Source organism: Ruegeria hyattellae, from assembly GCF_041537925.1.
Taxonomy (GTDB): domain Bacteria; phylum Pseudomonadota; class Alphaproteobacteria; order Rhodobacterales; family Rhodobacteraceae; genus Ruegeria_C.
Window position 1 is genome coordinate 1 of sequence record NZ_JBGOSH010000018.1, and the last position, 57671, is coordinate 57671.

Sequence of the window (57671 nt, forward strand, 5' to 3'; positions counted from 1 at the left end):
GTCATTGTCCAGCCAGATAAGAAGTGACCCGCGCTTCTTGAGCCCAGCATTGTAGTCAGACCAGTTCATGGTGCGGTAGCGGGTGGATGATAGATTACTCATTCACCCCGTTTAACCATATGGATTCACGTTGTGAATCCTTCGCAGAAAAAGTTCTGCAACAGCACCCATTGGAACTCGGTTACGGCGCAGAAATGTGTCTCATCTTGAGATTTTCCGTTTGCCTGAGTCGCGCTCGCGCAGCCGTTCAATGATGACATACAGAACCGGCACCAAGACGAGACTCAGGGCCGTCGCAACGATCATGCCGCCGAATACAGCGGTTCCGAGGGATCGCCGAGCGGCAGAGCCAGCACCGCTGGCAATTACCAACGGGAGAACCCCAAGGATGAAGGCAAATGCCGTCATCAGCAGCGGCCGGATACGGATACGCGCGGCTTCCATCGCCGATTCTTCCACCGACAGGCCCTCTTGGCGCCGACGCCGGGCGAATTCGATGATCAGAATAGCACCCTTGCTTGCCAGACCGATCAGCATGACCAACCCGATCTGGCAGTAAAGGTTATTGTCGTAGCCACGCAGCCACTGCGCCACGAGAGCACCGAAGATCGCGAGCGGGACCGCTAACAGTACCATCAACGGCATAACAAAGCTCTCATACTGCGCGGCCAGAAACAGGAAGGCGAAGACAACGGCCAGTGCGAAAAGGACCGGAGCGACATTCCCCGCCTTGATTTCCTGGTAGGCATTGCCTGTCCATTCAAAACCGTAGCCCTGCGGTAATGTCTGTTTCGCAAGGCTGTTCATGGCGGCGATCGCCTGACTGGAACTGTGACCCTCTCCCGCAGCGCCGTTGATGCTGGTCGAACGGAACAAGTTGTAGTGGTTGATGGTACGCGCCCCGATCTGGGGCTGCACCGCCACCAACGCGCTCAGTGGCACCATGTCGCCTTGGTCATTTCGTACATAGAGCCGACCGATATCCTCTTCGGCTTGCCGGGCATCCACATCGGCCTGCAAATAGACTTTGTAGACTCTGCCATAGATATTGAAGTCGTTGACATAGATGCCCCCCAAAAAAGTTTGTAGCGCATCGAACACATCACTGACCGAAATGCCCTCGGTCAGTGCCTTGGTCCGGTCAAGCTCGAGATGGAGCTGCGGCGTGCTTGCCGAAAACGGGCTGAACAGGCCGGAAAGTTCGGGTCGAGCATTTCCTGCCGCAACCATCTCCTGCGTCACCTGTTCAAGATCCTGCAATGAGCCTCCGGTCGTATCCTGCAGTTCGAATTGGAACCCGCCGGTTGGGGACAGGCCGAAGATGGGCGGTGGATTAAACGTGGTAAGCACCCCGCCTGGAAGGTCATCGAACTGCGCCTGCGCCTTGGCCATGATCTCGGTCACGCCTTCGCCCGAGCCTTTCCTTTTGTCCCAAGAGTCGAGAATGGCGAACAGGTTGCCTTGGTTGGACGCAGTGGTGTTTGTCAGAAAACTGAATCCGGCAAATGTAATGACCCCTTTGACGCCCGGCAGATCATGCAGGATTTCGTAGGCCTCATCGACGACCTTCTGGGTTTGCCCGAGTGCCGTACCTTCCGGCGTCTCCAGGCTGATGATGAAATACCCCTGGTCTTCGTTTGGGATAAATCCCGCCGGTACGACGGTAAACATATAAACGGTACCCGCCAACAGAGCCGCGAATGCCAGCGCGACCGGCTGCCAAACCCGGATGAACCATCCAACCACCGCCTCATAGCGCAGCGTAAACCAGGCGAACCCGGCATCGAAGCGTTGGATGATCTTGGCTTTTGGCCGGGCGCCACCCAGCAATAGGCCACATAGGGCGGGACTGAGCGTCAGCGCGTTGATCGCTGATATGGCAACCGCCGACGCAATGGTCAGAGCGAATTGCTGGTAGAGTTTACCTGTCAAACCCGGCATCAATGCAACAGGTATGAACACCGCCATCAGGACAAGCGACGTGGCGACAATGGGGCTGGTGACCTCATCCATGGCCCGGCTTGCCGCTTTTTTTGCGTCGGTCTCGCCGTTCTCGATATGGCGCGAGACGTTCTCCACCACGACGATTGCATCATCGACGACCAACCCAACCGCGAGCACGAGACCGAACAACGTCAGGAGATTGATGGAAAAGCCAAGCGCCAGCATCAGGGCGAAGGTGCCGATCAGACAGACTGGGATGGTGATTACTGGAACAAGCGCTGCCCTTAGGTTGGGTAGAAAGATGACAATGACAAAAACGACAAGCAGGATTGCCTGTCCGAGTGTGAAAAGAACGTCCCGGATCGCCTCGCGATCAAAATTTGTCGTGTCATAGATGACCGTGTACTCAAGACCCTCGGGGAAATCCTGGGACAGCTCCGCCATGGTTTCGCGAACCTGCGACGCAAGTTGCAAGGCGTTGGCCCCCGGAAGCTGCATGATACCAAGGCCCACAGTCGGGCTGCTGTCCAAGGTGGAGGTGAAGGAGTAATCTTCGGCGCCAAGCTCCACACGCGCCACGTCTCGTAGCCGTATGACAGCGCTGTCATCGCCTACGCCCAGAACGATATCCGCAAACTCTTCCTTGCTTGCAAGCCGTCCCTTTGCGGTCAGGGTGAGTTGGAATTTCTGGTTGTCGCCTGTCGGCGGCGCGCCCAGGGCTCCCGCTGCGACTTGCTGGTTTTGCTGGGTAATCGCATCATACACGTCAGAAGCGGTCAAACCGAGGCTCGCCATCTTTTCAGGATCAAGCCAGATGCGCATTGCATAAACCCGCTCGCCCCACACCATGACGGTGCCAACACCCGGAATACGCTTGAGCCGGTCGGTTATGTGAATGTCTGCATAGTTTGAGATGAACAGTTCGTCGAACTGTCCGCTTGGCGAAATCAGGTTGACCCCCATCGTCAGGTCAACCGACTCCTTTGTGACCGTCACGCCAGAGGCGACAACCTCATCCGGAAGCTGCGCCATCGCTGTGGAGACCCTGTTTTGTGTGTCCACAGCGGCAATACTAAGATCATAGCCTTCCTCAAAGGTGACAGTAATATTCGATGTTCCGTCATTGGAACTGGTCGATGACATGTAAACCATGCCCTGAACGCCGTTTATCTGCTCCTCCAGGGGAATGGTTACCGTTTCTTCGACCACCTCGGCGCTACCACCGGTATACGTGGCGCTGACGACAACTGTCGGCGGCACAACTTCCGGGAATTCACCAACGGGGAGCAGCGGAATGGAAATCAGCCCTGCGATCACTATGACCAGGGCGATAACCGAGGCAAAGACGGGTCTGAAGATGAAGAACCGGCTCAGCATTTAGCCATCAGCCTTGTCGCCATCGGAGCCGTCGGATGGTTTTTTGATTTGAACGAGCATGCCTGATCGGACACGTTGCTGACCTTGCACGATCACCACTTCAGCGTCCTTCAGCCCGGTCATGACGATGCGCCGGCCTTCATATGTGCGGCCAACGGTTATCCGGCGCATTTCTGCCTTGCCATCTTTGCCGACGACAAACACAAAGAACCCGGCCTGATCCTGTGCAATGGCTTCTGAAGGTACGGTCACCTGCCCCGACTGTTCGGTAAGCTGGATATTCACATTCGCATATTGACCGGGACGCAGCGTTTTTTCGGGATTGGGAAAAACCGCTCGCACGGCAATGGTACCTGTCGTGGGATCTACACTAGGACCGGAGAAGTCGAGCACGCCCGAATGGGGATGCACGCTTCCGTCAATCAAATTGATCTCCACCTTCAGATCAGGATTGGCCGATCTGTATTTTTCCAGCTCCAGAAATTGCGTTTCACTGGGGCTTACATAGACATACAGAGGCTCCATCTGGACAATCTCAGCCAACACGGTGTCATTGGCCGAAACGACATTGCCGACATCCTGATAAACCCGCCCGATGCGCCCGCTGATCGGGGCCGATACAGTGGTGTAATCAACGTTGACCCGAGCAGACTCAACCGCACCCTGGCTGCTGTCGAGATTGCCCTGTGCTTCGGCCGCATTGGTAGTCTTTTGGTCCAATTGCTCCTGTGCGACCGTACCGTCACTCGCCAGAGCGGAAAACCGCTCCTTCTCCCTAATTGCGAAATCCAGGCTGGCCTGGTTCTTGTCTCGCTCGCCTTCGAGGCGTTTGAGTTCAGTGGCGTAGGGACGTTGATCGATAACGAACAGAGTGTCGCCTTTGACTATATCAGCGCCTTCTTTGAACGGGCGGGCTTCAACATGACCATCGACACGCGATCGAATGAAAACCGTGTTGGGAGCTTCCGTACGTCCGGTCAAATCCAGAAACAGCGGCACGTCTTCTGCCGTCGCCTTTGCAACGACAACCTTCGGCGCAGTGATTGTTGTCTCTTCCGACTTGTCCTCATAGCATCCAACAGTAAGTGCCAGCAGGCACAGAACCAATATCTGGGGTATGCCCCGGTTGCCACCTGTTATCTGCCGAAAACGCACTCATTCCCCCAAAGTAAGTCACCCTCTTCTATGAGTAGCCTAGTTTGAACCGTGTTGCATGAATAGAGCTTTGGCCGTATTTGCCCCTTTCCTCGGTTCATTATGCGACACGCTAATAGGCCGCACGACCGAGGCGGGTCATGCGGTTGACGGCTTTGACAGCGACCCGGGTTTCGGTTGTCTGGGTCTCCATTTTGTGGCTGCGCAGGTCAGGCCCTATGACTTTCTTATAGCGTCCGATCTGAGCCGCACCGCGTGATCTCTGGCCATAACCGGTGGCCTTCTGCCAAGCCACGCGTCATTGCCGGCGATCATTTTGATATGGGCGTTGCGTGCTTGGCAATCGCCTGGAACGGCATTCTTCGGGGGTGCGATGACCAGTTCGACATCCGAACGACTGTGTTGCATGGATCAGGATTGAGGCGAGTTTGCCCCTTACCCCATCGGTTCAGAAGACGCGCTCATACTTCGCACGACCGAGACCGGTCATGCGGTTGAGCGCCTTTGATGCGATTTGCGCTTCAGCTATCTGACGGTCGAAATCACGCGCTTGCAGACGTTCACCGATAACTTGTTTCCATCTGCTAATCTGGGCTTCAACTTGTGATCGTTGGTTGTATCCCGTCTCCGCTTGCCAGTTCATTCGGCCGTGTTCAGCGATGGCAGCGATGTGGTGGTTGCGCTGTGCGTTCTCGCCGCGAACCGCGGTCTTCGGTGGAGGGATAATGATCTCTATCCCAGACCCGAACCTGTCCTCCAGGCAGTCAACCACACCTTGGCCCTCATAGGCGCCATCTGCCAGAATCCGGCTCACATCGGCATCGATTCCAGCAATCAAGTCTGGCAGCGCCGTTTCATCGCCCATATGCTCCGTGGTCAACTTCGAGGCAACGATATCGCCAGTTTCCGGATCGAGCCCGATATGGAGTTTGCGCCATGTTTTGCGGGCTTTCCTGGTGGGGTGCTTTTCTGCATGCCAGCCGTCGCCGCCATGCACTTTCAGACCCGTGCTGTCCACAATGAGCGTGATTGGCTTACTTGCAGCTCGCCAGTGTGGGGTGATCCTCAGCCCTTTACCGCACCGCGACAAGGTCGAGAAGTCCGGCACCACAAGGGCCATGCCCATCAGCTTGGCAAGCGACCGGACAAAGCCCTGAGTTTGCCTGAGCGGAAGTCGAAACACGACCCGCAGAGTGAAGCAGATCTCGATTGCCAGATCAGAGTACCGCGCCTGTCCGCCGCGTGTCTTGCGACGTGGCGATGCCAAACTCTGCACCACATCATCAGACACCCAGATCGTCACGTCACCTCGACGCCGGAGGCTTTCGTTGTATTCCGAGCAGTTCGTGACCCGGTACTTTGCTTTGGGAAACTTGTCGCGACGGGCATCACTGAATTTGTGAGGCATCTACCGTCGCTCGCGTCAGAGTGAACGCAGGAGATACTGTGGCTCTGCAATCTATGCAACAATGTCCATGTGACCAAGACTTCCTGAGTTTCCTTTGGCGAACTCGCGTGGCCCGCATTGGCGGACCTATTCTTTTTCCGCCCGCATCCTGCGCCGTGCCGGTCGAGGGGCAAGCGCCGCGCGGAGCGCGCCGTTTCCGCTACCCGCTCAAATGTCGTCTGTGTGACGTGGAAGGGCGGCCCTGGATGTTGAGCCTTGCATCCGGGCGGGTGGACTGGCTGATGAGTTTGCCATTTGCCACGACGTGCAAACGCGCTGCGCGCAGCCGCAGAGCCTCGGTTGGAGTGCCAGCATCAAGCACGATCAGAGAGGCCTTGGCCCCGACGTGGAGCCCGTAGTCCTGCAAACCCATCGTCTTTGCGTTGTTCTCGGTCACCATGTCAAAACAGATCCGCATGTCTTCGGGACTGGTCATCTGCGCCACGTGTAGCCCCATGAAGGCCACGTCCAGCATGTCTGCGGTCCCTAGTGAGTACCACGGATCCAGCACGCAATCCTGCCCCCAGCCGACGTTGATCCCGGCGCTCAGCATCTCCTTCACACGGGTCAGACCGCGCCGTTTGGGAAACGTATCGTGCCGCCCCTGAAGAACGATGTTGATCATAGGGTTCGGGATTGCGTTGATCTGAGCCTCTGCGATCAGCGGAATCAGTTTCGAGACATAGTAGTTGTCCATCGAGTGCATTGAGGTCAAATGCGAGCCGGCCACACGCCCGTGCAGCCCAAGCCGCTGGGTTTCAAACGCAAGCGTTTCGATGTGGCGCGACAGAGGGTCATCGGTCTCGTCACAATGCATATCCACTTGCAGGCCTCGTCCGGCGGCAATTTCGCACAGTTCAGTCACTGACGCGGCACCATCCTGCATCGTGCGTTCGAAATGCGGGATGCCGCCGACAACATCCACGCCCATATCCAGCGCGCGGATGGTATTCTCGCGCGCAGTGGGATCGCGGTAGAACCCATCTTGGGGGAAGGCGACCAGTTGCAGATCGATATAGCCTCTGACCTTGTTTCGAACCTCAAGCAGCGCCTCGACCCCCAACAGCCGGTCGTCGCAGGTGTCGACATGGCTGCGGATCGCAAGCAACCCCATGCTGGCAGCCCAGTCACAGTAGTGCAGGGCGCGATCAATCACCTCGTCCTGGGTCATGATCTGTTTGAGTTCACCCCAAAGACCGATGCCTTCCAGCAGGGTTCCAGAGGCGTTGATACGGGGCAGGCCATAGGACAGCGCCGCATCCATGTGAAAATGCGGATCGACAAAGGGCGGGCTGACCAGATCACCTGTTGCATCAATGATCTGCCCGGCTTCGGCAGCGCCGAGTTGATCTATGGCGGTGATCTTGCCACCTGCAACCCCGATATCAGCGACTCTGCCATCCGGCAGGCAGCCACCCTTTACAATGAGATCGAACATCACCGTTCCCCCTTGTTGAATGGCACCATGAGAGCGGCGGGAACCTCGGCCCGGCGCGACATCACCACCAGTGCCAGAATGGACAGGATGTAGGGCATCATCAAGAAGATCTGGTAGGGGACCTGCGCCCCGATACTGGTCTGCTGAACCCGGATTTGCAGCGCGTCGAAGGCAGCAAACAGCACCGCCCCTAGCAATGCCTTGCCCGGCCGCCAGGACCCAAAGACGACAAGGGCGATGCAGATCCAGCCTCGTCCGTTAACCATTTCAAAAAAGAAGCTGTCAAAAGCGGACATGGTCAAAAACGCGCCGCCGACGGCCATCAACCCGCTGCCGACGATAACGGCCCCCATACGGATGGCTGTTACCGAAAGGCCTTGCGCGGCGACCGCTGCCGGGTTTTCGCCTGCGGCACGTACGGCCAAACCCAAGGGCGTTCGGTAAAGAACCAACCCGACAAATGCAACAAGCACAAAGGCCAGATAGGTCAGCGGCGTTTGCGAGAAAAGAGCGGGTCCAAGCAATGGAATGTCCGACAGCAATGGGATTTCATAGGGCTGAAACGCGACGATCTTGGGCGGGCTGGTGACCTCTGGCAAGGCCAGCCGATAAGCATAATAGGTTGAGGACGTCGCTAGCAGTGTGACACCCAGACCGACGACATGCTGGGACAGGCCAAAGGGCACTGTCAGGGTGCTGTGCAACAGCCCAAACAACATCCCCACAGCCATTGCAACGCCGACACCAACCCAAAGCCCGGTGCCCGAATAGACCGCCATCCAGCCCGCGAACGCACCGGAAACCATGATGCCCTCGATGCCAAGGTTCAGGACACCGGCGCGTTCACAGATCAATTCGCCCAGGGTCGCAAAAATCAGCGGGCTGGCGATGCGGATCGCTGCCGCCCAGAAACTTGCAGTGAAGAGGATTTCGATGATGTCCATGGCGCTAGTCCCTCACCACGCGAAACCGCGTCAGCATGATCGCCAGAACCATCAGCAAAAGGGCGACGGCCAGCATGATATCAGCCAGATAAGTTGGCACGTCCGCGGCCCGGCTCATGCTGTCGGCGCCGACAAAAATACCTGCCACAAACAGGGCCGCAATCACCACACCCAACGGATTGAGCAGGGCGAGCATCGCCACGATGATGCCGGTGTAACCAAATCCGGGTGACAGATCGAGGGTCAGGCTCCCCTTCAGTCCGGCGACCTCGGAAAAGCCTCCCAAGGCGGCAAGCCCGCCAGACAGCAGCGCGGTTTTGACCAGCACCAAATTCACCGGAATGCCCGCGAAACCTGCGGCCTGTTTGTTTAAGCCCACGGCTCTCATCTCATAGCCTAAGGTACTGCGGGTCTGGATCACCCAGACGCAAAGTGCCGACATGATCGCCAGGGCGAAACCCCAGTGCAGACGCAGCCCGTCGGCGATCCGTGGCAGGCGGGCCTCGGGGATCAGCCGGGCCGACTTTGGCCAACCCATCCCCATCGGGTCTTTCAATGGCCCCTCCAGCAGCATTGATATGAACAGCAGGAAGATGAAATTGAAAAGCAGGGTCGTCACCACCTCATCCACCCCAAACCGGGTTTTCAGAAGCGCCGGTACCAGCAGCAGCACCGCACCCGCAAACACGGCAACCAAGGCAATTACAGGAAGGATCACGCCACTTGGCCACGCCAAGGTTCCGGTCCCCAATAAAACCGTGATAAGGGCCCCGGCGTATAGCTGCGCTTCGGCCCCGATGTTCCAGAACTTGGCCCGAAAGGCCACGGCAACGGCAAGCCCGGTAAAGATCAGCGGTGTTGCCCGGTTGAGCGTTTCAAGAAGCGCGAATTTCGACCCAAATGCGCCCTTGATGATCAGGCCCAGAACCGAAAAGGGGTTTGCGCCCGCGATCATTGCCAAAAGCGATGCGATCACAATTGTCGCAGACAACGCCAATGCAGGCGGGACCAGTTTGCGCGCGAAATTTGGGTTGTTGATCGGTTCAAGACGCATGGGCAGTCTCGTTTTCAAACCCTTGTCCAGCCATCCAGAGGCCCAGTTCCGCAGGCGTCATATCCCCTCGGCCAAAACCGGGTGAAAGCCACCCGTTGGCAATCACATGGATGATGTCGGACAAGGCCATGACCTCATCCAGATCTTCCGAGATCAGCAGGATCGCGGCGCCTCTGGCGCGGGCTTCCAGCAACTGGCCGTGCACATAATTGACCGCGCCGATATCCAGCCCGCGCACGGGTTGATTGGCCAGAATAACCTGCGGCGCGGCCTCAAGCACGCGGCCCAGGATCAGCTTTTGCATGTTGCCACCGGACAAAAGCCGGATCGGCGTGTCTGCGCCCGGACAGCGCACATCGTATTTCTTGATGATGGCCTCGGCAAAGGCCCGTGAACCGCGCCAGTTCAGCCAACCAGCCTTGCTGAACCCTGTTGAGCCGTAGCGCTCAAGAATTGCGTTTTCGGTCAGATCAAAATCCGCAATCGTCCCGGTTTTGTGTCGGTCTTCGGGGATGCGAGCGATGCCACTTTTCACCGCTTCTCGCGGGGTCCAGCGGTCGATCTCAGATCCGCCGATCTCGATCCGCCCTTCGGCGGGTTTCACTAGCCCCCCAACCACATCTGCGATCGCGGCTTGGCCATTACCGGAGACGCCAGCCAGGCCGATGATTTGCCCGGCATGCAAAGACAGGGACACCGACTTGAGCCCCGGGGCGTTGCCGACATCCGGCGTTGCGACGCGATCCAGTTTCAATAAAACAGGCCCGGGATTCGATTGGGGTACCTCAGGTGGTGTCGCCTCCGCGCCCATCATCAGGGTCGCCAGCGCGTGTTTGTCAGTATCGGCGGTGCGAACGCCGCCCGTTATCTTACCGTGCCGCAACACGACAACTCGGTCCGATATCGCCATAACCTCATGCAGTTTGTGCGAAATGAATATGACCGACAAACCATCCGCGATGGCCAGCCGGAGGGTCGCGAACAAATCATCCGTTTCCTGCGGCGTCAGAACTGCGGTCGGCTCATCAAGAATAAGAATGCGCACGTCTCGGTAAAGCGCTTTGAGTATCTCGACCCTTTGCCGTTCACCCACCGTCAGCGCTCCGACACGGGCATCCGGTGACACAGCCAGGTGATACTTTTGAGACAGCGCCTTGATCCGGTCGCGGGCTGCCGATCGCCCCGCGCTGAGGCTCAGTAGTGAACTGACCCCAAGCGTGATGTTTTCCAGCACAGTCAGGTTGTCGGCCAGGGTGAAATGCTGGTGGACCATGCCCACACCCGCATCCAGCGCGGCGCGAGAGTTTCCTGGTGGCAGTGTTTTTCCGAACACCCGAACAGTGCCGCTGTCAGCCGTATATTGGCCAAAGAGGATGTTCATCAGAGTTGTTTTGCCTGCCCCGTTTTCACCGAGCAAGGCAACAACTTCGCCTTCGTTCAACGAAAAGCTGACCGCATCATTCGCAGTCAGCGCGCCAAAGCGCTTGGTGATGGCGTCGAGGGTCAGCGCCTCAACAACAGAGGTGCCCATGGGTGGTTATGACGACGTCGGTTCGTCGTCGTTGATGGTCACAGTGAATTCGCCCGATTTGATGTCGGCCTCGCGTTGCTTGACAAGGTCAAGCGCTGGGGCAGGTACCTTGCCGTCGAATGTGCCCAAGGGTGCTAAGGATGTACCACCCTGGTTCATGAAGGAATAGATCCCGTAATCAGCGGCTGCAAAGCTTCCGGCCTGCACTTCGGCAATGGCCTTGTCCAGGGTCGGTTCAAAGTGCCAGATCGCCGAAGCGACCACGGTGTCAGGATATTCGGGCTGTGTGTCGATCACGTTGCCGATAGCAAGAATGCCCTTTTCCTTGGCGGCATCGGATACGCCGAAGCGTTCCGCATACAAGACATCTGCGCCGTTTTCGATCATCGCAAAGGCCGTTTCCTTGGCTTTTGGCGGATCAAACCAGCTTCCGATAAAGCTGACCTGGAAGGTGATATCGGGGTTCATCTCACGTGCACCGGCCATGAAGGCATGCATCAGGCGGTTCACTTCCGGGATTGGAAAGCCGCCAACCATGCCGATATTGCCCGTCTCGGTCATGGACCCAGCAATGATACCGGACAAGTAAGAGGCGTCCTGGATATAGTTGTCGAAAACAGCAAAATTGGGCAGCGCCGAGTCTTCCTTGAAGCTTGAGCCCATCAGGAAGGCAACGTCGGGATACTCTGCGGCGACTTCCCGCGCCTCTTGTTCGGCGCCAAACACCTCGCCAATAATCAACTTGTTGCCAGCCTCGGCATATTCGCGGATCACCCGCGCGTAGTCTGTGTTGCTGACGTTCTCCGAGAAGCTATAGGAAATATCCCCGCGATCCTGTGCTGTCAGCGCGGCGTTGTGAATGCGGCTGACCCATTGCTGCTCGACGGGCACGGTATAGATCCCGGCGGTTTTGATCGGTTCTGCGGCAGCAACGCGACCAGCCCCAAGCAAAAGCGACGACGCTGCGGTCGTCATCAGAAATTGGCGGCGGTTGAGAAATAGTGATGTTTTCATGATGTCCTCCCCGTGGCAATTGACGTCAAGTAACACGTAATTTTATCATTTGGTCAAGAATTTTGAGAATGAGCGGGCCGCGACGGCCAGCACTTGCTTAGAAAATGACCTTAGGCTCAGGATTCATAACCAGAACATGACGATAGCAGCGAAAGCACAGGCTAACACGAAGACGCCCGTCAGATGGCTTTGTCGCAAACTTTGGTCGACATGTTGCACTTTTGCGCGGTTTGATCCACCTGGTGCTTGGTCTGTAACGCTATTTGGGAATGTCCGGTGATCGACTTCAATGGTGCACACTACCCAAGATCTGTGATCCTGTTTGCGGTTTATTTCTACGTTCGCTATGGGGTCTCGTACCGCGACCTGGAAGAGATCATGGCCGAACGTGGTATGTCGGTTGATCATCCTACTCTGAACCGCTGGGTCGTGAAATATTCATCCGAGGCTGCTCGCGTGGCGCAGAAAAGGAAGGCCAATACGGCTGACTCTTGGCGTATGTATGAGACCATATTAAGGTCCTTGACGAATGGGTGTACCTGTATCGTGCCGTAGATCGCGACGGACAAACCCTTGATTTCATGCTTTCCGAGAAGCGCGCCACCAAGGCTGCAAAGAAATTCTTCGCCAATGCTTTGTGCACCAATGGCCTCCCGAAACGGATCACCATTGACAATAGCAGAAGCAACGCGGCCGGGATCAAGGAAGACAACAAGATATTCAAGCGATTGCAGATACCGGTTAAGATCGAAACCGTTCGCTCGAAGTACCTAAACAACATTATCGAGCAGGATCACCGGTTCATCAAGCGGCTCACGAGGCCGATGCTCGGCGTCAAAAGCTTCAATGCCGCTGCCGCGACACTCGCTGGCATCGAAACGGCCAACATGATCCGCAATGGGCAGTTGGGATTTTCGACAGGCGGATTCCGTCAGTTTGCAGAGCTGGCTGGATATCTACACCCAATCAAAGCGTTAGCTTTGAACCACACCAGAGTTTGCGACAAAGCCGCTGGTCCGCTACCTTGTAGTCCTTTCTAATGATAGCAAACGAGCCAACCTCACGCGGAGCACCTCCTATTTTTGGACAGAGAGGTGATCCATGCGAAGCGCAGGCGGTCTTGGATCAAATCACTCGCAGCGTCCAACTCAGCGCCATTTGGCGTCGTCAGACTGCGACGTCTTCATTCACAACCTCTGCAAGCGACTTGAAAAATTTGACCGCAAGTTTCTTGGCCGTTCTTTGGATCAGGCGGCTGCCGAGCTCTGCCAGTTTGCCGCCAATCTCGGTTTTCGCTTCATAGCGCAGGATCGTTGTTTCACCCTCAGACGGGCTTTGTTGCACAAATCACGCCGGGGATTCACTGTTTGAACCCAGAGTGATAACCGGGCGGTATGAGCAGTTGGGCCCCAACGAAGTACAAGACCAGGAACTGGCCTTCGTACAACACAGCGTTGAAGCAGCGCGGATCGCTGTCGATTTGGTTTGACCCTGAGGTGATTTGGGTGCCGCCGCCGAGCGGCAAGCGCGGGCGCCAACAACAGTTCTGCGATGCCGCGATCCAGACTTGCCTGACAACGAAGGTGCTATTCGGGATGCCATTGCGGCAAACGATTGGCTTCGTAGAGAGCCTCTTGCGGTTAGCCGGGCTGGACTGGGCCGCGCCCGATTACAGTACGCTTTGTCACCGCCAGAAGACACTGAACGTGAGCCTGCCATATCGTGGCGGTACCGGCCCGTTGAACCTGCTCATCGACAGCACAGGCATCAAAGCCGAAGGTGAAGGTGAGTGGAACGCCCGCAAGCATGGTGGTCCTAAACGTCGCTTCTGGCGCAAGTTACATATCGGGATAAACGAGGAAACGCTGGAAATTCGCGCAGTAGAAGTCACGACGAGCAATGTCGGCGACGCCCCCATGCTTCCTGAACTGCTGGACCAAATCCCACCCGATCGAGTCATCGGATCGGTCACTGCTGATGGTGCCTATGACACACGCAAATGCCACGATGCGATTGCCGCGCGCGGCGCTCATGCCGTCATACCTCCGCGCAAGAACGCCAAACCGTGGAAGCCCACGAGCCCCGGTGCCATTGCTCGCAACGAGGCCGTCAACGCATCGCGATACCTGGGTCTTGCCACCTGGCGACGATGGTGCGGATACCACCGCCAGAGCCGTGTTGAGACCAAGATGAATTGCATCAAGCTTCTCGGCCAATCCCTGATGGCGAGAGACATTGATCGACAGGTCGCGGAAATCCAGGCCCGCGTCGCTGTGCTCAACAGCTACACAGCTCTTGGCATACCCGTCACAGAGCCCGTAGGATAAGTCCGTCCCGGGAAAGGGGAAGTGCGGTCAAACCCTGATTTGTGCAACGAAGCCATGTGCCCAGCGTTAACGCTTGACAAAATAGTCGAAAATTTCCGGCACGTTGCCATCCCCAATGCCTGTGTCGACCGCGGCCTGTAAGTTGTGCGCAGTGCCTTCGGCAATCTCGGCCCGCGTGCCCATGTCTGCGGCCATCTTCAGAAAATACCCAAGATCCTTGTTGGCATTGTTGATCGAGAACCCAAGATCACTGACGCCATCCACCGCGTAATTCTTGCAAAAGCCCATGAATGGCGAATTGGATGGCCCAGCTGACATGATGTCGAATAGCTGTTGCTTGTTGATCCCCGCGCGATCAGCTACGGCAAACGCCTGGCTCATTGTGCAAGCAGTGGTCATGCCCATGAAATTGTTGATGAGCTTGGTCACGTGGCCAGCACCCAGTTCGCCGAGATGAAACACATTTTCCCCCAGTACATCCAAGACAGGTTTCACCTTCTCAAAGGTGTCCATATCCCCTGCCGCCATGATGTTCAGTAAACCGTCCTTGGCGTGCGCGGGCGTGCGTCCCAGCGGTGCGTCAACCATACCGGCACCTTTGGCGGCCAAATCAGCGCCAATTTTTCGTGTGGACGCCGGGATGGATGTACCAAAGTCAATGACCACAGCACCTTCTTTGATGCCTGCTAGGATGCCATCATCGCCATAGATCAGGCTTTCGACGACTTCCGATGTCGTTACGCAAAGCATCACGATATCGCTGCTCGCAGCAAGCTCTCGTGGCGTCTTAACCTCCACAGCGCCGCGGTTGACTGTGGCGGCCACTGCTTCCCTGTTGCGACCCATGACAACCAGATCGAACCCGTTGTTTTGCAGGCATTCTGCCATGTTGCCGCCCATGAGACCGAGGCCGATGAAACCGATGACGGGTTTTGTCATATCTGACTCCTTAAACTCTTTCTAATTGGACTTCGCAAAGCGCCGTGACCGCTGCCTGCGCGACTACGAGATCTTGCGCTGGTGAGCCCGAGCTCACTCCGATCCCGCCGACAACCTGTCCGTCAACCGTCACAGGGAGGCCACCTGCAACGGTCACCATGCGCCCCCCCAACGATGAAGATATTCCATGTGCGGCCATACCCGGCTGATTAGCTTCACCAAGAGCGTCCGTACCTTTTTGGATGCCGGTTGCGGTGAAGCTCTTGTCGATGGCTAGGTTGATGCTGGTGATCTTGCCGCCGTCCATCCGCTCAAACGCGATGAGGTTGCCGCTTTCGTCTGTGACGGCAATACACATCGGCACGCCGATTTCCTGCGCTTTGGCTCGCGCTCCCGCGATCAACTTGCCCGCGTCATCGATGTCCAGGCGCTTTATTGTCAGCATCGCCACATTCTCCTTTGATTTACGGGCCAATGATCAGGTTCGGCAGCGTCAGTGAAATCGCCGGTACGAAAGTGATCAGCATGAGCGCTGCAAAAATTGCGAGGTAGAAAGGCCAAATTGTTTTGACCGCTTTCTCCATCGGTAGTTTCCCAACCGCACATCCCACAAAGAGACAGGTCCCTACCGGTGGCGTGCAAAGACCAAGACCTAGGTTCACCAAAAGGATCATACCGAACTGCAACGGGTCGATACCCAGCATGTTCATCACCGGCAGGAAGATCGGCGTGCAGATAAGGATCAGCGCGGCCATGTCCATGATCATCCCCAAAAGCAACAGGACGGCATTGATCATTAACAAGATCAGGATCGGGTTTTCTGTGATACCCAATAGAAATTCGACCGTTTTTGTCGGCACCCGGTTGAAGGTCAGCATATAGGCAAAAGCACCGGCACAGGCGATCAGGATCATCACCATAGAAGTTGTGCGCACCGAAGAGATAACGGCAGTTTTAAAGTTTTCCCAGGACAGGCTGCGATAGACAACAAGCGTCACGACAAAGGCATACATTGCCCCGAACGCGCCGGATTCAGTCACCGTAAAGACGCCTGACAAGACCCCTCCGACAATGATCACGGCCGTCAATAAACCCGGAATCGAACCCACAAAAGCAATGGCAAGTGCGGTCCAACCTGGAAACTGCTCGGCCTGATAGCCGCGTTTGACCGCTACGACGTATGCTGCAATTGCAAGGCAGCAACACATAAGGACGCCGGGCACAACGCCAGCCAGAAACAGTTTTGAGATTGAAACAGCACCGCCTGTTGCAAGGGCAAAGATGATCATGTTGTGGCTGGGTGGGATGATGATCCCAGCAATTGATGACGTCACAGTGACGTTCACCGCATAGTCGGCATCATAACCTTTGTCTTTCATCACCGGGATCAGGATTGACCCAAGCGCCGAGATATCGGCAATTGCCGATCCGGAAATGCCACCAAACAACATGGACGAGAAGACATTGACGATACCAAGCCCACCGCGCACAGCGCCTACGGCGGCCTGTGCGAACCGAACCAACCGGATCGCGATACCACCGTGAAACATCAGCTCGCCCGCAAAGATGAAGAACGGGATCGCCATTAGGGAAAAGACGTTAATTCCCGATACGATACGCTGGAATCCAACAAACAGCGGCAATCCTTCAAACCAAAAGGAAGCCAATGCAGCGATACCAAGGGCGTATGCCACTGGCGCGCCTATGATGACACATAGGGCAAAAACCCCCAACAGAATCATGAGTCCCATGACTATCCCTGATCTATGTTGTCTTGGCGTTCGTCTCTGCCCAGAAACAGGCGGATCAGATGGCCAGTGGAAAAAAGGAACACCAACGCGCCACTGATTGTCAGAGGCAAGGAGCGCAAGCCCTCTGACCATTGGATGAGCGGGATCAGGGTGTTCCATTTGAATTTGGTTAACTCGATTCCGTACCAAAACATCATGCCACCGAAACCTGCCATCAGGACATCAGAGACAACGACGAAAACCGTTCGCACAGAGGGTGGGACTATATTGCGGAACACGACAACAGAGAGGTGCGTGTGATTGTGCACACCCGCAGCCGCGCCGAGGAACGCGATGACCATGACCAACAGAAGTGAAACCTGCTCGACCCAAGTGGGCGTGTTGTTCAGAACGTAGCGCCCGAATACCAGCCAGGCAAAGATCGCTGTCATAACGACAATGGCGACGCCAGACAGCAACATGCAAACACGTGCGAGCAGATCAAGAATCCTGTCCATGTTGCGCATGGCGGCGGGTGGGGTATCCGGCTCTTGCATTGGGTTTCCTCCGAGACAAAACGCCCGGCATCCAATTGGTGGAGCCGGGCGCTCAAAGCTGAACTGTTAAGACAACTTATTCAGTGGCTTGCGCCATTTCTACCAACGCTTTCATGTCAGGATTTGCAGCCAAGTAGTCTGCATAAACCGAATCCATTGCGGACTGGAATGGGCCTTTGTCGGCGATTTCGTTGACCGTGATGCCAGCCGCTTCAACATCTTTACGCGCTTGTTCAGAGCCAATTGCCCAAAGCTCACGCTGAACCAATGCGGCTTCCTCTGCTGCACCGCGCACAGCGGCTTGCAATTCAGGAGACAGCGCATTGAATTTGGCCGTGTTCACGCAGATGCACTCGGGGATAATCAGGTGCTCGGACAAAGAATAATTTGTGGTCACTTCATAGTGACCGACATTTTTGAACGAAGGGAAGTTGTTTTCCGCACCATCAACAACGCCGGTTTTCAGCGCTTGTTGAACTTCGGAGAATGCCATTGGAGACGGGTTCCCGCCCATAGCTGAAATCATCGATGTATAAAGATCGTTGTTCATCACGCGGATTTTCAGACCTTCGACATCTGCGGGCGTGTTGATCGGCTTTTGGCTGTAGAAAGAGCGCGCACCGGCATCAAACCATGCCAGTGGCAGAACGCCTGCTTCACCCATTGCAGTTGAAACAACCTCACCGGCCTCGCCGTCCAGCACGCGGAACATGTGCGGCACACTTTTAAAGATGAAAGGAAGCGATACAAGGTTAGCTTCTTTTACCATTGGGCCAATGGGACCGAGGTTGAAGTTACCGACCTCGATTGCTCCGATACGAACCTGTTCAAGGGCATCCGGTTGGGAACCAAGAACACCACCGTGGAATACATCGACGGTAACTTCGCCGTCTGTAGCAGCGTCAACCAGTTCGGCAAACTTGTCCATCGCAGCCGTGTTGGGATGGCCGTCGTTGTGGATGTTCCAGGCGCGCCAGTTGTCGGCTGAAGCTGAAGTTGCAATGAGTACCACAGCGGTTGCAGTCGCAAAGAACGATTTCGTGAAAGTCATGGGTTCTCCTCCCCGATTATTTTTTTGGACAGGATTTGGCTTTCATGGAATTTCGGAGACCGTAAGCCACATAGCTTTCGATTTCCCCCAAGAACCAGAATCGCTGTTATTACTATAGGGACACTAGTATCCAAGTTATGTCAACTGTGGGCATCTAGTATGTCAGATTGCTTGACAGTCGAAAGCGCAGGGCATTTGATAGGCGAAAGGCATACATTGGTTCACTCAAGCAGAAGTCACTGGAATATTATATTGTTTGCAATGCCTTAGCAGTGAATCGGTAACTTGAAACCTGACCAAGAGAGAGGGCGCAAGCAACATAACGTGGAAGATATTGTCAGACGAACCACAACGGATGCGGTGTATGAAGCGCTACACGACGAGATCGTTTCGCTTAAAATTCTTCCCGGTACGAAGCTTTCCGAATCTGAGGTAGCGGGCCGATTCGGGGTCTCACGCCAACCTGTTCGCAACGCATTCACAAGGCTCGGCAACGAAGATCTGCTCGTCATACGACCGCAAAAGGCGACCATAGTGCGGGGATTTTCGATGGAGCGTGTGGCTCTCGCTCGATTGGTTAGAATGGCGGTGGAGCTAGAGATCATCCATCGAGCAATGGAAGTTTGGGACGCGACACGTGAAGCAAAACTTGCGGAAAATCTCGCCTTACAAGAGCAGGCGATCAGTGACGGTGATCTACCGGCGTTTCACGCGCTGGACTATGATTTTCACAAACTGATCTACGTGCTCAGCGGCAATCCGATGGCATTTAATGTGATGCTAGAATCAAAGCAAAAGGTTGACCGGCTTTGTATGCTCAGTCTTGAAAAGGGCAGTGCCGCAGACTCCATCCTCGCCGATCACCGAGAGATTGCAGAGGCCATGGCGGCAGGCGACCATGGCCAAGCGCAAGCCTCTGTCAGAAAGCATCTGTCCCGCCTCGACGAAACCATCGACTTCATTCACAAGACACACCCTGGCTACTTCGAGTAACCGGGGACAAGCGATCTGGTGGTCTCAGGCGGTTCCTCGTTCCGGACGGTCATTATCAATATTGAATTTCATGCCGTCCAAAAGCTCTACCAAATCGGGACGTGCGGCAGGGCCGTTTGAGATATCGACTAGCATCAACGTCCCGTTTGGACGGATACCAAACGCGCCGGGTTCGGCAAATAGCCCCGTCGTTTCAGCATCAGATAGAGGTGATGAAACATAAAGACCAAGCGCGCGCATTTGTGCTTCGGTCATTCCATAACAAAGATCAAAATCCCAGCCGAATTCCGCTTTGTCTGCCGCAGCCTTTTCTTTGGTATCGGCAGAGACAACAAAAACGTCCATTACGTCAGACCATGCCGGCAGCGCCGCATTCAACTTGTTCAAGAAGCGCTTGCAGCGTGGACAGTGCTTACCTCGATAGACAAACAGCATAGTCCAACGGTCTTTTTTTTGACCGATCGTGACCTTTTCCTCAAACCCTAGGCTTAAAAAACTCAATTGCTCGATCTGCGCGCCGACATTTGGTTTAGCTGAGGTCATGAGTCGCTCTTTTGTTCTGCAAATAGTGGATTAGCATGGATAGGGGAAGCCTGCCCATCAACGGATTTGTGCAACAAAGCCTTTATGCTGGGCCAGAATTGCTTAACGTTTGGGTCAGACTTGAATGACGCAATTTGCAGGTTTCCTGAGGTTTTGGTTGTCGCTTGAGTCAAAGGTTTGGTCCTCCCCCACTGAAGTGGTCCTCCGCTATGTTTAGGAATATGGAGGAAACCGATGGCAAACAAGCGACCGAAGCCGGAAGAGATTGTCACGAAGTTACGGCAGGTTGAGGTTCTGACGGGGCAAGGTATGCCGCGTCTTGATGCGATCCGGCAGATTGGGGTGACTGAACAAACGTTCTACCGCTGGAAAAAGAAGTACGGTGGAATGGGCACGGACCAATTGAAGGAACTGAAGCGGCTGCAGAAAGAGAACGAGCGGCTGCGCAAGGCTGTTTCTGATCTGACGCTGGACAAGCTTATCTTGGCGGAAGCAGCAAAGGGAAACTTCTAAGCCCCGCTCGTCGCCGTGCCTGCATTGATCGTGTCCGGAGTGAGCTGAATATCTCAGAACGTCGTGCTTGCCGCGTTCTGAGGCAACACCGATCCACACAGCGCAAGGTACCGGTTGGTCGTGCTGATGAAGAACGATTGGTGGCCGACATGATCGAGCTGACCCGACAATTTGGCCGATACGGCTATCGCAGGATCGCGGCGCTGCTGAGAGATGCTGGTTGGCATGTGAATGACAAACGGATCGCAAGGCTGTGGCGGCGAGAGGGGCTGAAAGTGCCTATGAAACAACCCAAGAAAGGGCGGCTCTGGCTCAATGACGGATCGTGCGTTCGGTTGCGGCCTGAACACCGGAATCACGTTTGGTCATATGACTTCGTGCATTGCCGCACTGATGACGGAAAGGCGTTCCGCACGCTCAACATCATCGATGAATACAGCCGAGAATGCCTGGCGATCCGCGTCGACAGGAAGCTGAACTCGGGCAACGTCATCGATGCCTTGAGCGACCTGTTCATCCTGCGCGGCATCCCGTCGTTCATTCGGTCTGACAATGGCCCGGAGTTCGTCGCACAAGCCGTGCAGGATTGGATCAAAGCCGTCGGTGCAAAGACGGCTTACATCGAACCAGGGTCGCCTTGGGAGAACGGATATTGCGAAAGCTTCAACGCCAGGTTCCGTGACGAGTTCCTGAACGGTGAAATCTTCTATAGCCTGCGAGAAGCCCAAATCCTGATCGAAGAATGGAGGAAACACTACAACACCAAACGACCCCATAGTGCTCTGGGATATCGCCCTCCGGCTCCGGAAACCATCGTCCAGATAGACCAGAGACCGGTCATGCACTAACTTTCAAATTGGACCACTCAAGTGGGGCTGATCATCCCTACCGAGCGATCGACAAATTCAGCAGAACCCTAGATTTCATGCTGTCTGAACGACGTGATGAAGCGGCAGCGACCGCATTCTTCGCCAGGGTGATCGCCAGCATCAGATGGCCGGACAAGATCGTCATCGACAAAAACGGATCAATGCGTCAGCTCTGTTCAACATGAATTGCCTCCTGGTGATGCATAACTGGTGTTGGTTGATCGACGTCCCGCAGGTGAAATACCTCAATAATATCATCGAGCAGGACCATCGTTTCATCAAGAAAATCACCCGCCCCACGTAGACCTTCAAATCGTTCGATTCGGCCGCAGCCACGCTGGCAGGCATCGAAGCCGCCCACATGATCCGCAAAGGACAATTCGACCGATCAGGGAAGTCCGAGTTTGCACAATTCGCAGAACTGGCTGGATAACTGTGTCCAATTTAAGCCACATCTCGCTTCACCCAAAAGTTTGCGGCACTACTCTTGGGCGCGGCCCAGACGGTGCCCTCTATGCCGCGAATGGTGCGCCCGATGCTGTCAACGATCTGGGCGGTGCTGAGCCCTAATCCGATAGATCGTCCTGTGACAGCTAGGGGATGTTCATACCTGCCATCCTCAGCGCCTCTTCGATTCAGGCCAAGTATCGCCCAAGCGGTAGCCCTCGGGCCAAGGATCATCTGGGTCCAGCATGTGCTGATGCGTACCGGTGATCCATGCGCGGCCTGTGATTTCGGGGATGATCGCATTGGTCTCGCCCAAAGTGGTGGTTTCAACAATCCGACCTTGAAACTCCGAGTTGAGGATCGATCGTGCCATAAACGTTTCTCCAACCTGCATCTCTCCCCGTGCATGCAGCAGTGCCATGCGCGCAGAGACGGCTGTGCCCGTTGGCGAGCGGTCTATTTTGCCGGGCTGGATTGCAACAGCTGCGGACGTCGTGAGATGAATGCCCTCGCGCATGATTGGTCCGGCGAACAGGCAGAACGAGAAGTGCTTCCAGTCAGAATTAGTGGGGTGGTGAAACGTCAACCGGTCATTTGCCGCATTGGTGATAGTCACACCCAGATCCGCCAGTGCCTTTGCCTCGGACGCGACGAGGTCAAACCCAAGGCCCGCGGCGTCGACCACTACAAAACTGTCGCCGCCAAATGCCGTGTCGACGGTAATCTGACCGATCCCCGGCACTTCCAGCGGCACGCCCATGTCACCGGCAAAGGATGGCAGGTTGCGCACGGTAATTCGTTCGGCCTTGCCATTACGGCATTCGGCGCGCACGCGAACCAACCCGCCGGGGGCCTCCAGCGTCATTTCCGTCACTGGCTCTGTCATGGGAATTATTCCGCTGTCCAGCAACACGGTTGAGACGCAGATCGAATTTGACCCTGACATGGGTGGCGTGTCCTCGGGCTCCATAATGATCCAACCCATCTGCGCCTCTGGATGTTTCGGCGGCACCAGCAGGTTCACATGGCGAAATACCCCACCGCGTGGTTCATTCAGGACGAAATTGCGCAGCGTCTCATCTTGCGCAATCCATGTGCGTTGGTCCCATAGGGTATCACCGGGGGGCGGGGCCACGCCCCCGACGATGACATCACCCACTTCGCCTTCGGCGTGGCAGGATACGACGTGAACGGTCTTGGTGCTGCGCATGTCAGATGTCCTTTACCAGGCGCAAGGCGTCATAAATGGCGGCATGGGTGTTTCGTGCCGACACGGCATCGCCGATACGAAACAACTGGAACAAGCCGTCCGGGTTGCGATCGGTGTGTTGCTTGCCCCCGTCGAGAAGTGCGTGGTAATCAATAGCTCCGCCATTGGACGACATCGGCTTGAGATCGAAATACAAATCATCCAGCGGCAGCGTGCCATAGTTCACCACAACCTGATCAACCTCGAGGTCATAGGTGTGATCGCTGTAATCCGTGCCGATTGTAGCGGTCAGTTTATTGCCGTTTCGTGCGACTTCCATCAGACGGCGCGTGACGGTAAATGTCACGTCCTTGTCCTGAAGCGATCGCATGTAAGGAACCAGGTTCATCGCCATCACGTCGGATGAAAAGGTGCGGTCGGGCGTCATGATCTCGACCTGCGAGCCTGCGTTTGCCGCAATTTCGGCGGCCTGCAAGGCGGGGTGGTCGCCGCTTTCGTCATATATCAGTATCTTGTCTGCCGGTTTCGCGTCGCCTGAGATAATGTCCCACGAGGTGACCACATCGGGCTGCTCGCCATCCTGTTCAAAAAGTTCGGTGTTTGGCATACCACCCGTGGCTACGATCACCACATCCGGGTTCAAGTCCAAGACATCCGATGCCTCGGCCCAAGTGTTGAAGTTGAAGGTCACGTCACGCGCGGCACACTGCGCCATGCGCCACTCGATGATGCCGATCATCTCGCGGCGGCGCGGTGATTGGGAAGTCAGCCGAACTTGCCCGCCGGGGTCGGTCGCAGCCTCGAATACGGTCACGTCATGGCCGCGTTCGGCGGAGACGCGCGCGGCCTCCAGTCCCGCGGGTCCAGCCCCCACGATGACAACGTTCTTCTGCTCTTCCGCCTTTGCGATCTCGTGCGGCATGGTCAATTCGCGCCCAGTGGCCGCGTTGTGAATGCACAACGCCTCACCCGCCTGATAAATACGATCCAAACAATAGGTCGCCCCGACGCAGGGACGTATTTCATTCTCGCGGCCCTCGATAATCTTACGCACGATGTGCGGATCAGCCATGTGCGCTCGGGTCATTCCGACCATGTCGAGCAGCCCCACATGCACCGCATGGCGTGCGGTTGCCACATCGGGGATCCGGGCCGCGTGAAAAGTTGGCATGCCCGTCGCCTTGCGCACTTCACCGGCAAAGTCGAGGTGTGGCGCGGATCTCATGCCTTGAATGGGGATCACGTCGGTCATCGCCGGGTCGGTGTGGATACGGCCCCGAATGACATTGAGGAAGTCAACTTGACCCGTCGCAGCAAGGCGTTTGGAAATTTCCAATCCTTCTTCGGGCGTGATGCCGCCCTTTTGTGCCTCATCCGCAGTATAGCGCAGGCCGACGATGAACTCAGGCCCGACGCGCTTGCGGATAGCTTCAATGACATCCAGTGGGAAGCGCATCCGGTTTTCCATTGTGTCGGCCCCGTAAGGCCCAATCAGATCATTGGTCAATGGCGACCAGAATTGATCGAGCAAGTGGCCGTATACCTGCAATTCGATGCCGTCCATGCCGCCTGCTTGCATCCGCTCTGCGGCGTCGGCAAAGTCGCTAATGATCCGCTCAATGTCCCAGTCTTCGATCAACTTCGGAAACGCGTGATGCGCGGGTTCGCGGTGCTTGGACGAAGACACCGAAGGTAGCCAGTCACCCTTGTTCCAGTTCGTGCGGCGCCCCAGATGTGTTAGCTGGATCATGACGGCACAGCCGTGTTCATGCACCGCATCGGTCAGCTTCTGTATCCATGGAACAACCTCGTCCTTGTAAGCAAGGATGTTATTGAACACCGGCGGGCTGTCGCGGCTGACGGTAGCTGACCCTGCCGTCATCGCCAGCGCGACACCAGCCTTGGCACGTTCGGCGTGATAGGCGGCATAGCGTTCTTTGGGCATTCCATCTTGCGGGTAGGCCGGTTCGTGACTTGTGGTCATGATCCTATTACGCAATTTCAGGTGTTTGAGTTGAAAGGGCTGTAGCAGCGGATCGGCGGGCATACGGAATCCTCTTCGTGTCGAATCATTCCTGACATGGGTGTCAGGTTGATATTTTCTCCAATTGACATACCTGTCAAGTTCTTTAACAAGGGCGATATGAATGATGCGTCTCCCTCACGAACACGGGCAAGCCGGGAGATTTGGCTGAATGCGGCCTACGATCTTTTTGTCGCCGAAGGGATCGAAGCGGTAAAAATCATGCCGCTTGCCAAAAAGCTGAACCTGACACGAACGGGGTTCTATTGGCATTTCAAAAACCTTGCTGAGCTTCATGACGCAATAATCGACATATGGCAGACCCGAAATACGGGCATAATTATTGAACGCTGCAAGACCCCTGCTCAGAGCCTCTGTGCAGCGCTTTTTAATCTGATTGATTGCTGGATCGACAATAACCTGTTTGATGCGCCACTCGATCTCGCGATCCGAAACTGGGCGCGCAGTGATGCCAGATTACAGGCGCTGATCAAACAGTCAGACGATGATCGACTGGAAGCAGTCAAGGCGTTGTTTGAGCGGTTTGGCAGGACTGGTGAGGCCGCCCATTATCGCGCCCTGACCGTGATCTTGACCCAAACGGGTTACTACTCGATGCATGTGTCAGAGCCTCGCCTGCAGCGCGCGATCGCGGGGTGCCATTATGCGGAAATATTTGCTGGAGAGGCACCAAGTCAATTGGAAATGGATGCTTTTTTGGACCGTCATCGCTGAACAACCTCGCTAGTTCTATCGCAATTGGGGGTCCAACGCCTGTCCTCAGGATCCGTATTTGCGGTCGAACCCGACTGATGACGGAATCGTATCATAAGGGGTTTTTCGGTGCCTTTTCAGGATTTCGAGCACTGTGTTCTTGTTGATTCCGAGATCCCGGGTAATCCAGCGATATGATCGGCCGTCTGTCACGGCCTGAATGACCTTCGGAGCGAGCTTGTCGGACTTTGGACGCTGTCCTGGTTGGCGGCCCAATTTCTTACCCCTGGCGCGGGCGGCGGCAAGTCCGGATTTGACACGCTCACTGAGCAGGTCGCGCTCAAACTGGGCGATCCCGGCCAGCACCCTACAGATGGCCAAGGTCCGCTTCGAGCCCATATTTCCAGATGATGCGTGTTCTATGAACGGCAGAGAAACAGCTTAGAATCAATTTTTGAGCAACAACATGACCTGGTCCGTTTCAGATCTCCGTCGCGACGCGTGAGGCACTTGGACAATTAGTGAATTATCTGTGCTGCAGGATGTGCTGTGCATAGCGGTCAGCGACCCGGACGAAAGCGCATCTTCGATCAGACACAAGTGCCCCATTAGCACGCCCGCTCCAGCCTTGGCTTCTTCAACGGCCAGGCTATAAAGCGAAAACTGCGGGCCGCTTTGGCTGTTTCGAATTTGAACGCCAGAGTTCTTTGACCACATGGACCAGTCGTGTGCCCATGTCTGGTCGTGCAGGAATGATATGCCCTCAAAGTCCCGATCTACCTGAATACGCTTCAGTAGCGAGGGCGCGCAGACGGGGGCAATCTCGTCCCGGCAAATGCAGATTTGGTTCGCAGAGCCATCCGGTATCGCAAAGAAGATCGACAGATCGAACAGTTCGCGCGACAGGTTTGGCGGGTTTTCCATCGCGGTGACCGAGAAGTTGATTTGCGGGAAATGCTCTCTGATATTACGAAGGCGTTTGGGCAGCCAAAGCTGAGCAATCGACGGCAAGGCTGCGATATGAAAATCGGCATTCGGTTTGAGGTTGCGCAGGGTGTGGGTGGCGTTCGACAGGGCATCGAACGCCGCGGTGAAGTCCGCCAAAAGAGCTTGCCCACCTTGGGTCAACTCAACCCCTTGGGCATTCCTTCGAAAAAGCAGCGTATCCGCCCAGCTCTCTAACGTTTTGATGTGCTGGGAAATTGCCCCCGGCGTAACGTTCAACTCTTCCGCAGCCCCGACAAAGCTGACGTGACGGGCCGCCGCTTCGAAGGCGCGCATGGCGTTCAGTGGTGGTCCTATGGGGCGTTTCGGGGCGACACTCATTTCATAGCCTTAGTTTTTCTACGGCAAGAAATAGCAAATCTGCTTTGCACTGTCACTGACCAGCCTGCAAGATTGGGGCGAAGATGGAGGAAAAAAGTGACCCTTGCACAAAGAAACTGGGTGCCCGGCACCAGCGAAACACTGGTTCAGGACATCGCGTCTAAAGCCGCGTCCACATCGTCCGAAAACCTTCTTGCCCGAATCGAGCAACTTGCTGAGCAGAACCGCCTGATCCATGAGGAAGAGTGCTTCAACCTTAACCCTGCAACCAATGTGATGAATCCAAAAGCCGAAGCGCTCTTGGCATCGGGCATCGGTTCACGTCCGTCATTGGGCTACCCCGGTGATAAGTATGAAATGGGGTTGGAAGCGATTGAAGAGATCGAAGTTATCGCTGCGCAGCTTTGTGCTGAAGTCTTTGACGCCCAATTTGCAGAGGTACGGGTCCCATCCGGGGCGATTGCCAATCTCTACGGGTTTTTGGCGACCTGCAAAACCGGTGACACAATCATCGCGCCGCCGGCTTCCATTGGCGGGCATGTGACCCACCATTTGGCGGGTTGTGCTGGTCTCTACGGTCTGCGAACCATCGAGGCCCCCGTTAACGCCGATGGCTATACTGTCGATTTAGATCAGTTGCGGGCGTTAGCGTGGTCACAAGGCCCCAAGCTGATAACCATCGGAGGCAGTCTGAACCTGTTCGAACACCCGGTGGCCGAGGTGCGCGCAATTGCCGATGAGGTTGGGGCGAAGGTCATGTTTGACGCGGCTCATCAATGCGGGATTATTGCAGGCCGAGCGTGGTCGAATCCTTTGACCGAGGGCGCACATTTCATGACGATGAGCACTTACAAAAGCCTCGGCGGCCCGGCGGGAGGGTTAATCGTTTCGAACGATGCCGAGATTGCTCAGGCCCTTGATGCCATTGCGTTCCCCGGTATGACAGCAAATTTCGATGCAGCAAAAACGGCTGCTTTGGCCGTCACCATGCTGGATTGGAAGGGTTTTGGCCAAGCCTATGCAAAGGAAATGATCGCTATGTCGCAAGCATTGGCAGCGGCGCTGGATGCGCAGGGGGTTCCTGTCTTTGCCGGCGCGAATGGGTTCACCAACTCCCACCAGTTCGCCGTTCTGGCTGAGCCCTTCGGCGGCGGTCAAACAGCGTCGATTCTGCTACGTAAGAAGGGGTTCCTGGCGTGTGGCATTGGCCTGCCCGTTTCTGCGGTTGACGGGGACATGAATGGCTTACGGATTGGCACCCCTGAATTGGTTCGCTGGGGCCTCACATCCCGCGATGCAGACCGTTTGGCGCAGCTGATCAGGCGCGGCCTAAGCGGCGAGACAATTGCAGGGGAAGTCTCATCCTGGCGCAAGGATTTCTCAAAGTTACACTTCGTGCATTGACGAGTAATGCGGTCACTGGCTTTCTCGAAGCAAATGGCCGCTTTGCCCTGTGTGGATGGCTCCCTTTTTGCAAGCCCTTTTTCGGTGATTGGTTTTGTCAGAAGCAGTCTTGTGTTCGGCCTATTGGCGCGACGCACATGGCCGCTGGCCCTGATAGTTTCCACCAACCAAGTCCCATTCCGCACATCGAACAGCAAGCGTTCTGGACAAAGCGTGGGGCGTCTTGGTTTTTGGGCTGACAAAGTTCCATCACGTCATTGGTCTTGCAAACTCCTGTTGTAGGTTCCTGTGTTTAGACGGTTCTCACTTTGTAGGGTTCATTCCGGGTCAGTACAGCCCCGATCATGCGGGCGGATTTGTTGGCCATAGCAACAACCGCCACTCTACTTGGCTTAACCTCCTGCGTGTCCGCTTCGGAGCCGTAGCGTGAAAGATCGCGAATTAGCTTGCGGTGCTATCCCCGGAAATTGTCAGCCTGTAGACCGGAAATATAGTGCTTGAGCACGGAGAAACTAGCGCGGCGAGGAAAGACCCGGTTATCGACCCCAAGGCCGTCGTCCTGCATTTGAGGGTGATCCATTTCTCGCTGCTCGTAGCGTGCGTGGGACCCTATATCCTCGTGACTGCGGGAGGGCTTGAAGAAATCAACCCCGGTCGGTCGCAGCTTGCCGAAATCGTCGCTGTGATAGAGCGATGGCAGCCGGGGTGGGTAGAGAACGCAGCCCGGGGTAAGCGTAATCAGTCGACGACACTCGAAATGCCGTCCAATCACGCCGCTGGCCCGATCCGTCTGAGTATAGGCCAGCCCTGGACACTCCTACCGCTCCAACAGGGAGTGCTCGATCTGGCCAATCCGGGCGCACAGATCGGCCCGTTGGACCCCAATGGACCACTCTGGTCTGCACTGGCAGAGCCTAAGCGCCGCGATATGCAGCTCTTGCCTGTGCCAAGGACCGAGTTTGTCTCTGACGTTTTTCCGCTCAATCTGCCCGCACCACAGACGCTAAAGGATTTCGAAAGCTACTGGAACGCGCTTGGGCGGATCAAGCTGACACTGACCGAAGCGAGTTGGATATTTCCAGACACCATGGGTCCGAAGTCTGGCGAACTTGGCACGCTGCCCTTTGCCCAGACGCAAGGCGCAAATGGCATAACCGTCTTCATGCGGCTGGAGCCGATCGCGGATGCGCAGCAAGAAGTTTTGAGGTAAAGGGTAAATCCACCTTAATCCTGATCCATGCAACACAGTCGGTTGCGGACAAATTTTAGAAAAGTCTGGTTTAATTCACACCGGAGCTGAAGCAAATTCGCACGCTGCGTGGTCCCAAGTACGGGTTCGTCGGCCCGCGCTACATGGATGTGGGCACTGACGGACTTCTCGTCGTCGCGGATCAGGATGCGCATCGCATCGCGAAGATCGAACCCCTTGGCGGCGAAGCCTTAGGCGTGATCGGAACGGGCTTGCCAGGCAAAGGCCCAAACCTTTTTGATGATCCCGAAGGGGTCGCGATCCGTGGCGCAGAATACTTCTTCGCAGACAGCGACAACAACCGGATCGTAAGATACGTTGTGGCAATCTACTAGGCCAGGGGCAGCGACGGAGGTTCTGATAAAGTGGGCGCCCCCGATTAATCTAAAACCGCATGGCCGACACCAGCTTCTGCTACCCGAAGAATCGTCGGCATTGGCACCGTAAACTTAACTGGCACAGGCTAGCGAGTTGGTTTTGTCGCAAACCTGCACTCAACCACAGTGTATCCCTTTATTGCTGAATATCTACAGGCCACCGTGATTTGATTGAATATTCAACCGGCAATGAAATCAATGTGTCATGTTTGGCGATGGCATCAATGTGCTGATTGCGCTGTGCATTCTCGCCATGGACAGCGCTCTTCGGAGGTGGGATAACGATCTCCATTTCAGGCCCAAACCTCTCCACCAGACAGTCTACCACGCCCTGGCCGTCATACGCACCATCCGCCAGAAACAGGCTCACGCCGGCATCAACAACAGTCATCAAATCTGGCAGCGCCGTTTCATCGCCCACATGCTCAGTGGCCAGCTCGGAAGCGGCGATATCGCCGGTTTCCGGATCAAGGGGGATATGGAGCTTGCGCCATGTCTTGCGGGCCTTCCTGACGCCGTGCTTTTCTTCATGCCAGCCGTCGTCGCCACGCACTTTCAGACCCGTGCAGTCCACAATGAGGGTGATTGGCTGACCTGCAGTTCGCCGACTTTGCGTGATCCTCAGCCCTTTGCCGCGTCGCGACGGGGTCGAGAAATCCGACACCGCAAGATCCATACCCATCAACCTGGCAATCGACCGCATGAAACCCTGTGCTTGCCAGAGCGGAAGTCGAAACACGACCCTCAGGGTGAGGCAAATCTCGATTGCCAGATCAGAGTAACGCGCCTGGCCACCGCGTGTCTTGCGACGTGGTGACCTCCAGTTCTGCATCCGCTCATCAGAAACCCAGATCTTCACATCGCCCCGCTGCCGGAGGCTTTCGTTGTATTCCGAACAGTTCGTTACCCGGTACTTTGCCTTGGGAAACTTGTCGCGACGGGCATCATTGAATTTGTATGGCATCCACGACATCTCACAGAAAGGAAAGTGCAAGAGCTAATCCGGGAAGACGATCCGTGCAACAAGGTCCACCGATATCAATCTTCTGACCGATCTTGGCCTTGCAAGTCGGCAAAGTATTTTTCACGCGCAATGCATCTGTTTTGTTTCGGCGCCCGATTTATGGGGTGAAGCACTCAATCGAGGCTTCGTATTATTGCTAGGAGATTAGAAATGTCCAAGATCACCCGACCTGAATTACCACAACCCTTTTTGACCTTTGCCACGGAAACCGCACGGTTCGCAAACGCCACAAAATTAATGCCGTTCAGCGATGACAGCGAGATCGGCCTTTCGACGGCGGCCGACAAGCTTGCCACCGTGGTCAAATCCCTGAACTCCAGGCTTGGCGCCTCGGTCAAACCCAGCGATGCAAATATTAGCGACCTGGGTGAACGCGTGGCACCCGCGATCGAAACGCTTGAAACACTTGTCGACGTATTTTGCCAGGACGCCGAAAGCGGAGCGACTTCACTTCCAGACCTGGACGACATGGCGGTGTTCATGGGGTTCCTCGGACAAAGTGAGGACTCGCTGTTCCGCGTGCTGGAATTGACACCCGCCGCGTTGCAGGTTCGCCCCACGCAAGAACGGGCCGAGTTGATCGAGTGCCTTGCCTCTTTTGGTATCCCACGCGCTGATGTCGGGCTACATCCGCCGGTTATGATAAAGATCATCATCATTCTGGTTACGGTCGTCGTGTTTTTGCGCCGCCGCGACACGGAATTTCTGGTGATCACGATTGTGAACGTTCTGATCCTGATCGACCGCCGCGGACAAGGCGGGCTCAAGCTGCCAGGCACGGGCGGCACGTCCCAACCTGGCACGCCGCCAACCGGGCCGGTCACGACCCCAGTCACGCCGCCCCCTGCCCCGCTTGTGCCACCAGTTCCGCCGGTTGATCCTTGCGCGGCGCTTGGTGTCAGAGACTTCATAATTGGCGGCAGTGGCACGACCGAGCAGGCGGCCCTGAACAACGCGATTGCGAACGCCATGCTTGAAGCCCAGAGGCGCTGCAGTCCCAACTGCCGTGCTCGGATCTTGGGCATTACGAGTGAACGTGCTACGCTGATTGGTGATGCGGCAAATCCGTTCCGTACCGCGCGTAGGTTCCTATTCCGTTGCGAAAAGCCGTAAGCTTAGCGGAATTGCAGCATCCCGGCCGCGTGTCGGGGTGCTGCCATTGATCTAGTCAAGTTGCCGGTTTTTGCGTACCATAGACGTAGCGACCGGAGACCGGAATGGGCCAGCTTGTGCACCGCGAAGAGCCATCGCTTGAAGATCTTCTCAGCCAGACATCCACTGGGGACATGGCAGCCTTCAAGGCGCTCTACGACCGGACAGCCAGGCTTCAGCTCGCTATTGCCAGACGCGTGTTGTGTCGTGACGACCTAGCCGAGGAAGCGGTGCATGACGCGTTTGTCTCGATCTGGCACAGCGCTGAACGTTTCCTCCCCGACGATGGATCAGCCATGGGCTGGATCTGTACGATTGTCCGGCGGCGTGCCATAGACAGGTTGCGGGCGAGCCCTTGGTTGCACCGCGAAATCGCGACGTTGCCCGACGACACGCTCCCGTCGCAGACTGTTGGTTCCGAAGAGAGGCTGGCCTTAGAACAATGCCTGGGCGAACTCGCACCGCATGTTCGTTTGGCGATCCGCCTTGCTTATCTCTATGGTATGACCCACAGCGAGTTGAGCCAGAGTCTGGATCTGCCGCTAGGGACATTAAAAAGCCAGCTTCGGCGGGGCTTGATTGCGTTGAAGGAATGTCTGACCAGATGAGTGATCGTGAAACAAAATCCAATGGCGCGCAGAGCTCAGACGCTGCGTTGCGATATCTGGGACTGGATGATGCCGACAACGCGCAGGACGCACCTACCGAGTCCGAAATTCTGGCTTGGGCAGATCGCTTCTTGGCGTTTGAAACCGACGAGGCCCCGCCACCGCCCGCGTCGTTATGGGAGTCAATTGCCCAACAGGTTGCTGTCGCCCCCGGGATACGCACCGTCCACCCTGGCGACGGCGTTTGGGAAACCCTGGGCGACGGGCTGCGCCGCAAGATCGTGCACATAGATCCCGACACCGGATGTGCGAGTTACTTTCTGGAACTTGCCGCAGGCAGCCAACTGCCTGCGCACGAGCATCCTGTGGATGAGCACTGTGCCGTGCTGGAGGGAACGCTTAGGATCCGTTCCCAAGTATTCGGGGCGGGCGCCTACCAATTTTCGAAAAGCGGTCACCCTCACCCACCGATCACCGCCGAGACCCGCGCCTTGGTTTTCATATACGGACCGACCTGACAACTTCCGACCATATCAGACATTCGCGCGTGTGCCGTTCTGGCAGCGGGTGAGGGTTATCGTAACGAAGCTGCCGTATGTTGCATAAGCAAGCTTTTGTTATTGAATGGTTTTATTTGCGTGCCACTAGCTAAGCCCCTGTTTTTGTTCAGTATGGTCCTCACAGGTCCTCATCGCATGTGATTTACAGCTCCTTGAGTGTTGATTGCGCCATTTTTACCTGGGTTTCTGCGCCGCTCAAGATCAAAGGTGATGGTGCCTTTAAGGTTGATGTGCGCGTGAGCAATTGGGGCGATGTGGCGCATGTGGTCCTGGGAGCGATCCCAGTCAGAGCGTCTGATGGCTTGGTCGTATCGATGCTCATTCCAGGCATGGCGACATTTGTGAGCAGAGTTAGTGCGCTTGAGATTGCGGTCATCTGCTCACGGGTTCGTCCGCGTCGCGGGGAGATTGGGCCGTTGTGGATTACGCGTTGGAGCACGGGCATGGATTCGATTTGGCTTAGGAGACGCTGTATTTCTTGCCGGAACGCAGGCCTTCCAAAATAGTCACAAAGAAACACCGACCGCTGGAGCTTTCCGAGCGCCTCCCCAGCGTTGTAGACTGGCATGCCGATTGATGCGGAACTGTGACGCTCTCCTGACCTTCCCTGCGTTGGTGTTCACGGGAGTTCCCACCATTGCCGCCAATGCAACAAGTGCGGTGGCGGTTTTTCCTGGCTATCTCAGCGGTGCACTGGGGGTTTTGAAAGAGCTGCGGGAAATTCCGTTCCGCCAACTGATTATACTTCTGGCCTTGTCGCTGTTGGGGGGGTGTTTTGGGATCTCTGTTGCTGCTGGTGACACCTGCGAGCGTCTTTTCCGCCTTTATTCCGTGGCTTCTGGGATTTGCAACCCTTGTATTTGCTCTTGGCAATCGAATTTCGGCGTGGTCAGAGCGAAATGTCAAAGCCGAAGGCTTCACAGGAAATTTTGCGACTTTGTTGGTTTGCGTTTATGGAGGTTACTTCAACGGAGGTCTGCGTATCGTCCTGCTTGCCTTGTTTTCCGCATTGGGGATGCGCGACATCAACCTGATGAACGGGCTCAAGAATGGCATGTCCTTCGTAATTTCCGGCGTGTCAGTCGTAACGTTTGCATTGGCAGGTATCGTCTATTGGCCTCAGGCCTTATTGATGATGGCTGCCGCAACCATTGGCGGCGATAGCGGTGCCATCGTCGCGCGGCGCCTGTCGGCAAGCGCAGTGTGCGCAATCGTTGTTTGCATCGGCGTCGCCACGACAATTGTGTTTGCGATCAGAGACACATAGATCGGCCCATAAGAGACATTCATCGTAAGTGCCGCTGCCGCACTGCAACTTCACCGAACCGGTCTTTCGCTGCGCTCGCAAGATCGTTCGCCATGCGAACTCACAGATCGCGGACCAAGCGGACCTTCGATCAGGTCAATTGTGTCGTATCTTACAAGCCCGAACGCGTCTAACCAGTAAACGGCACAAACAAGCACTTCACCTCGCGCCGCACCCCCTTGATGGCGGCCTCAGTTTCGCTCATCCAGGGCCGTGCTTCAGATCGCACGCAAGCATGGATTTTCCCGTCCATTGACGGTTGCAACCGCGGGTCACCGTAAGCCACGAGTTCAGCAACCCCTTCGACCCGAAAGCCGCCCCTCTCTTCTGTCACTTTGAGTCTGTTCTCCGAACAGTCGGTCTCCGGACAACATTTCGGTGGAATCCAATCCCCGGCAACCCCGGGCGGCGCGATCCAGGCCCAAATCACTGCACCCACGAGGGCGGCTTTGAAATTTGCAGGAATGGCATTAAAATGAATTATGGGTGTTGACATACCAGCACCTCGGACAATGTATAATCATGATTAAATTGACCGAAATTACTGATGAAAAGTCCCGAAACTCTCACGATATTTCGGCGAAATCAGATCAAGCGATTTTTCTGAACGGCAGGCGTTTCGATGCGTCGACCAAAACGCTTTTCGCCACCGACGGCGCCCCCCTGACGCTCAGAGCGCAATCGATGGAGGTCCTCGCTGCTCTTGTCGAGAATGAAGGCACACCGGTTACCAAGGAAAAGCTCTTTGAAAGAGTCTGGCCCGATGCCCATGTTACCGACGACAGCCTTGTCCAATGTATCGCCGACATCCGGCGTGCGCTGGGTGACGACGACAAGACGCTGATCCAAACCCTGCCCAAAATCGGTTACCGACTCGCAATATACGCACCGACACCGCGCGTGCGCCTCGGCGCCCTGCCGCTTGTCGCGGGCTGCCTGGCGATGATAGCGGCAGCCCTGTGGTTGGTTTGGCCTACGACAGAGACGCCGATACTGCCTGAAAAACCCCGCATCGCAGTTTTGGCCTTTGACGATTTCTCGACTGGCGACGACAAAGGCTATTTGTCCGACGCTGTTGCCGAAGGGCTCATTACCGAGCTGGCACGGTTCCCGGCCATGGGCGTTATTGCCCGCACATCGTCCTTTTCCTACCGTGATACCGCCGCCGACATAGATACCATCCGCGACGAGCTACGTGTTCACTATGTCCTTGAAGGCAGTCAGCAAAAATCCGGAAATCGCCTCAAAGTCACAGTCCAACTTATCGACACGCGGTCCGGGGACCACGTCTGGGCCGAAAGGTTCGACCGTGGACTTGAGGATTTCTTCGTCGTTCAGGAGGAGATCGTGCGCGCGGTCGCGGCGATCGTGAATGACATAGTGGTCTTCAGGCCGCTGCCCGAGAGCGATCTTGCCCAGGTCACAGCTTACAACTATTTCCGCCAATCCATCGGCAACCCCGACAGCCGCGAACAGGTCGAAAAGCGGCTTGAGCTGGGGCGCATGGCCTTGGAGGTCGATCCCGATTCAGTCTGGGGTTATCTCACCATGGGTTGGGGCCATCGCCACATGGCAGTCTTCTACTCGACACCTGAAGAAAAACCCGTCCACCTGGCCGAAGCTAAGAAATACGCGGATATGGCTGTGGAAATCGCACCTCAGAACTATATAGCCTATTGGTTGCGTGCGCGGGTCGAAGCTGAATATGGCGATCACAAAGCGGCGATCAATACTTATGATCAGGGCATCGCGGTTAATCCTTCTGCAGCTAACATGCTTGTCGGCAGCTCTTCTCCCCGCCTGTACATGGGTCAATTTGAGGACGCGCTTGCCATCATCGACAGTGCTTTGGAGCTTGATCCAAAACATACCAGTTGGTTCCACTGGCAACGCGCCTGGGCACTGTGGGAACTGGACCGATGCGAAGAAGCACTGGACGCGTTTGGCCGCATGTCCAAGATCCCCAACGCCGCACGGCGGATGCATGCAGCAACCCACGCATGTCTCGGGAACAAGGAAGAGGCCTCCGCTTCACTCAAGGTCTTTCTTGACGAAAACCCGAACGCAAATCTCAAGGATGAACGCGCGAAATCCGAAGTCACCTGGCCCAACCCGTCATCGGTCGAGAAATGGCTGAAACATATGGAAATCGCCGGAATGCCCGCGGAGTGAGTCCTCTTTCAGATGTTCGTGCCTTAACGCGGTTAGAACTTCTGCGAATCCAACCAACTCCTCAATAGAGCCGGTAAATCTACCCACTCGACTCACTACCCGGTGAGGAAATCACTTGTCCGCTTTGGTCTCATCCGAACCGCTACTGCGGCACGAATGTGGGTCCGGTCCGGGCTGGCGAACGGCAAGCGCCGCCCGCCAACGTGGTTCAGATGTCGATTTGCTCGGCAATGCTCAGCGCATCTTCAAGTTCGACGCCAAGGTACCTGACGGTACTGTCAACCTTTGTGTGTCCGAGCAGAAGTTGAACCGATTTGAGATTACCGGTTTTCCGATATATCTCCGCGGCTTTAGTCCGGCGCAGGGAGTGGGTGCCGTATCCACTGGGTTCCAGCCCGATAGAGGCAACACAATCCCGCACCAGTCGGCCATATTGGCGCGTTGAGATATGCGGGCGGTCATGAAACCGACTGGGAAGCATGAAACGGCAGCCGATCATTTCCGGTGATTTGATCCATGCAGCAATGGAACCCCGCGTGTTTTCAGAGAGTTCGAACTGAACGAGCCGCTTGGTTTTGCTCTGGATCACGGACACCCTTTCGCGGGCGAGATCATCCCTCACCAGGTCTGTGACGGACAGTTTCACCAGATCGCATCCGCGAAGTTTGCTATCAATTGCCACGTTAGACAGCGCAAGATCGCGCAGATTGTCCGCTAGTTCGAGCCGCGCGCGGATTGCCCAGACCTGCTTCGGCAACAGTGGCCGTTTCTGGCCTATGATCCGGCCCCTGTTCCAGGCTCAACGTTTCGGGGTAACAACGGGAAGTTGGACTCTTGGCATGGTCTGCCCTCCAACCCTCCCGCCAAGCCTAGACATCAGCACCGCGCTGACGCCTAAATTTTACCGGCGGTTTGAATAGCCGTTGTCCGGTTGTTTGTTCTTTGGGAAACGCCGCAGATGCATTGGGCCGGTTCGAGCCCAATTTGCGAAGTGCTGCGCTGCCTGCGAGTTTCGGCTTTCCCAGTGGCGACACAAAACTCACCAAAATCAGTCAGGATGAAAGTCGCGTCGATTGCACCCAGATTCTAATACGACCGCGATCCAGTTGACCTTTGCATGCAGGCCACGTTCGCGAAGCCAATTATCCTGAAGGCGATAGGCCGCCTCTTCCTGAGCACCGGGACAATAGTAGTGCCAGGCAACCTGTCGGGCATGTACGAGTTCGTGAAGGAGAACGCTTGCGTCGTGTGAATTTTTTCGGTCCCAGGGCAGTATCAGATAGATCGTTGACGATTCTGGGTCAAAGAGCCCCCGCGTTTGCACAAAACTGGACGCCGACGAGCCTTGAACGGATACCGCGTAAGACGCGCTAATGAATTCTATCGTCGGGCTTGTCTCCGGGCGTTGGAAGGCCGTGTTTTGATCGAGCCATGTGTCGAGCACCTCTACCAATTCTGTGATGCTGTCCGTGTTTCGCCATTCCGGTTCCGGATCGAGACGCACGATTGCGTCGGCCCAGGCAGAACCAGAAAACATCATCTGTGCCACCAACCAAAGGCCGGCGGGAGCAGGGCCAAGCATAACGCTCTCCATAGTCGTTTTTTGAAACTCTTTGAAAATATGCTAGGCTCGACACAAGGATCGCGCAAAAGACGATTTTTCATGTTGGCATGAAAGGAATTCACAACCTTTGGGACGAAAGCTTCCACCTTTTGCCGCAGTTCGTGCTTTTGAAGCGGCAGCCCGGCACTTGTCGTACACAAAGGCCGCTGACGAGCTTTGCCTTTCACCCTCTGCGATCAGCCATCAGGTCCGATCCTTGGAGGAATATCTCGACACCAAGCTGTTCGAGCGTTGCGACAATATGATGCAGCTAACCCTGACAGGGACTGCCTATGCGGGGAAAATGACGTCGCTTCTCGACGTCTTCGAGGTAAGCACCTTGGACGCCGCTGATACCGCAAACCAATCTCTTCGAGTTCTTTGCACGCCCGGTTTTGCAGCACGTTGGCTTGTGCCGCGACTCGACCGGTTTTCGGAACCATCGGCAATTCGGCTTCGCGTCTCTGTAGGCGCTCCATCGACAGACTTTCAGGCGAATGATGCCGATGTCGTGATCGGTTGGGCCGACGACCCCGTTGCGGGTGCCGAAGTTTTGCCTTTGATGCAGTCTGGTAGATATCCGGTTGCAGCTCCAAGCTTCGTAAGTGAGCACAGGATCAAGACACCGGCAGACTTGGCCAATGTCACATTGATGCACGACGAAACCATGGACCAATGGGCGGAATGGTTTGCCGCGGCTGGGGTGGAACCACCGAACATTCCATGTGGGCCGGAGTTTCCAAACTGTGAGCTTGCAACATCAGGCGTCGAACAAGGTCTCGGAGTCTCGCTTGCCTATGACATCATGGTTCGTGAGACAGTCGCGTCAGGTCGCCTCGTTCGCCTGTTCGAGGCGGTCACCTTGCCTTTCGTCATATACTCATTTGTATGCCAACGCAGCCGCGCGTCTGACCCATTGATTGCTGCGTTTCGAGAGTTTGTGTTCAACGAAGTCGAGGCCGACGGGCGACCGCCCATTGCTGTCGTCGCGGAGTAGTCAGAGTACTTTCCTCCAAAACAGCCATTGGAGCAAACGCAGCGAATGCTCACTTTGTCCGGGTTGTGTAAGTTCGAGCGGCTTCAGATTTTGCACATGCGGCGAATGTCGGCAATGCGGGCTGCGGCCGCAGCATATTGACCCATTGGCCAACGGCAGGAATGGGCCGGTCCTCGCATAGAAAAGCCTCTGCGAGACGGCATGAACGATGCGCCTTTGTTGATTACTCGACCGTCTCCGAAGCTCTTCCGAAGGACGTAGTCTGCTGCGTGACGGTCTGTTCGACCTCCTCTACAAACCAACGAATTGCTGGATTGAATTGCCCCCGCTCATGCCAGAGCAGGTAGTAGGGAAACTCCGCCCCTGACCTGAAGGGCACCGACACGATGCCGGAGAATGAGGAGAGTTGAGCACCCAAACGTGATGGAGCGGCTGCAACGGCGTCACTGTTTGCGACGTGGAAGGGCATGGAGGTGAAGAAAGGTACAGACAACATTGCCGGGTCACCATTGCTGGTCGCGCGCATGACAGTATCCGCGCGCAACCGATCAACTGTTGGGTAGCTGAATTCAATCTGTCGGTACGGTGTGATATCTGGTGGCTCCAGAAAACCCTTCTGCGCAGCAAGCTCATGCAATGGATGACCCTCACGTATGAGAAGGACGTAGCTGTCGGTAAAAAGTTTTTTGACAATCAGATCACCCTTCACTTTGAGCCCGGCGTAAAAGACAAAATCAATTTCGCCGTCCTGAATTGTCGAAAAACTGCCTGGTACCAACGGTGTTACATCCACTCTAACATGTGGCGCGATCGTCGCCAGCCGATCGACAAGCGGCCCAACGATGCAGGCCGCAGCATAGTCGGTACCAGCAATCCTAAAACGCCGACTTGAATGGGCAGGGTCAAACCGAGGTGGCAGAAATACCGCTTCGACTGCGTGGATCGCCTCAAGCACCGGTTCCTGAAGCGACAGGGCGTGATCCGTCAACTGATACCCTGCCTGAGTTCGGATTAACAATGGGTCGGCAGTCAGATCCCGAATGCGTGCAAGAATGCGACTTGCCGCGGGTTGACTGATCTCAAGCAGTTCAGCCGTTCGGGTTACGCTGCCAGTCTGCAACAGGATTCGAAGAAATCGCAAAACGCGAAAATCCATCGAAGCTAAATCAACATTCTGTTTTTGCATGACCAGCATGCTATTTGCGTCATTTTGATTATGTCAAGCTGCGTACATTTAGATCTCATCGAAATTGAACACAATGAGGAACCCCCATGAGATTTGTCCAGTTGGCTTTCACAGCCGGAGGCGTCGTTTTTGCGGCCGCCGTAGCCCATGCCGATGTATCGACCGAAACGCACGACCTGAACCAAGACGGAGTCGTGACGTTTGAAGAAATGCTTGAGTATCACCCTGCGGGAATTGATCGGACCCAGGAGTTTATAGATCGTCACAGAATTATTTTCGATGGCGCAGACACGAACGGTGACGGCGTCGTCGACGCGAGCGAAAACCAGGGTATCGGTGCCGGAAAGACGAAGGTCAAGGGCGCCAAGAAATCTTGAGGTACCAAGTCGTCAGCACCGAGGCTGATAGAACAAACGATGAATTCCAGCCTCAACAATGCACGTAATCCCCTGAGATTGAGGGAGAAGAAAATATGCACACAACCCGCCGAAATTTAGCTGGGCAGATTGTACTCTGGGGTGCCGCAGCAGCAATACCAGCAACCATACCTAAGTACGCCACAGCACAAACGAGTGCGTCTGGCATGTACGAGATACGCGATGTGACATTCCCCAGTGGCCCAGAGACGCTTGCAGGTAAACTCTTCCTGCCTGCAGGCGAGGGTTCGCATCCTGGGGTGACGATCATGGGACCCGTGGCATTTGTAAAAGAGCAATCACCAATTCAATACGCCACAAGGCTGGTGCAACAGGGCCTTGCGGTTTTGATCTTTGATCCGCGCAATCATGGCGCCAGTTCCGGCGAGCCGCGCCGGTTTGAATCCGGTGAGGCAAAGATCGAAGACCTTCGCGCTGCGGTCGATTTCGTTAGTGATCAGGATGGGATTGACCAAAGCCAACTCCATCTCCTTGGTATTTGTCAGGGCGTGAATTGGGCGATTGAAGCTGCGGCACAGGACGAGCGGGTCGCGTCGCTTGGAATTGTTGCCGGTCACTACCTGACCCCCGATACCGCGATCATGTATCTCGGCGATGCGACGTCGGTCGAGGCACGCATGAACCGGTCAGCAGCGGCGGCCGCGAAGTTCTCCGAGACCGGTACGGTGGACTATATTCCAATAGTCGGTTCCCCCGAAGCCCTGTTGACAGCCACGGCCGTCGCCGAGTGGTATCTGCCATGGGACAACGAAGCGCCGTGGTTTCTCCATCGCGGTGGTTGGGAAAACCGGATTACAGCAATGAGCGAAGCGGGAATTTGGGGCTGGCAGATCAGCGACGCGGCATCGCGCCTCACATTGCCGGTTCTCATGGTTCACGGTGACAAAGCCGCCAGCGGCCCGGATATTCCGAAGCGAATCTATCAACAGATCCCTTCGGCACAAAAAACACTTCACTGGGTCGATGGTGCCAATCAGCTTCAATTCTATGAGGACCCGCTGACCATCGACCGTGTCGTTGCGACTCTTGGTCCGTATTTCCGAGGTGAGCAGATCAACCTTTAACGCTGCCCCGATAGGCGGTGATCACGAGCCATCCACAAGTTCTGGTTCGTGATCAACCGAAATGGGCCACCCCCCTTGGCCTGGATGGCAGATAGTATCAGAGAAAGTTTTGACAATGATAAAATGCTTGAGCGCCTTGATAACTTTGACGATTGTTCAACCTGTTGCCGCGGAAGAGATCCTGGTCAGTGGCCTGCCGTCCTTCACCGAAGCAATCCTGCCTTTGGGGGCAGACGTCTACGCGATTTATATTGGCCCTGGCGGACCTGGTGAAGAATTTGGGTCCCAAGAAACCAATGGCGGATTATATAAACTCGGACCGAGCGGTGCACATGTGAGCATCACTCTTTCCGATGGCGAAGGTCTCCGCAATCCCACTGGGTTGGTTGAACTAGGCGATCAAATCGTCCTTGTGGATGGCAATCAAGTCATCTCTCTTTCCCATGAAGGCGAGGTCAATTGGCGCAAGAGCCACGACGAAGAAGGTGTCTTCTTCTACGATATCGAAGTGCTGAACAATGCTACATTGCTTGTCAGCGATTTTGGGCGTGGAGGATTTGTCACTGTGTCGGCAAACACCGGTGATATTCAACCGGCTCTGGATGATGTCCAGATCAATGGTCTTGCCAGATTCGAGATTACCGACGACCAAATCTATGCGGTGTCATGGGGTGCTGATGACGCTTGGGATAGCGCTGTTTATCGTATCTCGGGTTTAGATGAAGCCGGCCTGTCAGAAAAGCTGGCGGGCGGATTTGGAAATCTTGAATCCATTGAGGTGGTAGGTGGAACGGTGGTTGTCGGCGGTTACCGCGGGCATCAAAACCACCAGGCATTCAAGCTGATGAAGTTGGACACTGAAGGCGGAGTACATTCACTCGATGCAGGGTCAAATACCCACGGCGTATCTGATATCTACTCCGACGGTCATTCCGTTTGGTTGAACTTTTTCTATGATGAGGCTTATGCCAAGATTCCTGCAAAGCACTTTCTGTCTGGTAGCTAAACGCGGTTTGAACGATAAAATGTGGCACATTGCCGTTTTGTACCGCGAACCGAAGGTTGACGCAGGTTGCAGCGTACGGTCGATTTGGAAGCTGCCGAAGTCGGCTTTTTCGAATACCTGCAGTCGGGGAATCTTTGAATATTCAGCGATGCAGGCACGAAAGCAATTCTGGACGCTCTTCTCCTTTTCAACGGCTGTTACATAGGGATTCAAAGCCCCGCGCAACTATTTTTCGTCCCTTGTAAATGCTGACCCATTCACGAATGGCTGGTTCAACGGGCCGCACTGCGGCAACCTGTAGCCATGGTCAATGTCGGAAATGGGCCGCTGGTGTCGCCAACTGAAGCCGAAATTGTGCAGATGCCGCGCAACACCCGATGGCGGCTGCAAACCCAAACCGAGCTTTGATCCGGGACCAATGGACCACTAGTGGCGAGCAGATGTTCGCGTAATCTCCAACGTGGAAATTCGACCGATTTGAGTGCAAGGTAATTTAGGGCTGCATTTGGAGGAATACGTTTTGATGGAATCGAGTTCTGACTCTGGGACTTCCCCCGAATACTCCAAAACGGTGGAGAACTTTGACCTGGACCTCGCAAAGTCTGTCTTTTTCGGCAATTTCAGCGACGGGATCAATGCATGCGTAGAATGTTGTGATGCCCATTTGCAGGGCAATCCCCTGGCTTTGAACTGGATTGCATTGGACGGGCACCATGAGACCCGCGACTTTATAGAGTTGCGCGATGAGGCTGCGCGGTTCGCCAACTTGCTGAAGAAACAAGGCATCCAACCCGGCGACATCGTGGCGGGTCTGTTGCCGCGCACCCCGGATCTCGTGACAGTTGTTCTCGGCGCCCTCCGAGCTGGCGCGGCCTATCAGCCCTTGTTTACAGCCTTTGGGCCCAAGGCCATTCAGGACCGTTTGACCATGAGCGGAGCGAAGCTGGTTGTGACCGACGCCGCGAACCGCAAAAAGCTCAACGGAGTGGAAGGTTGTCCGCCTGTCGCGATGATAGTGGATACGCGACAAGGGGTTGTTGGGGGAGACATTGATTTCCGCCGGGCAATGGCCTCGCAATCGCCTGAGTTCGTCCCGGTATTGCGGAACGGCGATGATCTGATGTTCATGATGGCGACCTCTGGAACTACAGGTCCCGCAAAAGGGGTGCCCGTGCCCCTAAAGGCACTGCCTGCCTTTCGATCTTACATGGTCGAAGGGATCGGCCTGCGGCATGAGGATGTTTTCTGGAACATTGCCGATCCGGGCTGAGCCTATGGTCTATACTATGCGTTGATCGGCCCGCTCCTATTGGGACGTGCAACCACTCTGGTCGAAGGGCCATTCACAGTGGACAGTACATATGACGTGATTTCGAGATTAAATGTGACTAACTTTGCAGGCGCGCCTACTGCGTTTCGACTAATCATCGCCGCCGGAACCGAGCGCGCGTCACAGCTGCGCGATCAGATCCGGTGCATCAGCAGCGCAGGTGAGCCACTGAACCCCGAAGTCATTCGCTGGTTCGAGACCGAACTGAATGCGCCGATCAAAGATCACTGTGGGCAGACCGAAACGGGTATGCTGGTGAATAACCATCACGGGCTCGAACATCCGGTTCGCCCGGGATCGGCCGGCTATGTTATGCCGGGATACAGGGTCGAGGTTTTGGCTGAGGATGGCAGCATTGCCGATCTCAATGAGCCAGGTCAATTGGCCGTGAAAATCGCGGATTCGCCTCTCTTGTTCTTTAGCGGCTACCTGAATAAGGGCAACAAATCGATCGAGAACGGATATTATCTTACTGGGGACACGGTTGAGCGGGATGAACACGGATGTATCACCTTCGTGGGGCGGAACGACGACGTTATCACCTCTTCGGGTTATCGCATCGGTCCGTTTGACGTTGAAAGCGCTCTGATCGAACATCCCTGTGTGACGGAAACGGCTGTCGTAGGTGTTCCGGACAAGGAACGGACAATAGTGAAAGCGGTAGTCGTACTTGCGGAGGGCACAGAAGGTAATGAGGAGTTGGCTGCAGAGTTGAAGGATTATGTCAAACAACGCCTTTCTGCACACGCCTATCCTCGGCTTATCGAATTCGTCAAAGAACTGCCGAAGACACCCAGCGGCAAGATTCAAAGATTCCTGCTTCGACAAGCGAGTGTCGGCGCCACGTGATTGAGCCTCTCGAAGGCTAGCTCCGTCGTTCAACTAACGGCAATTCTGCTGGGCATCGAATGGCGACTTAGTCCGGATAGTGTTGAAAAACTCGAAAATTCTGCTTCCTCATTTTTCCGCCAAAATCACTTGAATCAGAACAGTCGATACCGCATGCCCAGAACAGGCCATGAACTACCCTCTCAGACTAGGGCAAACATCTTGCTTTTGTCATCTGCATGTTTCTTGTTCGGGCGTTGCTGGCGATACACCAAACGATTTGAGCAGCTTAAATTTCCGCGTTTTCCAGACCGGTTATGCTGGCCTCAAGCAGTGTCTTCAGCTTTGGGCGCCATATTTCAGTCAGAGCGTCTTCGCGTGTCACCAGCGAAATATTGCGAAACAGCGGCTGCGGCTTGCAAGGCAGGACAAGAACCTGATCAGCCCCATACCGCAATACGTCTGTTTTCGGCAAAAGCGCGTATCCGATCCCGTTTTTTACGCAGTTTACGATGGCTTCGATACTGTCCAGGGTAATCACTCCCTTCGACTTCAATTGCATCTGATCGAGGTATTGGGCGATCAGTTTTCCGATGCCCGACGATGGGATGAAGTGCAAAAAAGGATGGGTCGCAGAAAGTTCGGCCAATCCTTTCGCCTTGCTGTCCAACGGTGCCGCGACCACCATTTCTTCGCGAACCAATGTTTCGCAGCAAAGTTCAACTGTCGCGTCCGCAATTTCAGTTACAATTGCCGCATCCAGTTGACCGTTTCGGACCTGTTCGCACAAATTCTCCGACAATCCGGTGCTCGTGTTCAACCTTGCCTTAGGAGCCAGCTGCTCTGCGGTTCCGAGAAACAGGGGCAGGATGCGGGCAGCAGCAGAGGGGACAAACCCGATCCGGTAAGTTCCGGTCAGTTGATCTGTGGGCACACATCTTGATTTCAGAACTGAGTAAGCGTCGACTATTGTCTTGGCGTCCTGAGTAACCCGTACTCCCAGTGGCGTCAGCTTGGGCGGCCGATACCGACGATCGAATAACGTTGCGCCAAGCTCTTCTTCCAGCGATTTCATCTGCATGCTGACCGCAGACAGCGTCATGTTGCGCACTTCTGCGGTTCGGGAGAATGAGCTGTGCTGCGCAATCGCAACCAATGTTTCAAAAGCTGAAATCTGCATAAATTCAATTAAACTTAATCTAAACACAAAGTAAATTAGATTGAAAGCAACATGTAAACCCTCACATAATTGTGAGCAGAGAGGATGACCCAATGCTCGACCAGGGAACAAAGACGTATCAGGAAATCGCCCGTGAACTGGCCCCCGGATTTGCGGAACGCGCCGGTCACTGGGACGAATCCCGCACCTATTGCTGGGAGAACGTGCGTGAACTGACCGACGCCGGACTTATGGGCATGACGATCCCTTCCAGGTTCGGTGGGCCCGGAGCCTCATACCTTGATGTGGTTTTGGCCGTCGAAGAAATCGCCAAAGTCTGTGCGCTGAGTGCCCGGATTGTCGTCGAGGCCAATATGGGTGGCATTAGCGCAGTCATGGCCTATGGCACAGATGAACAACGTGACTTCGTGGCCCCGCTTGTCCTGTCTGGAGACAAGCCTGCAATCTGCATAACAGAGCCCAACGCCGGCAGTGCCGCAACCGAGATGCAGACAACGGCCCGACGCATTGGCGGAAAATACCTGATCAACGGCACAAAACACTGGATCACTGGTGGCGGCGTTTCGAAACTCTACTTGATTTTTGCGCGTGTTCTGGATGAAGACGGATCCGATCTGGGGATCACCGGTTTTCTGGTTCACTACGATCCCAAAAACGGTATCGCGCCCAAAGGGTTCGATGTGGTTGGCCGCGAACGGACCATGGGGCTGTGCGGAATGCCTGAAGCGGAACTTCGCTTTGCCGATCTGGAAGTTGATAAGCGTTTCGCTCTGATAACTCCTTCTGGGATCAAGCGCGGCTTTGCGGACCTGATGACCGCCTATAATGGCCAGCGCGTCGGGGCCGGAACGGTTGCCATGGGGATTGCAGCGGGGGCGCTGGAGCATGCAAAAAGATCCCTGCGCGAGCGTCATCAATTCGGTCGCCCGTTGCAGGAGTTCCAGGGTCTTCAATGGATGTTTGCAGATATGGACACGGCGGTCCATGCGTCGCGTCTGATGCTGCTCGACGCCGCGAGGACCCTTGGGTCGACTGGATTTCCCGACATGATGATGGCGGCCCGGGCAAAGGCCTTTGCGGCTGAACAGGCGATCAAAGTCGTCAATGATGCCCTACAGATATTTGGTGCGCGCGGGTATGGCGCACAGGAGCCGATCGAGCGTATGTATCGCGACGTGCGCATGTTCACCATCGGTGGTGGAACCGCTCAGATCCTGAAAACTCAGGTTGCTGGTGCTTTGTTGAATATCAAAACACCTCAAACCAGAGATGGTTACGCAAAGCTGGCCACGAGCTGATAGCTTGCGACCGCAGCGGCTGCGAAAGTTGGGCGTCGTGAGGTACCCGACGCAGATACAATGTCAAACCCGAGGCTGATTTCGATCACAATTTGCAGATGCTGCAAAGTGGTATTGCCAAGTTGTCTGGCGTTTCGAAGATTACTAAAGGCAATGAGTGAACATTCCATCCGGCATGCCGCGCCTGAAGGTCTTTCGTTACGCTCGTGAGGTCATTGCCTACGCGGTCTGGGCATACCATCGGTTTGCCTTGAGCACCACGGATGTCGAAGATCTTTTTGCGTAACGGTGTGCCATCGTGAGCCGGGAAACCATTCGGCTCTGGGTCAATCGTTTCGGCGCACTTTGCCGCCTACATCCGGCGCGATCGCCCCAAACCGAACGACAATTGGCACATGGCCGAGGTTGTCATCACGATCCGCAGCAAGAAGCGCTGGTTGTGGCGGGCCATCATCTCGAACGGCCCTTCTCATGGTTTGTGAACAAACCACTGCCAGGCGACGGACGTTCTCGTTATCCTTGTTCGAACGCGGCGAAATGCAAAGGCGGCCAAACGGTTTTTCAATAGATTGGCCGCTCAGTTTGGTGAGCCAAGGGTCGTGATAACGGACAAGTTGCGCAGCAACATCAAGTCCGTCAGCACTTTGGCACCGCAGGCTGACCACCGGGTCCACAAAGGATTGAATAGTGCAATCGAAGTTTCGCACAGGCTGACCTAAAAGCGGGAGAAGTTGTTTGGCCGGGTTAAGTCACAACGGCAACCTCATAGGTTTCTGTCCGCGCATAACCAGATCAACCTGATATTCCGTCCCCGCCGCTATCAACTCACCGCAACCTCATACCGCCACGCCCGCAACGATGCGTTCAGCCTCTGGGCCGCTTACACCACCGAAATGGCAGCATGGCCCTGCCTTTTCCGATGCTTCACAATCGAACGCAAACAACTTGGCAATACCTTCATGCCTATTGCCGCATTCTAAGGGCGAGACTGTAAACCGGACGCGCCGGAACGCAGCGAGGGTTAGCTTTCGCGTGTTTGTGTTCACAAGCTAAAAAAGCGGGTATCATCGTGGCACCTATCCAGAAAGGGTTCTTGATAATGCTTAGAGGAATAGTTTTGTCGGCAATTGTTGCCATCATACCGGGGTTTGCCGGTGCACAAGATGGTGGCAAACCCAATATTCTTGTTATCTGGGGCGATGACATTGGCCAATTCAACATCAGCGCAATTAACCGTGGCATGATGGGGTATCGCACGCCAAACATTGACCGCCTCGCCGCAGAGGGTGCGTTGTTTACAGATTGGTATGGACAGCAGAGCTGCACTGCCGGACGCGCGGCCTTTGTCACTGGTCAATCGCCTATGCGCACAGGACTGACCAAAGTCGGGTTGCCGGGCGCTCCTGAAGGTATGCGGGTGGAAGATCCTACCATAGCAGGGTTGTTAAAAAACCACGGCTATATGACGGGCCAGTTTGGCAAAAACCATCTTGGCGACAGAGATGAGATGCTTCCCACCAACCACGGCTTCGATGAATTTTTTGGCAACTTGTACCATCTAAATGCCGAAGAAGAGCCTGAACATCCCGACTATCCCAGTGGCGCAGAGTTTCGCGAACAATTCGGCCCGCGCGGAGTAATCAAATCAAGTGCTGACGGTTCCATAGAAGATACCGGTCCCTTGAACCGAAAACGGATGGAAACTGTCGATGTTGAGGTTACTGCAGGTGCACTGGATTTCATGGATCGTGCAGTTGAGCAGGAGAAACCATTCTTCCTTTGGTGGAACTCCACGCGGATGCACATCTTTACGCACCTCAAAGAGGAGAGTGTAGGCGTAACGAATTATGGCATATATGCGGACGGCATGGTGGAACATGACGGTCAAGTAGGCCAGTTGCTTGACAAACTCGAACAGCTTGGCATCTCCGAAAATACCATTGTGATGTACTCATCCGATAACGGAGCCGAGACTTTCACCTGGCCTGATGGCGGCACCACGATGTTCAAAGGTGAGAAGAACACACAATGGGAAGGCGGGTTCCGTGTGCCGACTTTGATCCGGTGGCCAGGCACAATTGAACCCGGGACTGTGGTCAACGACATTGGCGCACACGAAGATATGCTGCCGACCTTTTTGGCAGCCGCTGGTGAGCAGGACATTAAAGAGAAACTTCTGCAGGGCAACGTCGAAGCTATAGGGCGGCAATACAAGGTGCATCTTGACGGGTACGACCTGGGACCCGCATTGCGAGGAGAAGCAGAATGGCCGCGGAATGAGTTTCTTTACTGGACCGACGATGGATCAGTCGCTGCGCTCCGTTGGACAGACTGGAAGTTCACCTATCTCAAACAGCATGCTGAAGGATACAAAGTCTGGACAACCCCGTTCGAAGTTCTTCGTGCTCCGTCGCTGACGAATTTGCGAATGGACCCTTTTGAACGCGCCGAGGCCGAAGATGCGATGGGCTATCAACGGTGGTGGGTAGAGCACATGTTTGTCTTCGCTCCCGCCGGAGCCTATGTCGCCAATTGGTTGGCCAGTTTCCAAGAATTTCCGCCACGGCAAAAACCCGGGAGCTTTAACCTGGACAACGTAATGGAGGTTATGCTGGCTGGGTCGCAGGGAAATCAGTGACCTTCTTACGGCAAGAAATCATTTCGGAGTTCGGGGACTGTGTAGCAGGGATCGGTCGCTCAAAGTATTCTCAGCGTTTTCTGTGACGTGAGCGACGGTCGATGCCCCACAAATTCAATGATGCCCGTCGCGACAAGTTTCCCAAAGCTAAGTACCGGGTCACGAACTGTTCGGATTACAATGAAAGTCTCCGGCGTCGAGGTGACGTGACGATCTGGGTTTCTGATGATGTGGTGCAGAAATGGAGATCGCCGCGCCGCAAGACACGCGGCGGTCAGTCGCGGTACTCTGATTTGGCTATCGAGATCTGCCTCACTCTGCGGGTCGTGTTTCGGCTCCCGCTCAGGCAAACTCAGGGCTTTGTGCGGTTGCTTGCCAAGCTGATGGGCATGGCCCTTGTGGTGCCGGACTTCTCGACCTTGTCGCGGCGCGGTAAAGGGCTGAGGATCACCCCACACTGGCGAGCTGCAAGTAAGCCAATCACGCTCATTGTGGACAGCACGGGTCTGAAAGTGCATGGCGGCGACGGCTGGCATGCAGAAAAGCACGGCACCAAGAAGGCCCGCAAAACATAGCGCAAGCTCCACATCGCCTTCGATCCGGAAACCGGTGATATCGCCGCGACTGAGTTGACCACTAAACATGTGGCCGATGAAACGGCACTGCCAGCTTTGCTAACAGACATGGATGCCGATGTGAGCCGGTTGCTGGCGGATGGTGCCTATGATGGCCAGGGCGTGGCAGACTGCCTTGAAGACAAGTTTGGGCATGAAGTTGAGATCATTATTCCTCCGCCGAAAAACGCGGTTCACGGCAAGAATGCACAACGCAACCACCACATCGACGTCATCGCTAAAAATGGTAGAATGAGCTGGCAAACGAAGACGGGATACAACCAGAGATCACGGGTCGAAGCCCAGAGCGGAAGATGGAAACAAGCTATCGGCGATCGCCTGCAAGCGCGCGACTTTGACAATCAAATTGCCGAAGTGAAAATAGCATCAAAGGCGCTCAACCGCATGACTGGTCTCGGTCGTGCGGTGTATGAGCGCGTCGTCTGAAGTGATGGGGTAAGGGGCCAATCCGCCCCAATTCTGATCCATGCAACACATTCATAGGGAACCGCGCTGCTTCAGCGCCGTGTTGTACGAAGGCCAGTTCCTGGTCTTGTACTTCGTGGGGGACCAACTGCTCATCCCCACCAACTATCACGCTGGATTCAAACAGTGAATCCCTCACCCATTTGTGTAACAAAGCCCATATCTTCCACAATGTTTTGATGCTCGCCTATCCCGCAAGTTACTTCAATTTGCGCCCGCAATGATTGAGCGCCCAATTGAGACGCTCGTATTTTACGAAATGCATTCATGGAAACGAATGAATAGTGTAATAAAATATTACACTGCTCCGGAAAACAACGCCCTATTTTATTGGGGTATCGTGTCTAATTATAGACTCAGACGCCAACTCTGGCTATGCTATTTTCCCTAACAATAGGACGAAACGACGCACCAACCAATGCAATTCTAGGATTCAACTGGCTGCACCGCAGCAACCTGAGTTGTGGTGCCTTCAAGGTGTTTCGAGTGCTTCAGGCGAACTATGAATTTGGGATCAAACTATGGTTGATATTTTCTCTAAGAACGATGGTCCACATCGAGAAGATGTTGAAGCTAAAAGGCTTTTACAAGGGAACAGGGGAACAATTCACAGGCTTGCAGATCAGTTAAGCAATGGTGAGTTTTCGCGGTCCCGGGCTGCCTTGGAAAAATCAAGGCAGGAGCCCGAACCTGAGGGTCTGAACATTCATATTCTTGGCAGCGGGTCGAAACCTTCCGAGCCGGAGCCGGTGGTTCGGATTAGCATCGATGAACGCGTGATGATCATGGATGCCAATTCAGGTAAGCAAATGATTCTCCTGGGGCAGTTGCGGGTGAAAAACGGCGTCAAGTTCTTGGCCCTGGCGACACAGAAAAACGGCTTTGTTGCACCGCTGGATCCGGAAATCGAAAACACACTGAACGACCTCGACGGAATTGTAATTGAAAACGCTGACATCAAGGAAAAACTGGCTCAGGTCATATATGGCCGGCTTGATCTTTGACACCTTCCTCCAGCGGCCTTGTATGAGTGCAAACCGGGTAGTTATCGCTCAGATCACTTGAAAGAAGAACATGCGAGCCACGTACTTCAATCCAAACGGCGATCAATCGTCAATGTCCAGTTCATCGGATCTGGAAGGCAACCAACTTGCAACGATGAGCGCCTGGGAAGCGTTTGTGGAATCCGGTCAGGCAACTGAAGAAATCGAAAGAAGTGTCCGGAGAGAAATACTGGATTCCTGGGCCCGTTGTACGGATCTGGGGATCAGTGCGCTGTCCGGTGCCACGCCCCAGAAAGTCGGTGAAGAAGGATTAGAGGAGCTAAGGTTCAAGAATGCCTCATTGTGCCAGGCAGCCCGTGCTGCGTTTGAGCGACTTGCACCGCATCTAACAGGATCTGGTGCCATCCTGATTTTAACGGATCGAACCGGCACAATCATCGATGCAATTGGCGATGCGCAGACGTTGGATATGGGGCGCGATATTCATTTGGAAGTTGGTGGTGTTTGGGACGAACGTGTCATCGGCACGAACGGAATTGGCACAACCTTGCGTACGGGATTGCCAACATTTGTTCACGCATCAGAGCATTTCTGCCAGGGCATCAAATCGTGGACCTGTGTTGGTGTGCCGGTGTTTGACCCTCTGGATCGTCAAATCGTTGGGGTGATCGACCTGTCGGGGCCACCGGATATTTTCCGGCCTCACAACATGGCCCTTGTCGTTGCCGCGGCGCGGGAAATTGAAATCGCGCTGGCAGAGCAACAACGCGAAGAGCGCACGATTTTGCTGGAAGCCTTTATTGACTTACCCAAGTCACACAATAACAATGATGCCGTGGTTCTGCTGAATTCATCGGGCCGCATCGTTTTTAGTCGCAATACGGAAAGGGCGCTGGAGCAAGGTACAGGCGACCTGCCTATCGGCAAAAAGCTTATGACCTGGAATCCAAGCATGACCGATGGCGACGTGATGGCAGCCTTGCCGCCCGCGCTTGCAAAAACCGAGATCGACCTGCTCAAATTCGGTGGCGAAGTACAGGGCGCGGCCCTTATTTTACCCGAATTGACAGTGCCTCCATCTCCGGCCAACCCAAAGGGTGTTTCGATCAAACCCAGATACGGCATCGAAGAAGAAGAATTTACCATCCTGGGCGATTGCCCGAAAATGCTGGAGGCAGTTGAGTTTGCGCGCCGTGCAGCCAAAGCGAATGTTACCGTTCTGGTCCAGGGCGAAACCGGGGTTGGAAAGGAACTTTTTGCCCGACTGATCCACAGCTATCATTCAGACAGGAAAACGCCTTATGTCGCCGTGAATTGCGCGGCAATTTCAGGCGAACTGATCGGTGGGGAATTGTTCGGCCATGTGGCTGGCGCGTTCACCGGGGCATTAAGGGAAGGAAAACTAGGCAAGTTTGAACAGGCAAATGGCGGTGTACTGTGCCTCGATGAAATCGGAGACATGCCGCCAGAACTGCAAACCTACTTGTTACGGACCCTCGAACAAAGGGCGGTTTATCGCATTGGCTGTGACAAACGCCGACCGCTGAACGTGCAACTGGTGGCAATTACGAACCGAAACCTGCGCCACGATATTGAAGACGGCCGGTTCCGTCGTGATCTTTTCTATCGGATCGGGACGATTGTCATTGATGTTCCGCCGCTGCGAGAGCGGGGATACGATGTCGACCTGTTAGTTCATCATTTCAACATTATGTTGTCGACCAAATTCGATCAGAACCCTCTTGTCTTTGACGCCTCGGCGCTTGCGGCATTGCGTGCATATCGGTGGCCGGGAAATGTTCGGGAACTCAGAAATATCATCGAAAGGATATGTCTGCTGCATAGTGGCGGGCCTGTTACAGCAGATGATCTGCCTGACGAAATCACGCAACCTGAATCCAACGATTTCTTATTTGAAAACTCTGCCAAGACGGCGGCCGGAAACATGGATCTGAGTAACATCGAGTCCATCGCGATCCAGCGCGCGATCGAACAAGAGAAAGGCAATTTGTCAAAAGTTGCCCTGTCGCTTGGCGTATCCCGCCCCACGCTTTACCGGAAAATCCGTGAATACGACCTCGACCGCGGCAAATGACAAGTGGCGGCAGCTGTTACGCTGCCGCCTGCATTTTGAATCGTTTGTTCCCGGGGAAGAGATCAGCGAACAAACAGCTCAAAAATGAGTGTTCATGCCGTTCCGGGATTTTTCAGCGCATCTAGATCTGACACGCTTGAAGACAAGAACGTCCGGTGAATCAATCCACCGACCGCACTACCCAGGCAGGGGGCAACGATGTAAAGCCACAGCTGGTTAAGCGCGTCACCGCCTGCAAAAAGAGCCGGTGCAAGCGACCGTGCGGGATTGACCGATGCCCCCGAGACAACAATGCCCGCAAGGTGAATGACAACAAGTGTCAGACCAATTGCCAAGCCCGCACTTGCGCCTGCTCCGCCTTCGTCGGTGGACCCAAGGATCACGATCAGGAAAATGGCTGTTGCAACGAACTCAAAAAGGAACGCACCCATGACGCTGTATTCGCTCCAGCCGTTTTGGGCGAACCCGTTTGTTGCGATGTTGTAACCACCCTGTTTGCTTTGCACCATCACGTACAAAACCGCCGCGGCAGCAATCGCTCCGGCGCATTGTGAAATTGTGTAGCCGATAAAATCGGATACCGACATGCGTCCGGCAACCACGGCGCCAAGGCTGACAGCGGGGTTGAGATGGGCGCCGGAAATGTGGCCAACGGCATAAGCTACCCCGACAACCGTCAAACCGAACGCGGCGGCGACACCGAGAAGCCCGACTTCGCCGACCATAAATATGATTGTTGCACACCCGATAAATACGAGTGTGAATGTCCCCAATCCTTCTGCAACTAGTTTCTGCATGGTTTCCTCCTTTGGCAGATGCATTGCATGGCACCCCCGCTCACATCTGCGGGCGGGGAACTTCCATATCTTTGATATGTTTGAGATTTTTTTCCGCTGGTTGGAATTGCGGGGCTTACATGATCACGGTACGATTACGCCGCGACCGGTAAACCGGCGGTTTTTGAAGTCATCGATTGCCTGATTGATGTTGTCCAACGAATATTCAGTCTGGTGCATCTTCACCAGGCCATCCGCGTTCATCTCCATCAACTCCACCAGTTCGGTGTAGTCGCCCACAAGGCTGCCACCGATCTTGATTTCATTTGCGACCAGATCCAGAGTCGGCACTTCGACGGTACCGCCGTATCCAACCATGATCAGTTCGCCGCCCTGACGTAGTAGTTTCCAGCAGACATTCTCGGTGCCATGTTCTCCGACGAAATCAATCGCCACATGTGCACCGCCGCCGGTCAAATCCTTGGCCTGTTCGATAAGGTCGTGTCCGCCGTCCAGCACAATGTCCGCTCCCAATTCTTTGGCCAGAAGCTGTGCTGCGGGTTCGCGGTCAACAGCAATAACTCGTGCACCACACGTATGCTTAAGAACCTGAAGCGCGATATGGCCCAGCCCGCCAATACCCAGAAGCAGGACGTAACCGCCGGGATTTACCATTTTACTGGCTCGTTTCGCCGCGCGATACGCGGTGATGCCGGCATCCGCCATGGGGGCGACTTCAAGCGGTGTGATGTTGGTGTTCAGCTTGATCACCGAACTCACGTTGGTCACGAAGTATTCGGCAAAACCACCGTCTAGCCCCAGACCCGGAAATAGGCCGTGGTCACAATACATGTCATGACCATAACGGCAGTTAAGGCAAATTCCACAGCTACGGTGTGGGTGACAGATTACGGCATCACCCGGTTTGACCGAGGTGACATTGCTGCCAACGTCCTCAACCCAGCCTGCGTTTTCATGCCCCATGACATAGGGCAGAAGGCTGCCTTCAACATCCATGATATCCTGCCAGACACCTTCGATGATATGAAGGTCCGTACGGCACAAACCGGCCGCCCCTACCTTCACAATCACTTCGTCTGGCGAGTTAATCGTCGGCGCCTTGACGTCTTCGATCTTCAACTGAACATTCATGGCCGGATCGTATTCGTATAACCGTGCGGCTTTCATGTCGCGCTCCTTTTCTCTGGTCTGGTTCCGGTTAACAGCGGCCTGTAAACCGGGTTGAAATTCTATTGGCGGCCAAGCAGTTCGGCTCCACCACCCAAGGCGGGCCCCTCGGTTGGATCGGCTTCACCTTCGGACAGATCACCAACAAGCGTTTCCGTTGTCAGAATGAGAGTGGCAACAGATGTGGCATTCACGAGCGCGCTTGCCGTCACGCGAACTGGATCGATGATCCCGGCCTCAAACATGTCGCGAAACTCGCCAATGGATGCGTCAAACCCGTTGCCCTCCTGGCCGGACGTAACGGAAGCAACCACAGACACCGGATCGGCGCCTGCATTGGCGGCAATTCGTTCAACCGGCTTTGTCAGAACGGAGCGGACAAGTTCCACGCCTTTGCAAACATCGCCCTCATAGGCTGAAACGACCTCGTCCAGGACAGATCCGATCTGTGCCAGCGCGGTCCCGCCGCCCGACACAACGCCGTCTTCCGAGGCAGCCCGGACGGCGCACAGAGAATCTTCGATCAGCTGGATCTTGCGTTTCTGTTCAACCGGCGTGAACCCACCAGCATAGATAATCGCGGTGCCGCCGGACAGTTTGGACACACGTTCACGAAGCTTGTCCTGTTCGATGTTCGGGGGGGCGACATCAAGTTGACGCTGTACCTGTGCCCGGCGCGCCCGAATTGCATCGGGTTCACCTTCACCGCGCAGGACACTGGTCAATGATGAGCTGACAATGACCTTTTGTGCTCCGCCAAGTTGAGCCAGGGTAACGTTCTCGATCTTTTTGCCAAGATCGCGTGCCAGCACTTCGCCGCCTGTCAATATGGCCAGATCATCCATCATGGCCGCACGCCAATGACCATATTCCGGGGGATGCACGATCAGATATTTGCCCGCTCCGCAATCATTCATCAAAGAGACAACAACATCGGGTGCAA

At 55.2% G+C, this 57671-nt stretch carries 51 protein-coding genes and 8 pseudogenes (1 of these 59 running past the window's edge); 28 read left to right on the forward strand and 31 right to left on the reverse strand.

Annotation, left to right across the window (positions count from 1 at the left end; all coding sequences use genetic code 11):
* The 10 genes and pseudogenes from AB1E33_RS26370 to AB1E33_RS26415 form a co-directional block, all read right to left on the reverse strand.
* Positions 1–102, reverse strand: a pseudogene (locus AB1E33_RS26370) (IS5/IS1182 family transposase); the annotation flags it as partial.
* Positions 103–201: 99 nt separating this feature from the next.
* Positions 202–3321: an efflux RND transporter permease subunit gene (locus tag AB1E33_RS26375; protein WP_372580209.1), complete on the reverse strand. Its 3120-nt coding sequence runs from the start codon at positions 3319–3321 to the stop codon at positions 202–204.
* On the reverse strand, positions 3322–4476 hold the full coding sequence (locus AB1E33_RS26380; RefSeq protein WP_372580210.1) for an efflux RND transporter periplasmic adaptor subunit: 1155 nt from the start codon (positions 4474–4476) through the stop codon (positions 3322–3324). It lies immediately after the preceding gene.
* A 112-nt stretch (positions 4477–4588) separates the two neighbouring features.
* Positions 4589–4771, reverse strand: a complete 183-nt coding sequence (locus AB1E33_RS26385) for a hypothetical protein (protein WP_372580211.1) — start codon at positions 4769–4771, stop codon at positions 4589–4591.
* A gap of 153 nt (positions 4772–4924) precedes the next feature.
* A complete protein-coding gene (locus AB1E33_RS26390; protein ID WP_372580212.1) occupies positions 4925–5884 on the reverse strand; it encodes an IS5 family transposase in 960 nt (319 codons plus the stop codon).
* 199 nt (positions 5885–6083) lie between these two features.
* The gene (locus tag AB1E33_RS26395; RefSeq protein ID WP_372580213.1) at positions 6084–7361 is read right to left on the reverse strand and encodes an amidohydrolase family protein; all 1278 of its coding nucleotides are present in this window, start codon (positions 7359–7361) and stop codon (positions 6084–6086) included.
* Positions 7361–8305: an ABC transporter permease gene (locus AB1E33_RS26400; protein ID WP_372580214.1), complete on the reverse strand. Its 945-nt coding sequence runs from the start codon at positions 8303–8305 to the stop codon at positions 7361–7363. The genes AB1E33_RS26395 and AB1E33_RS26400 overlap by 1 nt, the downstream gene beginning before the upstream one ends.
* A gap of 4 nt (positions 8306–8309) precedes the next feature.
* Positions 8310–9359, reverse strand: coding sequence for an ABC transporter permease (locus AB1E33_RS26405; protein WP_372580215.1), 1050 nt, complete (start codon positions 9357–9359; stop codon positions 8310–8312).
* Positions 9349–10890 carry an ABC transporter ATP-binding protein gene (locus AB1E33_RS26410; RefSeq protein WP_372580216.1) on the reverse strand — a complete coding sequence of 514 codons (1542 nt, stop codon included), beginning with the start codon at positions 10888–10890 and terminating at the stop codon, positions 9349–9351. Before AB1E33_RS26410 ends, AB1E33_RS26405 begins: the two co-directional genes overlap by 11 nt.
* Before the next feature lie 6 nt (positions 10891–10896).
* Positions 10897–11904: a BMP family protein gene (locus tag AB1E33_RS26415; protein WP_372580217.1), complete on the reverse strand. Its 1008-nt coding sequence runs from the start codon at positions 11902–11904 to the stop codon at positions 10897–10899.
* Between the two features lie 276 nt (positions 11905–12180).
* On the opposite strand from AB1E33_RS26415, the pseudogene AB1E33_RS26420 reads away from it, so the two are divergent.
* Positions 12181–12854 (forward strand): annotated as a pseudogene (locus AB1E33_RS26420) (IS6 family transposase); the annotation flags it as partial.
* Positions 12855–13071: 217 nt separating this feature from the next.
* Here AB1E33_RS26420 and AB1E33_RS26425 read toward each other — a convergent pair.
* Positions 13072–13224 (reverse strand): annotated as a pseudogene (locus AB1E33_RS26425) (SRPBCC domain-containing protein); the annotation flags it as partial.
* A 74-nt stretch (positions 13225–13298) separates the two neighbouring features.
* Here AB1E33_RS26425 and AB1E33_RS26430 point away from each other — a divergent pair.
* The gene (locus AB1E33_RS26430; RefSeq protein ID WP_372580218.1) at positions 13299–14231 is read left to right on the forward strand and encodes an IS5 family transposase; all 933 of its coding nucleotides are present in this window, start codon (positions 13299–13301) and stop codon (positions 14229–14231) included.
* 66 nt (positions 14232–14297) lie between these two features.
* Here AB1E33_RS26430 and AB1E33_RS26435 read toward each other — a convergent pair whose 3' ends face one another.
* The 5 genes from AB1E33_RS26435 to AB1E33_RS26455 all read right to left on the reverse strand — a co-directional run bounded on the left by AB1E33_RS26435 (position 14298) and on the right by AB1E33_RS26455 (position 18508).
* A complete protein-coding gene (locus AB1E33_RS26435) occupies positions 14298–15170 on the reverse strand; it encodes an NAD(P)-dependent oxidoreductase (protein WP_372580219.1) in 873 nt (290 codons plus the stop codon).
* A gap of 10 nt (positions 15171–15180) precedes the next feature.
* Positions 15181–15615 (reverse strand): GlcG/HbpS family heme-binding protein, encoded by a 435-nt coding sequence (locus AB1E33_RS26440; RefSeq protein WP_372580220.1) that lies wholly within the window; start codon positions 15613–15615, stop codon positions 15181–15183.
* A 19-nt stretch (positions 15616–15634) separates the two neighbouring features.
* On the reverse strand, positions 15635–16921 hold the full coding sequence (locus AB1E33_RS26445) for a TRAP transporter large permease (RefSeq protein WP_058272447.1): 1287 nt from the start codon (positions 16919–16921) through the stop codon (positions 15635–15637).
* Positions 16922–16923: 2 nt separating this feature from the next.
* Positions 16924–17457: a TRAP transporter small permease gene (locus AB1E33_RS26450; protein WP_171331149.1), complete on the reverse strand. Its 534-nt coding sequence runs from the start codon at positions 17455–17457 to the stop codon at positions 16924–16926.
* 76 nt (positions 17458–17533) lie between these two features.
* Positions 17534–18508, reverse strand: coding sequence for a TRAP transporter substrate-binding protein (locus AB1E33_RS26455; protein ID WP_372580221.1), 975 nt, complete (start codon positions 18506–18508; stop codon positions 17534–17536).
* A 324-nt stretch (positions 18509–18832) separates the two neighbouring features.
* Here AB1E33_RS26455 and AB1E33_RS26460 point away from each other — a divergent pair, with 324 nt between their 5' ends.
* On the forward strand, positions 18833–19501 hold the full coding sequence (locus AB1E33_RS26460) for a GntR family transcriptional regulator (RefSeq protein ID WP_372580222.1): 669 nt from the start codon (positions 18833–18835) through the stop codon (positions 19499–19501).
* 24 nt (positions 19502–19525) lie between these two features.
* Here the strand turns inward: AB1E33_RS26460 and AB1E33_RS26465 are convergent, their stop codons facing one another.
* Complete coding sequence (locus AB1E33_RS26465) at positions 19526–20044, reverse strand: redoxin domain-containing protein (RefSeq protein WP_372580223.1); 519 nt, start codon at positions 20042–20044, stop codon at positions 19526–19528.
* Positions 20045–20278: 234 nt separating this feature from the next.
* Between AB1E33_RS26465 and AB1E33_RS26470 the strand changes: the two genes are divergently transcribed.
* Together AB1E33_RS26470 and AB1E33_RS29630 are read left to right on the forward strand one after the other, a co-directional pair.
* Positions 20279–21405 (forward strand): IS3 family transposase gene (locus tag AB1E33_RS26470; RefSeq protein ID WP_372580224.1). Its coding sequence is split into 2 segments (ribosomal slippage): positions 20279–20543 and positions 20543–21405, totalling 1128 coding nucleotides; the frame shifts between segments, so codons are not numbered across the junction.
* A gap of 38 nt (positions 21406–21443) precedes the next feature.
* Positions 21444–21859, forward strand: a pseudogene (locus AB1E33_RS29630) (DDE-type integrase/transposase/recombinase); the annotation flags it as partial.
* Positions 21860–22045: 186 nt separating this feature from the next.
* On the opposite strand, the gene AB1E33_RS26485 reads toward AB1E33_RS29630, so the two are convergent.
* Together AB1E33_RS26485 and AB1E33_RS26490 are read right to left on the reverse strand one after the other, a co-directional pair.
* Positions 22046–23083, reverse strand: a complete 1038-nt coding sequence (locus AB1E33_RS26485) for a trans-3-hydroxy-L-proline dehydratase (protein WP_372580227.1) — start codon at positions 23081–23083, stop codon at positions 22046–22048.
* Position 23084: 1 nt separating this feature from the next.
* Positions 23085–25130 (reverse strand): oxidoreductase, encoded by a 2046-nt coding sequence (locus AB1E33_RS26490; RefSeq protein ID WP_372580228.1) that lies wholly within the window; start codon positions 25128–25130, stop codon positions 23085–23087.
* A 96-nt stretch (positions 25131–25226) separates the two neighbouring features.
* On the opposite strand from AB1E33_RS26490, the gene AB1E33_RS26495 reads away from it, so the two are divergent.
* Positions 25227–25841, forward strand: a complete 615-nt coding sequence (locus AB1E33_RS26495) for a TetR/AcrR family transcriptional regulator (protein WP_372580229.1) — start codon at positions 25227–25229, stop codon at positions 25839–25841.
* A 45-nt stretch (positions 25842–25886) separates the two neighbouring features.
* Here the strand turns inward: AB1E33_RS26495 and AB1E33_RS26500 are convergent, their stop codons facing one another.
* Together AB1E33_RS26500 and AB1E33_RS26505 are read right to left on the reverse strand one after the other, a co-directional pair.
* Entirely contained in the window at positions 25887–26186 is a 300-nt protein-coding gene (locus AB1E33_RS26500; RefSeq protein WP_445758223.1) for a recombinase family protein, read from the reverse strand.
* Between the two features lie 81 nt (positions 26187–26267).
* The gene (locus tag AB1E33_RS26505) at positions 26268–27146 is read right to left on the reverse strand and encodes a LysR family transcriptional regulator (RefSeq protein ID WP_372580231.1); all 879 of its coding nucleotides are present in this window, start codon (positions 27144–27146) and stop codon (positions 26268–26270) included.
* 96 nt (positions 27147–27242) lie between these two features.
* Between AB1E33_RS26505 and glyA the strand changes: the two genes are divergently transcribed.
* Entirely contained in the window at positions 27243–28550 is a 1308-nt protein-coding gene (gene glyA / locus AB1E33_RS26510; protein WP_372580275.1) for a serine hydroxymethyltransferase, read from the forward strand.
* A 292-nt stretch (positions 28551–28842) separates the two neighbouring features.
* Here glyA and AB1E33_RS26515 read toward each other — a convergent pair.
* Positions 28843–28950: pseudogene (locus AB1E33_RS26515) on the reverse strand (IS110 family transposase); the annotation flags it as partial.
* A 93-nt stretch (positions 28951–29043) separates the two neighbouring features.
* Here AB1E33_RS26515 and AB1E33_RS26520 point away from each other — a divergent pair.
* The gene (locus AB1E33_RS26520; RefSeq protein WP_372580232.1) at positions 29044–29760 is read left to right on the forward strand and encodes a hypothetical protein; all 717 of its coding nucleotides are present in this window, start codon (positions 29044–29046) and stop codon (positions 29758–29760) included.
* A 143-nt stretch (positions 29761–29903) separates the two neighbouring features.
* Entirely contained in the window at positions 29904–30134 is a 231-nt protein-coding gene (locus AB1E33_RS26525) for an NHL repeat-containing protein (RefSeq protein WP_372580233.1), read from the forward strand.
* A 178-nt stretch (positions 30135–30312) separates the two neighbouring features.
* On the opposite strand, the gene AB1E33_RS26530 is transcribed toward AB1E33_RS26525, so the two are convergent.
* Positions 30313–31149 (reverse strand): IS5 family transposase, encoded by an 837-nt coding sequence (locus AB1E33_RS26530; protein ID WP_372580276.1) that lies wholly within the window; start codon positions 31147–31149, stop codon positions 30313–30315.
* 201 nt (positions 31150–31350) lie between these two features.
* On the opposite strand from AB1E33_RS26530, the gene AB1E33_RS26535 reads away from it, so the two are divergent.
* The 3 genes from AB1E33_RS26535 to AB1E33_RS26545 all read left to right on the forward strand — a co-directional run bounded on the left by AB1E33_RS26535 (position 31351) and on the right by AB1E33_RS26545 (position 33478).
* Entirely contained in the window at positions 31351–32313 is a 963-nt protein-coding gene (locus AB1E33_RS26535; RefSeq protein WP_372580234.1) for a hypothetical protein, read from the forward strand.
* Between the two features lie 104 nt (positions 32314–32417).
* The gene (locus tag AB1E33_RS26540; protein ID WP_372580235.1) at positions 32418–32960 is read left to right on the forward strand and encodes a sigma-70 family RNA polymerase sigma factor; all 543 of its coding nucleotides are present in this window, start codon (positions 32418–32420) and stop codon (positions 32958–32960) included.
* Positions 32957–33478 (forward strand): cupin domain-containing protein, encoded by a 522-nt coding sequence (locus AB1E33_RS26545; protein WP_372580236.1) that lies wholly within the window; start codon positions 32957–32959, stop codon positions 33476–33478. Before AB1E33_RS26540 ends, AB1E33_RS26545 begins: the two co-directional genes overlap by 4 nt.
* A gap of 184 nt (positions 33479–33662) precedes the next feature.
* Here the strand turns inward: AB1E33_RS26545 and AB1E33_RS26550 are convergent, their stop codons facing one another.
* On the reverse strand, positions 33663–34094 hold the full coding sequence (locus AB1E33_RS26550; RefSeq protein ID WP_372580277.1) for a Tn3 family transposase: 432 nt from the start codon (positions 34092–34094) through the stop codon (positions 33663–33665).
* Between the two features lie 2 nt (positions 34095–34096).
* On the opposite strand from AB1E33_RS26550, the pseudogene AB1E33_RS26555 reads away from it, so the two are divergent.
* The 3 genes and pseudogenes from AB1E33_RS26555 to AB1E33_RS26565 all read left to right on the forward strand — a co-directional run.
* A pseudogene (locus AB1E33_RS26555) lies at positions 34097–34201 on the forward strand (hypothetical protein); the annotation flags it as partial.
* Between the two features lie 115 nt (positions 34202–34316).
* Positions 34317–34787: a sulfite exporter TauE/SafE family protein gene (locus tag AB1E33_RS26560; protein ID WP_372580278.1), complete on the forward strand. Its 471-nt coding sequence runs from the start codon at positions 34317–34319 to the stop codon at positions 34785–34787.
* A 561-nt stretch (positions 34788–35348) separates the two neighbouring features.
* Positions 35349–36998 (forward strand): winged helix-turn-helix domain-containing tetratricopeptide repeat protein, encoded by a 1650-nt coding sequence (locus tag AB1E33_RS26565; RefSeq protein ID WP_372580237.1) that lies wholly within the window; start codon positions 35349–35351, stop codon positions 36996–36998.
* Positions 36999–37206: 208 nt separating this feature from the next.
* On the opposite strand, the gene AB1E33_RS26570 is transcribed toward AB1E33_RS26565, so the two are convergent.
* Together AB1E33_RS26570 and AB1E33_RS26575 are read right to left on the reverse strand one after the other, a co-directional pair.
* Positions 37207–37779 (reverse strand): tyrosine-type recombinase/integrase, encoded by a 573-nt coding sequence (locus AB1E33_RS26570; RefSeq protein ID WP_372580279.1) that lies wholly within the window; start codon positions 37777–37779, stop codon positions 37207–37209.
* 267 nt (positions 37780–38046) lie between these two features.
* A complete protein-coding gene (locus AB1E33_RS26575) occupies positions 38047–38580 on the reverse strand; it encodes a DUF6647 family protein (protein ID WP_372580238.1) in 534 nt (177 codons plus the stop codon).
* Positions 38581–38689: 109 nt separating this feature from the next.
* Between AB1E33_RS26575 and AB1E33_RS26580 the strand changes: the two genes are divergently transcribed.
* Complete coding sequence (locus AB1E33_RS26580; RefSeq protein ID WP_372580239.1) at positions 38690–39598, forward strand: LysR substrate-binding domain-containing protein; 909 nt, start codon at positions 38690–38692, stop codon at positions 39596–39598.
* A 223-nt stretch (positions 39599–39821) separates the two neighbouring features.
* On the opposite strand, the gene AB1E33_RS26585 is transcribed toward AB1E33_RS26580, so the two are convergent.
* A complete protein-coding gene (locus AB1E33_RS26585; RefSeq protein WP_372580240.1) occupies positions 39822–40793 on the reverse strand; it encodes a LysR family transcriptional regulator in 972 nt (323 codons plus the stop codon).
* 77 nt (positions 40794–40870) lie between these two features.
* Between AB1E33_RS26585 and AB1E33_RS26590 the strand changes: the two genes are divergently transcribed.
* The 5 genes and pseudogenes from AB1E33_RS26590 (at position 40871) to AB1E33_RS26610 (ending at position 45470) form a co-directional block, all read left to right on the forward strand.
* Positions 40871–41161 carry an EF-hand domain-containing protein gene (locus tag AB1E33_RS26590; RefSeq protein WP_372580241.1) on the forward strand — a complete coding sequence of 97 codons (291 nt, stop codon included), beginning with the start codon at positions 40871–40873 and terminating at the stop codon, positions 41159–41161.
* A 95-nt stretch (positions 41162–41256) separates the two neighbouring features.
* Positions 41257–42285: an alpha/beta hydrolase gene (locus AB1E33_RS26595; protein ID WP_372580242.1), complete on the forward strand. Its 1029-nt coding sequence runs from the start codon at positions 41257–41259 to the stop codon at positions 42283–42285.
* 127 nt (positions 42286–42412) lie between these two features.
* Positions 42413–43291, forward strand: a complete 879-nt coding sequence (locus AB1E33_RS26600) for a hypothetical protein (protein WP_372580243.1) — start codon at positions 42413–42415, stop codon at positions 43289–43291.
* A gap of 523 nt (positions 43292–43814) precedes the next feature.
* Positions 43815–45002, forward strand: a pseudogene (locus AB1E33_RS26605) (AMP-binding protein); the annotation flags it as partial.
* A gap of 135 nt (positions 45003–45137) precedes the next feature.
* A complete protein-coding gene (locus AB1E33_RS26610; protein ID WP_372580280.1) occupies positions 45138–45470 on the forward strand; it encodes an AMP-binding enzyme in 333 nt (110 codons plus the stop codon).
* 268 nt (positions 45471–45738) lie between these two features.
* On the opposite strand, the gene AB1E33_RS26615 is transcribed toward AB1E33_RS26610, so the two are convergent.
* A complete protein-coding gene (locus AB1E33_RS26615; protein ID WP_372580244.1) occupies positions 45739–46629 on the reverse strand; it encodes a LysR family transcriptional regulator in 891 nt (296 codons plus the stop codon).
* Positions 46630–46721: 92 nt separating this feature from the next.
* On the opposite strand from AB1E33_RS26615, the gene acdA reads away from it, so the two are divergent.
* From acdA to AB1E33_RS26650, 7 genes and pseudogenes are all read left to right on the forward strand, one after another.
* On the forward strand, positions 46722–47927 hold the full coding sequence (gene acdA / locus AB1E33_RS26620; protein WP_372580245.1) for a 3-sulfinopropanoyl-CoA desulfinase: 1206 nt from the start codon (positions 46722–46724) through the stop codon (positions 47925–47927).
* A 157-nt stretch (positions 47928–48084) separates the two neighbouring features.
* Positions 48085–48907: pseudogene (locus AB1E33_RS26625) on the forward strand (IS6 family transposase).
* A gap of 119 nt (positions 48908–49026) precedes the next feature.
* A complete protein-coding gene (locus AB1E33_RS26630) occupies positions 49027–50565 on the forward strand; it encodes an arylsulfatase (protein WP_372580281.1) in 1539 nt (512 codons plus the stop codon).
* A gap of 101 nt (positions 50566–50666) precedes the next feature.
* Positions 50667–51140, forward strand: coding sequence for a transposase (locus tag AB1E33_RS26635; protein ID WP_372580246.1), 474 nt, complete (start codon positions 50667–50669; stop codon positions 51138–51140).
* A 12-nt stretch (positions 51141–51152) separates the two neighbouring features.
* Complete coding sequence (locus tag AB1E33_RS26640; protein WP_372580282.1) at positions 51153–51626, forward strand: transposase; 474 nt, start codon at positions 51153–51155, stop codon at positions 51624–51626.
* 560 nt (positions 51627–52186) lie between these two features.
* Entirely contained in the window at positions 52187–52669 is a 483-nt protein-coding gene (locus tag AB1E33_RS26645; RefSeq protein ID WP_372580247.1) for a hypothetical protein, read from the forward strand.
* Positions 52670–52781: 112 nt separating this feature from the next.
* Positions 52782–54764, forward strand: a complete 1983-nt coding sequence (locus tag AB1E33_RS26650; protein ID WP_372580248.1) for a sigma-54-dependent Fis family transcriptional regulator — start codon at positions 52782–52784, stop codon at positions 54762–54764.
* A 92-nt stretch (positions 54765–54856) separates the two neighbouring features.
* Here AB1E33_RS26650 and AB1E33_RS26655 read toward each other — a convergent pair whose 3' ends face one another.
* The 3 genes from AB1E33_RS26655 to AB1E33_RS26665 all read right to left on the reverse strand — a co-directional run.
* Positions 54857–55561, reverse strand: coding sequence for an aquaporin (locus tag AB1E33_RS26655; protein WP_372580249.1), 705 nt, complete (start codon positions 55559–55561; stop codon positions 54857–54859).
* A 123-nt stretch (positions 55562–55684) separates the two neighbouring features.
* Positions 55685–56728, reverse strand: coding sequence for an NAD(P)-dependent alcohol dehydrogenase (locus AB1E33_RS26660; RefSeq protein ID WP_372580250.1), 1044 nt, complete (start codon positions 56726–56728; stop codon positions 55685–55687).
* A gap of 62 nt (positions 56729–56790) precedes the next feature.
* Positions 56791–57671: the 3' portion of a molecular chaperone GroEL gene (locus AB1E33_RS26665; RefSeq protein WP_372580251.1), read on the reverse strand. Its footprint extends 757 nt past the window's final position; the window shows 881 of its 1638 coding nt (coding positions 758–1638); its start codon lies off the right edge, out of view; it ends in the stop codon at positions 56791–56793.

What these genes read in the sequence shown, in the direction of transcription:
- AB1E33_RS26485 (WP_372580227.1), bottom strand. Translation starts at nt 23,083, where the DNA reads ATGCGCAGCACCAAGACCGTTCACGTCGTATCCTGCCACGCCGAAGGC.
- AB1E33_RS26650 (WP_372580248.1), top strand. Translation starts at nt 52,782, where the DNA reads ATGTCCAGTTCATCGGATCTGGAAGGCAACCAACTTGCAACGATGAGC.
- AB1E33_RS26455 (WP_372580221.1), bottom strand. Translation starts at nt 18,508, where the DNA reads ATGACTTTCACGAAATCGTTCTTTGCGACTGCAACCGCTGTGGTACTC.
- AB1E33_RS26630 (WP_372580281.1), top strand. Translation starts at nt 49,027, where the DNA reads ATGCTTAGAGGAATAGTTTTGTCGGCAATTGTTGCCATCATACCGGGG.
- AB1E33_RS26565 (WP_372580237.1), top strand. Translation starts at nt 35,349, where the DNA reads ATGATTAAATTGACCGAAATTACTGATGAAAAGTCCCGAAACTCTCAC.
- AB1E33_RS26530 (WP_372580276.1), bottom strand. Translation starts at nt 31,149, where the DNA reads ATGTCGTGGATGCCATACAAATTCAATGATGCCCGTCGCGACAAGTTT.
- AB1E33_RS26440 (WP_372580220.1), bottom strand. Translation starts at nt 15,615, where the DNA reads ATGCTGACAATAAAGCGCCTGGACATCGATGACGCGGGCAAGTTGATC.
- AB1E33_RS26415 (WP_372580217.1), bottom strand. Translation starts at nt 11,904, where the DNA reads ATGAAAACATCACTATTTCTCAACCGCCGCCAATTTCTGATGACGACC.
- acdA (WP_372580245.1), top strand. Translation starts at nt 46,722, where the DNA reads ATGCTCGACCAGGGAACAAAGACGTATCAGGAAATCGCCCGTGAACTG.
- AB1E33_RS26525 (WP_372580233.1), top strand. Translation starts at nt 29,904, where the DNA reads ATGGATGTGGGCACTGACGGACTTCTCGTCGTCGCGGATCAGGATGCG.
- AB1E33_RS26410 (WP_372580216.1), bottom strand. Translation starts at nt 10,890, where the DNA reads ATGGGCACCTCTGTTGTTGAGGCGCTGACCCTCGACGCCATCACCAAG.
- AB1E33_RS26465 (WP_372580223.1), bottom strand. Translation starts at nt 20,044, where the DNA reads ATGACCTCAGCTAAACCAAATGTCGGCGCGCAGATCGAGCAATTGAGT.
- AB1E33_RS26615 (WP_372580244.1), bottom strand. Translation starts at nt 46,629, where the DNA reads ATGCAGATTTCAGCTTTTGAAACATTGGTTGCGATTGCGCAGCACAGC.
- AB1E33_RS26595 (WP_372580242.1), top strand. Translation starts at nt 41,257, where the DNA reads ATGCACACAACCCGCCGAAATTTAGCTGGGCAGATTGTACTCTGGGGT.
- AB1E33_RS26585 (WP_372580240.1), bottom strand. Translation starts at nt 40,793, where the DNA reads ATGCTGGTCATGCAAAAACAGAATGTTGATTTAGCTTCGATGGATTTT.
- AB1E33_RS26445 (WP_058272447.1), bottom strand. Translation starts at nt 16,921, where the DNA reads ATGGGACTCATGATTCTGTTGGGGGTTTTTGCCCTATGTGTCATCATA.
- AB1E33_RS26505 (WP_372580231.1), bottom strand. Translation starts at nt 27,146, where the DNA reads ATGAGTGTCGCCCCGAAACGCCCCATAGGACCACCACTGAACGCCATG.
- AB1E33_RS26540 (WP_372580235.1), top strand. Translation starts at nt 32,418, where the DNA reads ATGGGCCAGCTTGTGCACCGCGAAGAGCCATCGCTTGAAGATCTTCTC.
- AB1E33_RS26390 (WP_372580212.1), bottom strand. Translation starts at nt 5,884, where the DNA reads ATGCCTCACAAATTCAGTGATGCCCGTCGCGACAAGTTTCCCAAAGCA.
- AB1E33_RS26645 (WP_372580247.1), top strand. Translation starts at nt 52,187, where the DNA reads ATGGTTGATATTTTCTCTAAGAACGATGGTCCACATCGAGAAGATGTT.
- AB1E33_RS26430 (WP_372580218.1), top strand. Translation starts at nt 13,299, where the DNA reads ATGAGCAGTTGGGCCCCAACGAAGTACAAGACCAGGAACTGGCCTTCG.
- AB1E33_RS26495 (WP_372580229.1), top strand. Translation starts at nt 25,227, where the DNA reads ATGAATGATGCGTCTCCCTCACGAACACGGGCAAGCCGGGAGATTTGG.
- AB1E33_RS26635 (WP_372580246.1), top strand. Translation starts at nt 50,667, where the DNA reads ATGCCCCACAAATTCAATGATGCCCGTCGCGACAAGTTTCCCAAAGCT.
- AB1E33_RS26575 (WP_372580238.1), bottom strand. Translation starts at nt 38,580, where the DNA reads ATGCTTGGCCCTGCTCCCGCCGGCCTTTGGTTGGTGGCACAGATGATG.
- AB1E33_RS26375 (WP_372580209.1), bottom strand. Translation starts at nt 3,321, where the DNA reads ATGCTGAGCCGGTTCTTCATCTTCAGACCCGTCTTTGCCTCGGTTATC.
- AB1E33_RS26395 (WP_372580213.1), bottom strand. Translation starts at nt 7,361, where the DNA reads ATGTTCGATCTCATTGTAAAGGGTGGCTGCCTGCCGGATGGCAGAGTC.
- AB1E33_RS26590 (WP_372580241.1), top strand. Translation starts at nt 40,871, where the DNA reads ATGAGATTTGTCCAGTTGGCTTTCACAGCCGGAGGCGTCGTTTTTGCG.
- AB1E33_RS26660 (WP_372580250.1), bottom strand. Translation starts at nt 56,728, where the DNA reads ATGAAAGCCGCACGGTTATACGAATACGATCCGGCCATGAATGTTCAG.
- AB1E33_RS26490 (WP_372580228.1), bottom strand. Translation starts at nt 25,130, where the DNA reads ATGCCCGCCGATCCGCTGCTACAGCCCTTTCAACTCAAACACCTGAAA.
- AB1E33_RS26400 (WP_372580214.1), bottom strand. Translation starts at nt 8,305, where the DNA reads ATGGACATCATCGAAATCCTCTTCACTGCAAGTTTCTGGGCGGCAGCG.
- AB1E33_RS26435 (WP_372580219.1), bottom strand. Translation starts at nt 15,170, where the DNA reads ATGACAAAACCCGTCATCGGTTTCATCGGCCTCGGTCTCATGGGCGGC.
- AB1E33_RS26545 (WP_372580236.1), top strand. Translation starts at nt 32,957, where the DNA reads ATGAGTGATCGTGAAACAAAATCCAATGGCGCGCAGAGCTCAGACGCT.
- AB1E33_RS26535 (WP_372580234.1), top strand. Translation starts at nt 31,351, where the DNA reads ATGTCCAAGATCACCCGACCTGAATTACCACAACCCTTTTTGACCTTT.
- AB1E33_RS26450 (WP_171331149.1), bottom strand. Translation starts at nt 17,457, where the DNA reads ATGCAAGAGCCGGATACCCCACCCGCCGCCATGCGCAACATGGACAGG.
- AB1E33_RS26655 (WP_372580249.1), bottom strand. Translation starts at nt 55,561, where the DNA reads ATGCAGAAACTAGTTGCAGAAGGATTGGGGACATTCACACTCGTATTT.
- AB1E33_RS26405 (WP_372580215.1), bottom strand. Translation starts at nt 9,359, where the DNA reads ATGCGTCTTGAACCGATCAACAACCCAAATTTCGCGCGCAAACTGGTC.